Source organism: Psychrobacter sp. T6-4 (assembly GCF_052258425.1).
Taxonomy (GTDB): Bacteria; Pseudomonadota; Gammaproteobacteria; order Pseudomonadales; family Moraxellaceae; genus Psychrobacter.
The window spans coordinates 1-57671 of record NZ_JBQQEZ010000013.1 but is presented as its reverse complement, the minus strand read 5'-3'; the positions used below and the strand labels follow the sequence as shown (position 1 = coordinate 57671).

General features: G+C 45.2%; 44 protein-coding genes and 1 tRNA gene (1 of these 45 running past the window's edge). 13 read left to right on the top strand and 32 right to left on the bottom strand.

Annotated elements, in window-relative coordinates; translation table 11 throughout:
- From ACTXGE_RS10105 to ACTXGE_RS10090, 4 genes are all read left to right on the top strand, one after another.
- Positions 1 to 382 carry the end of an esterase/lipase family protein gene (locus ACTXGE_RS10105; protein WP_443541470.1) on the top strand. The gene continues 2108 nt to the left of window position 1, outside the view, so only the last 382 of its 2490 coding nucleotides appear in the window; its start codon lies beyond the left edge, outside the window; it ends in the stop codon at positions 380 to 382.
- A gap of 503 nt (positions 383 to 885) precedes the next feature.
- Positions 886 to 2394, top strand: a complete 1509-nt coding sequence (locus tag ACTXGE_RS10100; RefSeq protein WP_443541469.1) for a cytochrome ubiquinol oxidase subunit I — start codon at positions 886 to 888, stop codon at positions 2392 to 2394.
- A complete protein-coding gene (gene cydB / locus ACTXGE_RS10095; RefSeq protein ID WP_317199707.1) occupies positions 2394 to 3410 on the top strand; it encodes a cytochrome d ubiquinol oxidase subunit II in 1017 nt (338 codons plus the stop codon). Before ACTXGE_RS10100 ends, cydB begins: the two co-directional genes overlap by 1 nt.
- A gap of 64 nt (positions 3411 to 3474) precedes the next feature.
- Positions 3475 to 3591, top strand: coding sequence for a DUF2474 domain-containing protein (locus ACTXGE_RS10090; RefSeq protein ID WP_317199706.1), 117 nt, complete (start codon positions 3475 to 3477; stop codon positions 3589 to 3591).
- Positions 3592 to 3689: 98 nt separating this feature from the next.
- On the opposite strand, the gene ACTXGE_RS10085 is transcribed toward ACTXGE_RS10090, so the two are convergent.
- The 3 genes from ACTXGE_RS10085 to ACTXGE_RS10075 all read right to left on the bottom strand — a co-directional run bounded on the left by ACTXGE_RS10085 (position 3690) and on the right by ACTXGE_RS10075 (position 6574).
- Entirely contained in the window at positions 3690 to 4439 is a 750-nt protein-coding gene (locus ACTXGE_RS10085) for an MBL fold metallo-hydrolase (protein ID WP_435950670.1), read from the bottom strand.
- Positions 4440 to 4717: 278 nt separating this feature from the next.
- Positions 4718 to 5446, bottom strand: a complete 729-nt coding sequence (gene murU, locus ACTXGE_RS10080; protein WP_443541468.1) for an N-acetylmuramate alpha-1-phosphate uridylyltransferase MurU — start codon at positions 5444 to 5446, stop codon at positions 4718 to 4720.
- A 36-nt stretch (positions 5447 to 5482) separates the two neighbouring features.
- Entirely contained in the window at positions 5483 to 6574 is a 1092-nt protein-coding gene (locus ACTXGE_RS10075; protein WP_443541467.1) for an aminoglycoside phosphotransferase family protein, read from the bottom strand.
- Between the two features lie 335 nt (positions 6575 to 6909).
- On the opposite strand from ACTXGE_RS10075, the gene ACTXGE_RS10070 reads away from it, so the two are divergent.
- Positions 6910 to 9867 (top strand): LPS-assembly protein LptD, encoded by a 2958-nt coding sequence (locus tag ACTXGE_RS10070; protein ID WP_443541466.1) that lies wholly within the window; start codon positions 6910 to 6912, stop codon positions 9865 to 9867.
- A 125-nt stretch (positions 9868 to 9992) separates the two neighbouring features.
- Positions 9993 to 11417 (top strand): peptidylprolyl isomerase, encoded by a 1425-nt coding sequence (locus ACTXGE_RS10065; RefSeq protein ID WP_443541465.1) that lies wholly within the window; start codon positions 9993 to 9995, stop codon positions 11415 to 11417.
- 355 nt (positions 11418 to 11772) lie between these two features.
- Here the strand turns inward: ACTXGE_RS10065 and ACTXGE_RS10060 are convergent, their stop codons facing one another.
- Positions 11773 to 12912 (bottom strand): endonuclease/exonuclease/phosphatase family protein, encoded by a 1140-nt coding sequence (locus ACTXGE_RS10060; RefSeq protein ID WP_443541464.1) that lies wholly within the window; start codon positions 12910 to 12912, stop codon positions 11773 to 11775.
- A 350-nt stretch (positions 12913 to 13262) separates the two neighbouring features.
- Between ACTXGE_RS10060 and asd the strand changes: the two genes are divergently transcribed.
- Positions 13263 to 14399 (top strand): aspartate-semialdehyde dehydrogenase, encoded by a 1137-nt coding sequence (gene asd, locus ACTXGE_RS10055; RefSeq protein ID WP_443541463.1) that lies wholly within the window; start codon positions 13263 to 13265, stop codon positions 14397 to 14399.
- 69 nt (positions 14400 to 14468) lie between these two features.
- On the opposite strand, the gene ACTXGE_RS10050 is transcribed toward asd, so the two are convergent.
- The gene (locus ACTXGE_RS10050) at positions 14469 to 15113 is read right to left on the bottom strand and encodes an SOUL family heme-binding protein (RefSeq protein ID WP_443541462.1); all 645 of its coding nucleotides are present in this window, start codon (positions 15111 to 15113) and stop codon (positions 14469 to 14471) included.
- Positions 15114 to 15390: 277 nt separating this feature from the next.
- On the opposite strand from ACTXGE_RS10050, the gene tgt reads away from it, so the two are divergent.
- The gene (tgt, locus tag ACTXGE_RS10045; RefSeq protein WP_317199698.1) at positions 15391 to 16542 is read left to right on the top strand and encodes a tRNA guanosine(34) transglycosylase Tgt; all 1152 of its coding nucleotides are present in this window, start codon (positions 15391 to 15393) and stop codon (positions 16540 to 16542) included.
- Between the two features lie 144 nt (positions 16543 to 16686).
- Here the strand turns inward: tgt and ACTXGE_RS10040 are convergent, their stop codons facing one another.
- The 13 genes from ACTXGE_RS10040 to rimO form a co-directional block, all read right to left on the bottom strand.
- A complete protein-coding gene (locus ACTXGE_RS10040; RefSeq protein ID WP_317199697.1) occupies positions 16687 to 16821 on the bottom strand; it encodes a methionine/alanine import family NSS transporter small subunit in 135 nt (44 codons plus the stop codon).
- Positions 16822 to 16851: 30 nt separating this feature from the next.
- Positions 16852 to 18372 (bottom strand): sodium-dependent transporter, encoded by a 1521-nt coding sequence (locus tag ACTXGE_RS10035; RefSeq protein ID WP_443541461.1) that lies wholly within the window; start codon positions 18370 to 18372, stop codon positions 16852 to 16854.
- Between the two features lie 231 nt (positions 18373 to 18603).
- Positions 18604 to 19383, bottom strand: coding sequence for an acyl-ACP--UDP-N-acetylglucosamine O-acyltransferase (gene lpxA / locus ACTXGE_RS10030; RefSeq protein WP_443541460.1), 780 nt, complete (start codon positions 19381 to 19383; stop codon positions 18604 to 18606).
- 82 nt (positions 19384 to 19465) lie between these two features.
- Entirely contained in the window at positions 19466 to 19984 is a 519-nt protein-coding gene (gene fabZ / locus ACTXGE_RS10025) for a 3-hydroxyacyl-ACP dehydratase FabZ (protein ID WP_435950651.1), read from the bottom strand.
- 53 nt (positions 19985 to 20037) lie between these two features.
- Positions 20038 to 21054, bottom strand: coding sequence for a UDP-3-O-(3-hydroxymyristoyl)glucosamine N-acyltransferase (gene lpxD, locus ACTXGE_RS10020; RefSeq protein WP_443541459.1), 1017 nt, complete (start codon positions 21052 to 21054; stop codon positions 20038 to 20040).
- A 214-nt stretch (positions 21055 to 21268) separates the two neighbouring features.
- Complete coding sequence (gene bamA, locus ACTXGE_RS10015; protein WP_435950648.1) at positions 21269 to 23704, bottom strand: outer membrane protein assembly factor BamA; 2436 nt, start codon at positions 23702 to 23704, stop codon at positions 21269 to 21271.
- Positions 23705 to 23968: 264 nt separating this feature from the next.
- Entirely contained in the window at positions 23969 to 25336 is a 1368-nt protein-coding gene (rseP, locus tag ACTXGE_RS10010; RefSeq protein WP_443541458.1) for an RIP metalloprotease RseP, read from the bottom strand.
- Positions 25337 to 25348: 12 nt separating this feature from the next.
- Entirely contained in the window at positions 25349 to 26560 is a 1212-nt protein-coding gene (gene ispC / locus ACTXGE_RS10005; protein WP_443541457.1) for a 1-deoxy-D-xylulose-5-phosphate reductoisomerase, read from the bottom strand.
- Between the two features lie 151 nt (positions 26561 to 26711).
- The gene (locus ACTXGE_RS10000; protein WP_443541456.1) at positions 26712 to 27521 is read right to left on the bottom strand and encodes a phosphatidate cytidylyltransferase; all 810 of its coding nucleotides are present in this window, start codon (positions 27519 to 27521) and stop codon (positions 26712 to 26714) included.
- 140 nt (positions 27522 to 27661) lie between these two features.
- Positions 27662 to 28408, bottom strand: coding sequence for a polyprenyl diphosphate synthase (gene uppS / locus ACTXGE_RS09995; protein ID WP_443541495.1), 747 nt, complete (start codon positions 28406 to 28408; stop codon positions 27662 to 27664).
- A gap of 282 nt (positions 28409 to 28690) precedes the next feature.
- Positions 28691 to 29245 carry a ribosome recycling factor gene (gene frr, locus ACTXGE_RS09990; protein WP_317199688.1) on the bottom strand — a complete coding sequence of 185 codons (555 nt, stop codon included), beginning with the start codon at positions 29243 to 29245 and terminating at the stop codon, positions 28691 to 28693.
- 68 nt (positions 29246 to 29313) lie between these two features.
- The gene (gene pyrH, locus ACTXGE_RS09985; RefSeq protein WP_435950637.1) at positions 29314 to 30039 is read right to left on the bottom strand and encodes a UMP kinase; all 726 of its coding nucleotides are present in this window, start codon (positions 30037 to 30039) and stop codon (positions 29314 to 29316) included.
- Between the two features lie 269 nt (positions 30040 to 30308).
- On the bottom strand, positions 30309 to 31847 hold the full coding sequence (gene rimO / locus ACTXGE_RS09980) for a 30S ribosomal protein S12 methylthiotransferase RimO (protein ID WP_443541455.1): 1539 nt from the start codon (positions 31845 to 31847) through the stop codon (positions 30309 to 30311).
- A gap of 179 nt (positions 31848 to 32026) precedes the next feature.
- On the opposite strand from rimO, the gene ACTXGE_RS09975 reads away from it, so the two are divergent.
- From ACTXGE_RS09975 to ACTXGE_RS09965, 3 genes are all read left to right on the top strand, one after another.
- On the top strand, positions 32027 to 33301 hold the full coding sequence (locus tag ACTXGE_RS09975; RefSeq protein ID WP_443541454.1) for a two-component system sensor histidine kinase NtrB: 1275 nt from the start codon (positions 32027 to 32029) through the stop codon (positions 33299 to 33301).
- Positions 33302 to 33335: 34 nt separating this feature from the next.
- The gene (locus tag ACTXGE_RS09970; RefSeq protein ID WP_443541453.1) at positions 33336 to 35006 is read left to right on the top strand and encodes a sigma 54-interacting transcriptional regulator; all 1671 of its coding nucleotides are present in this window, start codon (positions 33336 to 33338) and stop codon (positions 35004 to 35006) included.
- 213 nt (positions 35007 to 35219) lie between these two features.
- A tRNA-Leu gene (locus ACTXGE_RS09965) sits at positions 35220 to 35304 on the top strand.
- Positions 35305 to 35367: 63 nt separating this feature from the next.
- On the opposite strand, the gene ACTXGE_RS09960 is transcribed toward ACTXGE_RS09965, so the two are convergent.
- The gene (locus ACTXGE_RS09960; protein ID WP_443541452.1) at positions 35368 to 36330 is read right to left on the bottom strand and encodes a serine/threonine protein kinase; all 963 of its coding nucleotides are present in this window, start codon (positions 36328 to 36330) and stop codon (positions 35368 to 35370) included.
- A gap of 74 nt (positions 36331 to 36404) precedes the next feature.
- Here ACTXGE_RS09960 and ACTXGE_RS09955 point away from each other — a divergent pair, with 74 nt between their 5' ends.
- Positions 36405 to 37331, top strand: a complete 927-nt coding sequence (locus ACTXGE_RS09955) for an ATP-binding protein (RefSeq protein ID WP_443541451.1) — start codon at positions 36405 to 36407, stop codon at positions 37329 to 37331.
- A gap of 9 nt (positions 37332 to 37340) precedes the next feature.
- On the opposite strand, the gene ACTXGE_RS09950 is transcribed toward ACTXGE_RS09955, so the two are convergent.
- The 6 genes from ACTXGE_RS09950 to ACTXGE_RS09925 all read right to left on the bottom strand — a co-directional run bounded on the left by ACTXGE_RS09950 (position 37341) and on the right by ACTXGE_RS09925 (position 45923).
- Entirely contained in the window at positions 37341 to 38489 is a 1149-nt protein-coding gene (locus ACTXGE_RS09950; protein WP_443541450.1) for an MBL fold metallo-hydrolase, read from the bottom strand.
- Positions 38490 to 38535: 46 nt separating this feature from the next.
- Entirely contained in the window at positions 38536 to 38760 is a 225-nt protein-coding gene (locus ACTXGE_RS09945; RefSeq protein WP_317199981.1) for a hypothetical protein, read from the bottom strand.
- Positions 38761 to 38872: 112 nt separating this feature from the next.
- Positions 38873 to 39541, bottom strand: a complete 669-nt coding sequence (locus ACTXGE_RS09940; protein ID WP_317199980.1) for a glutathione S-transferase — start codon at positions 39539 to 39541, stop codon at positions 38873 to 38875.
- A gap of 246 nt (positions 39542 to 39787) precedes the next feature.
- Positions 39788 to 40852 carry an EamA family transporter RarD gene (rarD, locus tag ACTXGE_RS09935; RefSeq protein WP_443541449.1) on the bottom strand — a complete coding sequence of 355 codons (1065 nt, stop codon included), beginning with the start codon at positions 40850 to 40852 and terminating at the stop codon, positions 39788 to 39790.
- Positions 40853 to 40993: 141 nt separating this feature from the next.
- Entirely contained in the window at positions 40994 to 43780 is a 2787-nt protein-coding gene (gene gyrA, locus ACTXGE_RS09930) for a DNA gyrase subunit A (RefSeq protein WP_443541448.1), read from the bottom strand.
- A gap of 421 nt (positions 43781 to 44201) precedes the next feature.
- A complete protein-coding gene (locus ACTXGE_RS09925) occupies positions 44202 to 45923 on the bottom strand; it encodes an alpha/beta hydrolase family protein (RefSeq protein ID WP_443541447.1) in 1722 nt (573 codons plus the stop codon).
- A gap of 263 nt (positions 45924 to 46186) precedes the next feature.
- Between ACTXGE_RS09925 and ACTXGE_RS09920 the strand changes: the two genes are divergently transcribed.
- A complete protein-coding gene (locus tag ACTXGE_RS09920; protein WP_443541446.1) occupies positions 46187 to 47095 on the top strand; it encodes a methyltransferase domain-containing protein in 909 nt (302 codons plus the stop codon).
- Positions 47096 to 47124: 29 nt separating this feature from the next.
- Here the strand turns inward: ACTXGE_RS09920 and ACTXGE_RS09915 are convergent, their stop codons facing one another.
- From ACTXGE_RS09915 to ACTXGE_RS09885, 7 genes are all read right to left on the bottom strand, one after another.
- A complete protein-coding gene (locus ACTXGE_RS09915; RefSeq protein ID WP_443541445.1) occupies positions 47125 to 48312 on the bottom strand; it encodes an ABC transporter ATP-binding protein in 1188 nt (395 codons plus the stop codon).
- Positions 48313 to 48376: 64 nt separating this feature from the next.
- On the bottom strand, positions 48377 to 49999 hold the full coding sequence (locus ACTXGE_RS09910; protein WP_443541494.1) for an ABC transporter permease: 1623 nt from the start codon (positions 49997 to 49999) through the stop codon (positions 48377 to 48379).
- Between the two features lie 133 nt (positions 50000 to 50132).
- Positions 50133 to 51248 carry a Fe(3+) ABC transporter substrate-binding protein gene (locus ACTXGE_RS09905; RefSeq protein ID WP_317199974.1) on the bottom strand — a complete coding sequence of 372 codons (1116 nt, stop codon included), beginning with the start codon at positions 51246 to 51248 and terminating at the stop codon, positions 50133 to 50135.
- Positions 51249 to 51476: 228 nt separating this feature from the next.
- Entirely contained in the window at positions 51477 to 52214 is a 738-nt protein-coding gene (locus ACTXGE_RS09900; protein WP_443541444.1) for a 16S rRNA (uracil(1498)-N(3))-methyltransferase, read from the bottom strand.
- An 87-nt stretch (positions 52215 to 52301) separates the two neighbouring features.
- A complete protein-coding gene (locus ACTXGE_RS09895) occupies positions 52302 to 53876 on the bottom strand; it encodes a 3-deoxy-D-manno-octulosonic acid transferase (protein WP_443541443.1) in 1575 nt (524 codons plus the stop codon).
- 102 nt (positions 53877 to 53978) lie between these two features.
- The gene (locus ACTXGE_RS09890) at positions 53979 to 55532 is read right to left on the bottom strand and encodes a tetratricopeptide repeat protein (protein WP_443541442.1); all 1554 of its coding nucleotides are present in this window, start codon (positions 55530 to 55532) and stop codon (positions 53979 to 53981) included.
- Positions 55533 to 55604: 72 nt separating this feature from the next.
- Positions 55605 to 57242 carry a cardiolipin synthase gene (locus ACTXGE_RS09885; RefSeq protein WP_443541441.1) on the bottom strand — a complete coding sequence of 546 codons (1638 nt, stop codon included), beginning with the start codon at positions 57240 to 57242 and terminating at the stop codon, positions 55605 to 55607.
- Positions 57243 to 57671: the final 429 nt, after the last annotated feature.

The window sequence follows — 57671 nt, the reverse complement described above, 5'->3', positions numbered from 1 at the left end:
TGATCGCGTCACTTACCATTCCATTATAGCCAGCAATGACTCCGACATTACTCAAGGGCTTGCACAAGCGCAGCCCGATGGCGTCAAAATCGATCTATCACAGCCGCAACCTAAAGAGACAGTAACAGGTGAAGATGACGTTGTTGATAACGATGTCAATGATGCAGTAGAGTCTCTACCACTTGTTGCTGCGGTCCGTGTTGATGGCGATATTAGTCAAGCATTAACCAAAACCTTATCAGATGGCATTGTGCCTTATACCAGTGCGCATCTAGAGGGAGCTGCCTCTGAGACGATTATCAATGGTGGACATAGTATTCAGACCAGTCCGCAAACTATCTTGACCCTGCGCCGAATCCTGCATACTCAACTCGAGCAATAAGCTTAGGCGATTAAAAAAGTATTGCGTTTAAGTATATTTTAATATACGTTACTATAATATATATTAAATAATATTAAAAGTTATAAGAGGGTTATCGGCGTATAACATGAGTCACTATAGCTTCAAATAATAGAAGTTTATACATTCAAAAAGGCATTTTAGGCTTATTTATGTGTGATTTTTTCAATACCTATTGTAGGTTATAAGTGACTGATAGGTGTATAACCTTCAGCTTGCAGCAACTAGGGTACAAGCGCATAATAAGTGAATACAAACTTTTAATATAACTTTGATTAACAATAACTTATTAATTTATAAGGATATAAATTATTAATTTAAGTTAAGCCGTTATGGTCACCTCATTAGTCCATCCGTTTAGCTTATTCATACTCACAGCCAAATCTTAGCTATTGACCGTACTACTTGTATTTAAGCTGCGGTTAGTAACTTGGGCGTATCACGGAAGCTTGCGCTATTTTGCTCACGAATAAAGGTAAGCGCTTATGTTCGCTGCATTTATGATCGACCAAATGGACGCGCTCATGCTAGCGCGTATTCAGTTCGCTTTTGTCATCTCCTTTCATATCGTTTTTCCCGCGTTCTCTATCGGTCTTGCCAGTTGGCTGACCGTATTAGAATTTCGCTGGCTCAAAACGGGTGATCCTATTTACGCTGAAGTCTATAAACACTGGGTCAAGATATTCGCCGTGGTCTTCGGTCTTGGCGTGGTATCAGGCGTGGTAATGTCTTATCAGTTCGGTACCAACTGGGCGGTATTCTCAGACAAGGCTGGTAACGTACTAGGGCCTTTGCTTGCCTATGAGGTTCTGACCGCGTTTTTCTTAGAAGCCTCCTTCTTAGGGATTATGCTGTTTGGTTGGGGACGCGTCAGCAAGCGCATGCACTTTGCCTCGACGGCAATTGTCGCCATCGGTACGCTTATCTCAGGGTTTTGGATTTTGGCGGCTAATAGTTTTATGCAGACGCCGCAGGGCTTTATGATGGGCGCTGATGGCCTTCTCTATCCTACCAATTGGCTTGAGATTATCTTTAACCCCTCATTCCCCTATCGTTATGCACATATGATGACGGCAGCATTTTTGACCACTGCTTTTGTCATCGGCGGTATCGGTGCTTATTATCTACAGTCCAAAAAACACAAAGAGCATCGCAAGCATGGCCGCGTAATGTTAGGTATGGCGATGATTATGGCTATCTTTGTAGCGCCCGCTCAAGTGTTCATAGGCGATATGCATGGTTTGAATACTTTAGAGCATCAGCCTGCCAAAGTAGCTGCGATGGAAGGACTGTGGGAGGATGAGCGCGGCGCACCTCTAGTGCTATTTGCCATTCCTGATCAAGAAGCACAAAAAAACCATTTTGAAGTCAAAATACCTTATCTCTCAGGTCTTATTTTGACGCATTCGTTAGACGGTGAAGTCAAAGGTCTTAAGAACTGGGCACCAGAGGATCAACCCTTTGTTCCTATTGTATTTTGGTCGTTCCGAATTATGGTCGGTATCGGTACTTTGATGGTGCTAGTTGGTCTATTTAGTCTCTATAAGTACTTTAAAAAACAGCAGTTTGATCTTGATAGTAAATGGTTCCATAGGGCTTGGATGTTTATGACGCCAATGGGCTTTATAGCACTGCTCGCGGGTTGGTTCGTCACCGAAACAGGACGTCAGCCGTGGACCGTATATGGCGTTATTCGTACTAGCGAGAGCATGTCACCGCTGGCAGCCCAGCAAGTGGCGACGACTTTGATTGGCTTTATCGTACTCTATATCTTTGTCTTTGGCGCAGGTAGCTTTTATATTATCCGCCTGATTACTCAAGGGCCTAAGCCGTACGAGGATCCTTCTGAGGATACCTACTATGATCATTCTGTGACCGAGGCTCAAGGCCGCGCTTTGAGCGGTGATGATGCACCGCAAGAGAACACTAAAGATAAGGATGCTGAGAACTTAGACAGTCCTGCTGACGATGTCGATGATGGAGGATTACGCTAATGTTTAACTTCGGTGATGTATTAGACTTACCCCTTATCTGGGGCGGACTTATCGCGCTATCGGTCTTTATTTATGTGCTGCTCGACGGCTTTGATTTAGGCTGCGGTATTTTGTTTCCCTTTGCAGGCTCAGACAAGAACCGTAGCCGGATGATGAACTCTATTGCGCCCTTTTGGGATGGTAATGAGACTTGGCTAGTGCTTGGTGGCGGCGGTTTGTTTGCCGCTTTCCCTGTTGCGTACGGTATTATTATGACGGGTCTTTATTTACCAGTGACCTTTATGCTTTTTGGACTCATTATGCGCGGCGTGGCCTTTGAGTTTCGCTTTAAAGCCAATACCCGTCGCCATATTTGGGATACGTTTTTCTTTGTAGGCTCAGTGATCGCTACCTTCTCGCAGGGCATTATGCTTGGCGCCTTAGTACAAGGGTTAGAGGCTAGCAACCGCTTATACACTGGCGGTCCGTTTGATTGGCTCACGCCCTTCTCCATCGTTTGCGGCTTTGCCATGATTATCGGTTATGCGCTGCTTGGGTCCACTTGGCTCATCATAAAGACCGAACATACCCTACAAGTCTGGGCGCGCAAAGTCTCAGGCTGGATGCTCTTAGCGCTTGTGGTCGCGATGATAGTCGTCACCGCCTTTATGTTCTTCTCTGATATCGACGCGCTTGAGGGTTGGTTTGGCTTCCCAGGTCTGTTATATCTTGCTCCTATGCCGATTATCGTATTGGCTTTGTTCTTTTTGATGCGTAAAGACTTAAAAACAGAACGTGAATATCGCCCCTTTTTATTGACGGTAGCGCTGTTTTTGATGGGTTATATTGGTGTCTGTTTTGCCATATTCCCCTATATAGTGCCTTATCAGATGACCATTTATGAAGCGGCAGCCGCCGACACCTCATTATCATTTATGCTCATAGGCGCGGTCATCATGCTGCCAATTATCTTGAGCTACACCGCATTTGCGTACTATACGTTTAAAGGCAAATCTGACCACAATCCTATGTACTGATGTTTATGCTACAGACAACGCGTGCAGCTGAGAGTATAGGGTAGTTATAAAAGAGGACGCTATTATGAAAAAACTAAGTAAAAAACAAAGCCAATGGGCCTGGTTTGTGGGCTTATATTTGGCAGGGTTTTTGGTCATCTTTACTATTGCGCAGCTGATTAAGCTGGCAATGGGAGTTTAAAATCTACTAGTGAAAAAAAACGTAGTCTTGATTATCAAGGCTGCGTTTTTTTTGCGTTTACCTGCTGCGTGACGATTGCTTGTTAGTCTTAGAATAAGCTAGCCCTGCGGACTTTGGGTCATTTGGCGACAATATCCTGCCAAGTTCTCAGGCAAATCCTCTGGACAGACGCCGCACTGCTGATTGCCAGGTACCGCATGATCGATAAATTTAGGATACGGCAGGTTTAGATTATTCATAATGACTCTGAACTCTTCGATCGTCGTATCACCACCAAGCCTTGGATTACGCTTTTTTTCTTGCGCAATTGAAGATACAAACCTCTCTTGGTAATCATGAGCAGGATAAACGAGTGTCTCATCAGGTAAAGAAAACAGTTTGTCTCTCACAGAGTGATATAGGGCGTCTGAATCCCCATTTTGAAAATCAGTGCGGCCGCAGCCTTCGATAAGCAGGGCATCTCCTGTAAATACGCGTCCATCATACAGATAAGCAAAATGTCCAGCGGTGTGCCCTGGCGTATGCAAAGGATGCAAAGTGATACCGTCAAGCTCAAAGGGAATGCCGTCCTCCAAGCCAATATCTGCGCACGCCAGTCGATCATAAGCAGGCGCTGCAATCTGACTACCCACCTCACGCTTCATCTCCAACGCTGCTGTAATATGATCAGCATGGATATGCGTATCAATGGTATAAGCTAGACTCAAGCCAAGTTTGTGCAGCTCAGCGAGGTCGCGATCCATCGTCGCAATGACAGGATCAATCAACACTGCTTGCCCGGTACTCGTGTCCCCTATCAAATAGGTATAAGTACTAGAGAGGGGTTCATACAGTTGTTTAAATATCATAGTCACTCCTTTTTGATGTCTAGCTTTTGATAATGCTAACCTTTGCCTAGCTGTGATTTGTACAAGGACAACGCCTCTATATTAAATAATTATATATTACATTATAGTATATAGTATTATCAAAATCTGTGTCTTGCGACAAATTTAATAATGCACGAGCGTTCTACGCCACAACGAATCTACTAAACTCTAAATCATAACCCTTAACAAAAAGGCTGCACTATCATAATAGCGCAGCCCTTTATCGTCATTAGTCGTCGTCGTTCAATGTACTATACTTAAGAGTCAGATCTATCCTTTATAGTATCATTTTTAAGAAACTCATTGATTTGCGTTAAACGCTCAGGGGTGCCGACATCTATCCAATTGTCTTTGATAACCTCTGCTGTGACCTGAAACTTTAGCATGGCCTGCCTAAGTAGTGGCGCAAGTGCGGCAGGTTGCCCTGGCACTAGGCCATCAACCACTCTTGGCGACATGACACTGATTCCAGCAAAGGTGTATTTGTCCGCGTCCCCTATCGGTTGCTCGCTCGCCAGACCATTATTAATAGCAAAATCACCGCCATTATTGTGCTCAGGATTATCTATGAGTATCAAATGCGCTTTTTGGTCACTGCCAAGCTCATAGTCTTTTAACTGACCAAAATCATAAGTCGTCCATACATCGGAGTTGACTAAAATAAAGGGCGCGTCTTTGAGCTTACCCGCTTGCAATGCTTGAAAAATACCGCCCGCGGTCTCTAATGGCTCCTCCTCTTCGATTGACCAATGCAATGTCACATCAAACTGCGAGCCATCGCCCAAAGTGTCCATTAACTTATCTGCAAGCCACGAGGTATTGATTGTAATGTCAGTAATACCAGCCGCTTGCAGCGCTTTGATGTGCCAGACAATCAAAGGCTGTCCGCCGACTTCAACGAGTGGTTTTGGTGTCTCAAGCGTAAGCGGCCGCAGACGTGTACCTTTACCTGCTGCCAAAATCATGGCTTGCGTTATTGCAGACATATCTGCTCCCTGATGTTTTGAATTTGTATGGTAAATCTAAATATACTGCTGAGAAAAACTGCTTTGATAAGCGGGTAATACGGTCTCTATCATCCATGTGCTAAATGAAAGTATGACTTGCTTAATAGCATTATCGCCATGAGTGCCCAACCATTCAAGCTCAAAGAGCAAATCGCGCATGACTTTGGGGATATCCGCCAGATAACGATCTTTACCGTCGCGCTGGGAGAGACGAATAAAGATACCGAGCACCTTTAGATGACGCTGCACGCCCATAACATTTACATCGCGCTCAAACTGCTCAACACTAGCGGCTACTGACAAACCTGCTTGCTGCTGCAGCTGCCAAAAGTCATGAATCCAGCTAGAGATTTGCGTCTCAGCCCAGTCGACATAAGCGTCACGTACCAGTGACACCAAATCATAACTATAAGCACCAATGACTGCATCTTGAAAATCAATAACGCCAAGGCCTGCTTTATCGAGCATCACATCTGACTGGTCTTGCATCAGATTACGACTGTGATAATCACGGTGCACAATCACTTGTGGCTGCATGAGTATCGCCTCAATTAGCGCTGTTTTGACATTATGCCAAAGCGTCGCATCAAGTTGCACATCGATATAAGGGATAAACCACTCACTAAACAAATCCATCTCTCGATCCAGCATTGCCGCGTCGTAATCTGGCAATTTGTACTCATGCTTTGCAGTATCAACGGGGATTTTTTGTAAATCGATAAGCGATTGCATTGCTGACTGGTAATACAGGTTTACTTGCTCAGGCGTAGCACCCACTAATAGATGCGCAAACTCTACCGCACCGAAGTCTTGCAGCACCAAAAACCCCTTGTCAAGGTCTTGTGCAATCAAGGTTGGAACATTGACAGCAGGCGCCATAAGCTTAGCAACGGTGATAAATTGCTGCATAGCATCTTGCTCATCGGCCGAATCCATGACAATATATCGCGCGGTGATCGTATCATTCTGCAGTAGCTGTATGCGGTGATAACGACGTGCGCTGGCATCGCCTGGCAAACTATCTAAGCTATAAGGCTGATTGTCAAAAGTATGCTGTAGCCAGGTTTTAAGTTGCTGCTGGCGTGCATTATTGGCGCTGTCTGTCATGGTAGGCTCTTTTTTTAAAAGGGATATCATTAAGCTAATTAATAAGTCAAATACTTGCTAAAATAGGTGGTCATTGATAGGTATTATCAAGCGTTTTAATGCTCTTATCTAGATAATGAGCGCTAAATTGCGCTAAACAGTGTAGCTGATTTGGTTTTTTTTGACCATATCAAAGCACTTTTATAACCGATAAAACGGTCTTGCCCTGCAACATTATAATAGGCTACTTCTAAACTTTATATAGCACAGTCTGCAAAGTATGGTTATCATGATAGGCTTATTAGCATCTCGATATTCATATTTATTCGATAGGCTCGACAATCATAGGTGTGCCCTTGTTATATTCTCCGCTCTACCAAAGCATTCGTCTGATTTTATTTGGCGCCTTAGGGTTATCGAGTTTGGTTGCTACCGCGGCTGAACCAGATTCAATAGCAAACAAAGATAACGCAAGTATTGAACGTCCTAGCATTAGCAGCCGTGGGTCTGATAGCAGTGATGCAATGATTGTTGTCGATGGCGATTTTGCTGACAATACTATATATAGCAATGACGACAGCGTGCTCACTGATCTATCTCAAGACAACGATGGCATTGATAATGTTAAAATTACTCAAATAAATGACAATGTCAGCCAAGCACAGAGGACATCTACCCCTGTTGCAAGCCCCTCTCAAAGTCTTGCAAAACCCAAACCAGATAATACGCCGATTGATGTGAGCGATGAGACCATTCAAGACAGCTTGCAGCGCTTGGCGGAGTTTTATGAGCTGACGCCTGATAATAATGATAAAACGTCTATAAACTCGTCGTCTACCAGTATGGATCTAGATCCTAATACTTTAGCTGTAAACCAACAAGAGAGTAGCGAGCAAAGCGCGCGCCGACCATTGCGGCAATTAGGCACTGATCTAAAGCTGTTACCCAGCGCTATAGATAGTAGTCAGCGCTGTGAGGGGCAATGGGTCTATCCTACAAGCAATCCTAATTCTCAGCGAGTAAATAATACAGATATCAGTCAAGACCCAGACGTCGCAGATCAGACGCTCTACGCTGAGTCCGATTACGGCTATTATGATAATGTCGATTATGCCGAGCTGTCGGGCAATGTCATTATCGATCAAGGTGCGCAGCATATAGAAGCGGACAAAATCGTCTTGGATCTAACCAATAATGTGGCTGGCGCTCAAGGCAATGTGCTATTCACTGATCAGGCGACTCCTAATACGCAAACACCCAATACCCGCCTGCCAAATACTAGAAGATCTCTGACTGACGAGGCGACTAGCGGCGGACTTATTGGCGTAGCAGATAGCTTAGCCTATAATACTAACAACTCTCAAGCGACTGCTTACGGCGTTGCTTTCGCCAGCGTACCACTACAAGCACATGGTTATGCCAAGCAGTTAAACCGTCCCAATGATACCCAGTACGAGCTTGATCAAGTGATGTTTACCACTTGCCCGCCAACTGATCGCAAATGGCAATTAGAGGCGACTAGTATTGATTTGGATACAGATACAGGTCGCGGCGAAGCTTATAATACGACCTTTAGGGTCGCTGACATTCCCGTATTCTACTTACCTTATTTTAACTTCCCTATCGATAGCAGGCGCAGTAGCGGGTTTTTGTTGCCAAGTGCTAGTATTGGTAGCGAAAGCGGTCTTGAGATTGATGTGCCTTATTATCTCAACCTATCTCCCAATTACGACGCGACGATTAACACCCACCTTTATACCAATCGTAATCCTATGCTCTCTGGCGAATTTCGCTATTTGACCGCAGACTATGGCGAGGGGATTTTTAACGGCTCATACTTGCCAAATGACAAAGAGTTCAATGGTGAGGATCGTAGCAGCTTTTTTTATGATCATTACTGGTCCTCTACGAGCATTCCGCGCCTAAATGGTGACGCTACTTATAGTTATGTGTCAGATGAAGAGTATCTCGATGATTTTGATACTTTAGGGCTATCGGATAATACCTTGAACTTACCGCGCCGCGCCCGCTTAAATTACTACAATGACTATGTTAATGGCGAAGTTAAAGTTGAGACCTTTCAGACTTTAGATGCGTTCAATAGTAATGGTGAACCGTTACAGGACAAAGACAAGCCCTATTCGCGCCTGCCACAGTTATCGCTCAATTACAGGCTGCCTTGGGCTGAGAATTTTGACATCACTGGGGTTCACGATTCTGCTTACTTCAAAAAATCTATCGATGATGGCTCTGAAAATGAAAAAAGTGGCGTGCGCCTTTATAACAAACTTAGCGCCGCTTATCCTATGCAAAAACCTTGGGGTTATATCAAGCCCAAACTTAGCTTGCAGCATCTATATACCTCATATGATGAGGACAGCCTAGATGACAACGATCTGACTGATGAAGAAGGCCGTCAGTCGGTATTTGTGCCGCAGGCAAGTATCGATGCTGGGTTAAATTTTTATCAAGCCGGCTCTCCCTTTGGCGCATTTGATGACACGATGGGCGGCTATCAGCTCTTAAGTCCTAGACTTAAATACACCTATTCTCCTTTTGAAGCTCAGAACGACATTCCTAACTTTAATACTCGTATCGCCTCTATCAACTATGAGCAGCTGTTTTCAGATAGCTGGTTTTTGGGACAAGATCGCTTGCAAGATTTGCATGCCATTACCCCAGGCGTCAATTATCGTTACATCGATGCAACGGGTGTGACACGTTTTGATGGTAGCATTGCAGAGCAGTTTTATATCGATGATGGCCGCGTTACTTTAGATAATGAGACGTCCCTTTTTAACGCCTCATCATCAGGACTGGTCTGGAATACCAGCGCTCAGCCTTACAATAATGTTTGGGTCGATGTGAGCGGCGCACTAACTAGCGACTATGATCTTAATTACTTTACCACTGAGCTACGTTTTCAGCCCTCAAACAATAGCTTGTTCAATATCGGCTACGTAAAGCGCCAACGTGATGATAATACCGATCAGCTGCCCCTATCGGCATTCACAGCATCAGCTATCTTTCCTGTGAGCGATAACTGGCGCGTGCTTGCACAAGGACAATACGACTATCGCCGTGATAAAGTTCTCGATTCTTTAATCGGTATCGATTATGAGGACTGCTGTTTTGGTTTTGCGGTTTATGGTCGTCGTTATTATAATGACTTAAACATTACCGACAAACCTACGCAAGCGGTGATGGCTGAGGTTAGACTCAATGGCTTAGGCAGCAGTAGCGGACGCCTGACTCGCCTGCTCTCTGAAAAGGTATTGGGTTTTGAGCCAGTAGAAAATGCTTGGAAGGATTAATATATATTTATAGCCTGTTTATATATGCAGCACTGATCTGATGCAACAGACTACACTTATCGCCATATCTGCACTTTTAGTGTTAAGTCAGACTATTTAACTCGATGACATTGATGAGGAACATCATGAGATTTTTTTGTTTAACGAAGACCAATCGCGCTGTACTCTTATCTTTGGGCATGAGTTTAGGCATAAGTGCACAAGCGGCCATATCTGAAACGACTGCAATGCCAGCGACATCTACTCAAGCAAGTGTTCAAACTAGTAGCGCTCAAACTAGTAGCGCTCAAACTAATAGCGCTCGCTTGTCTACTACAGGTAGCTCAGACGGTATCATCGCTTTAGTCAATGACAATGTTATCCTAAAAAGCGATCTCATTGATGCCATTAACCAAACTCAAGCGCGCGCTAGAGCAGCGGGAACGCCGATAGCGAACTCGCCTCAACTCCAATCTGAAGTACTAAACGCGCTTATTTTGCGTGAGCTACAACTATCACTAGTCAATCGCGTTGGTATCAAACCCGATGACGCGGCTATCAATCAGCGTTTGGCTCAAATTGCGCAAGCAGAAGGGGTTACCAGCATTGCAGCATTGCAGCAGCGCTTAGACGCCAGTCAAGCAGGTAGTTATGCAGCCCTTCGAGCCCAGCTAATAGAAGACGCCGCTATTCAAGCGCTGCAAACGCGTCAAGTCAATAACCGCGTACGTATCAGTGAGCAAGACATCGATGCTTTTTTGGCATCACCTGAAGCCAAGCGCTTAAACCAAAGTGAGTACCAGACTATTCACGTGCGTATCCCATATATTGATGATTACAGCAGGTTGTCACAAGCGCAGCGCGACGAAGCGCTAAAAGTAGCACAGGCGCTGCGCACGCGCCTGCTAGTACCAAATGCAGATATCGATACTGCCATTGACGAGGTACAAGGCGATTACCCTATCCCTCTACAAGGCGGTGATATGGGCTTTCACAAAGCGGCATCCTTGCCTACTGAACTATCTAGTGAGATCACAAAGCTTGAAGTTGGCGCAGTGAGCGATCCATTAGTGACCCCTGAAGGTATCGACATCATCAAGCTTGCTAGCAAAAAATCGGGTGATAAGGTGATGGTACCACAGTGGCGTACCAGCCATATCCTAGTCAAAGTTGATGAGCTCCAAACTGACGCTTTAGCAGAACAAAAGATTAATGATTTGTATGAGCAGCTGCGTGCTGGTGCCGATTTTTCTGCTTTAGCTTCTACCTACTCAGATGATCCAGGTTCAGCGGGGCGTGGCGGCGATCTTGACTGGGTGAGTGAATCAGACACTGTCGGCCCGTTTGAGGCGGCAATGAAGAATACAGAAGTTGGTGACTACTCGCTACCCTTTAAAACTCAGTTTGGTTGGCATATCCTAAAAGTAGAGGATACGCGTAACTATGATGCTAGTGATGAATATCGCCGTAGTATGGCGCGGCAAACTCTGTATCAGCGTTTATCTCCGCAAGCGCGCGAGGACTGGTTACAAGAGCTGCGTGCAAGCTCTTATATTCAAGTCATAGAATAATCTAGACCTTTTTAACTTAAAAAAAGCACATCTCTTTAAATAGAGGTGTGCTTTTTAGTGCGTAGATATTTTATGAAGCGTATTAAATAGCGCACAAAGAAAAGCCCCAAACCTAGGGCAATTGGGTTTGGGGCCTCAATACTTCATATTGTTATTATAATACTTCCTTGATGACCCATCCTAAGTCATAAATAATAACGTATAAGACAGTGGGCTGACCTGCTCATAAGCTAGTATCTCAACACTGCATCCATGCTTATCCTTGTGTTGATAGGGCTATTTTAGGCAACTTTGTGCGGCGCGCCTAGCTGCTAAAAGCCCTATTTTATGTAAGCATAAGCGTACGTCATCTACATTATGACGGATTGAGAGGCAGCGCTAATTTCGACTCTTTTTCATGCGCTTCTGACATCTCTTTACCTTCTTTTTTGCCTTCCTCTATTTTGTTATCTGCCTCCTCGATATCATCAGCGTCTTTTGTTGGCGCATTTTGCTCTTGCTTGGACGCTTCTTCAGGCTCGTACTGGAGTGTAGTAAGCACTGGAAAATGATCAGAGCCCACCGATGGCATGCGCTGAATATCAACAACAGTAAAGCAAGCACTGTGAAAGATATGATCAAGCGCCCAACGCAAGAACGGATAATCGGCATGGAAGGTGTTGATAAAGTGTCGACCGATACGCGGATCAAGCAAGCCTGAGATACGCTGAAAGCGCCGCGTCGTTTTTGACCAAGCGACATCGTTCAAGTCCCCTGCTAGTATTGCCGTTTGGTCGTTTTCTTTGATATGTTTGCCGACCATTAATAATTCAGCGTCACGAGTCGTTGATTTGTCCGCCTCAGTTGGACTTGGCGGCATAGGGTGCAAGCAGTAAAGCCAAATTACACGTCCGCCTTGCAAGCGTAGCTGCGTATGAATCGAGGGGATATCATCGACCATCAAGTACTTAACCTCAGGGTCTATCAGCTCAAGTTTTGAGTACAGATGCATGCCATATAGATTATCCAAAGGTATTTTGACAGTATAAGGATAGTCGTCCTCGACGACGCTGAGTGCCTGCTCCCATTTCTTGTCAGACTCAAGCGTGATTAGAATATCAGGCTGCTTATCTTTAACCAAATTGACTAGTTTATACGTGTCATCATTAGGCGTAAGTACATTGGATACCATAATCTTGACTTGGTGCGACTCGGGTTTATCTTTAGCCTTTTGTACTTCTTTTTTCCATATTTTGGTATAAGGCAGCACCATTCTTAGCTGAAACCCAAGCGTGCCTGTGAGCGCAATAAATAACAACCATTGGCCCAGTTGCCACTGCTGCCAAAACACTAGCATCCCAATCCAAGCAGCTATCCCTAAGAACAGAATCTGGATACGGGGAAAATCAACTGCACGTACCCACCAATGATCAAGCGGCAGCCAGCCCCAAGCGGTGACAAAAGCGATGAATCCTGCCAAAACTTGCACGCCGTAATATAAAATGGAGGAATCCATAGAATCAAATAGTCCATATTGTGATAAGAGAGCGCTCTAACATCATACAAGCGATGTCATTTATTAGAGCATACTTTATCATCTAACAGCGCCCTCGCCTACCTTTTAGCCTAGTGTGTCATCAAAACGACACATAAGGACTAAGAGCTAACGATAATCGTACATCGCTCCACTCAATACTATTATCCTTTATAAAATCCATGGTTGTTGAATACTTAGATTGATGCAAATACTGCTCAGTAAGCATAAAATGAGTCGAATAGTATAAAATACCTTGATTTTTGTTAGTAATGACGGCATTGTTATCGGTTGGCATGATGATAAATAATCGTAAAATAGGAAGGCGGTTCATGAGCAATTTGACAGTAGGTTTGGTAGGCTGGCGCGGTATGGTAGGGTCAGTTCTAATAGAACGTATGAGAGCGGAAAATGACTTTGAGGGTATAACACCCGTGTTCTTCTCAACCAGCAATGCAGGCGGCAATGCGCCAAACTTTGAGGGTATCGAGACCGGTCAACTAAAAGATGCTCATGATATTGCAGCGCTCGCTGACTGCGATGTTATTATTACCTGTCAAGGCGGCGACTATACGCAAAAGGTACATCAGCCGCTACGTGATAGTGGCTGGGATGGATACTGGATTGATGCTGCCAGCACGCTACGCATGAAAGATGACAGTATTATTATCTTAGACCCTGTCAATCGCAATGTCATCGATGATGCATTAGCTAATGGCACCAAAGACTTTATCGGTGGTAATTGTACCGTCTCTTTAATGCTGATGGCTATCGGCGAGCTGTTCAATAGAGGCTGGGTTGAGTGGGTCAGCGCTATGACTTATCAAGCGGCAAGCGGCTCTGGCGCTAACAACATGCGCGAGCTGATTAGCGGTATGGGCGTGTTGCACGATGCGGTTGAGGACGAGCTTGCCAATCCTGCCAGCGCGATCTTAGATATCGACAAGAAAATAGCGGACACTCAGCGTTCGACAGACTTTCCTCAGCAGTATTTTGGCGTACCACTCGCCGGTAGCTTGATTCCTTATATCGATGTACAAATGGATAATAAGCAGTCAAAAGAGGAATGGAAAGGCGGCGTTGAAACCAACAAGATCTTAGGTAATGACGCTGATAACACCATTGCTATCGACGGTATGTGCGTGCGTATCGGTGCCATGCGCTGTCATGCACAGGGCCTCACCATTAAGCTCAAAAAAGATATTCCATTAGAGGAAATCGAAGCGGCGCTCAAAAACAGTGACAATCAATGGCTTGATGTGGTCGAAGATGATAAAGAAGCTACCATCAACCGTTTAACGCCAGTCGCTGTTACTGGCACGTTGACAGTGGCACTAGGACGCTTGCGCAAGCTGAATATGGGTCCTGAGTATTTGGGTGCTTTTACGGTAGGTGACCAGTTATTATGGGGCGCAGCAGAACCTCTACGCCGTATGCTGGGTATCATTCGTGAACAAAAAAACCCATAAACTTATTTAGTACCCGTAAAAAAGACAGCTTCGGCTGTCTTTTTTTGATTTTGTACTCATCTAAAATTCTTACTCATAACGAATCATAATCTCATTACGGCGCATAAACGGCAGTGTCCATGGCGGGTTATAACGTGCCATCTCAGGTTGAGATGTCAGGGTCAAATTCTGATTTTGCATCCAAGTATTGAGCTCTTCAGTTTTGCGCGCGACCTTTGTCTCGCCCGTCAGTCCTGAAAACTTAATAACGCCATAAGTTTGCGCTGGAACTTCAATAATACTCACCGCTGAGTTATTGGGCTTGGGCAATGTCTGCATCGTATATTGACTGGGCATCACAAAACGTACCCGCCATTTGCCGTCTGTTTGCTGATTTTCTTGCATAGTGACAGGTGCGGTCATCGCGATTTTCTGTGACGCGCCGGCTTGCGGTGATTGCATTTTTACAGGCGCGGTCATGCTGATTTTACTACTCTCGCCACTTGGCGCGGTATTATTACCAAATATATAATCGGCTAAGACTTTAAAGCCTTTGTTACCCGCGTCCTTTTGATCGCCTGTTACCCACGTTTGCGCGACCAGTTGCGGCGCATAACGGCGTAGCTCAAAGTCATCGTCTTGTGATAGTACAGTATAGTCGGGCTCTTCAACGGCCATAGCGGCTCCTGATAAAAATAGTAAACTGCCAAGCGATACATATATAGCGGCTTTCATGCTCAATCCCCAATAACAATCATTTTTTAAGTGCTCAATCATCTTTAAGTACTGTCGTTACCATCATTACGCTAAAAATTGTCAGCGGTATGCTAATGACTGTACAAGCTGGCGGAGCCTCTGTCTGTTATTTTAAGTAGGACTAAACTTGCAGACTAGAAGGTACCGTTTGTATTTTTTGGTTTATACCCAATCTCATACAAACATCCAAGCCCCTAGAAATACTCAGTAATGATATAATTAGCGTCATTTTTATCGACTGGGTAGTGATCCTTCTATGCAATTTGTATTACATAAAACCGCAAGCGGACAGACGCGTGCGCGCCGCGCAACTGTGCATCTTAATCATGGTGACGTACAGACGCCCGCCTTTATGCCTGTAGGGACTTATGGCACCGTCAAAGGTATGCTACCGCGCGACATCGAAGCGATTGGCGCAGATATCGTCCTTGGCAATACCTTTCATCTGTGGCTACGCCCAGGCACTGATATCATCGACAAATTCGGTGGTTTGCATAAGTTTATGCATTGGGACAAGCCTATCTTAACCGATTCTGGCGGCTTTCAGGTCTTTAGCCTTGGCGCGATGCGCAAAATCACTGAAGAAGGTGTCAACTTTAAGTCGCCTATTGATGGCGCTAAAGTGTTTTTGTCTCCTGAAAAATCCATGCAGATTCAGTACAGCCTCAACTCAGATATTGTTATGCAGTTCGACGAGTGTACGCCCTATCCGGCTACTCACGCAGAAGCCAAAGAGTCCTTGGAGCTGTCATTGCGCTGGGGCAAGCGCTGCCTTGATGAGCATCAAAACCTTGGGAGCACCAATGCTCTATTTGGTATTATTCAAGGCAGTATGTACCCAGATTTGCGCCAGCAATCGCTCGATGGCCTGCTTGAGATTGGTTTTGACGGATACGCTATCGGTGGTCTGTCTGTCGGTGAGCCAAAAGATGAGATGATGGATGTTTTAGATTACATTCCAGATGCTATGCCCGCAGACAAACCGCGCTACCTGATGGGTGTCGGTAAGCCTGAGGATATCGTTGAAGCAGTGCGCCGCGGCGTCGATATGTTTGATTGCGTCATGCCTACTCGCAATGCACGAAACGGTCATTACTTTGTCACAGGCGATCCTCAAAACGTCGGCGTCGTGCGTATTCGAAACAGTCAGTACCGAGAGGATACAGGCCCACTCGATCCTGAGTGCGACTGCTATACTTGCCAAAACTTTAGCCGTGCTTATCTTTATCATTTGAATAAATGTAAAGAGATGCTGGGCGCGCAGTTGGCTACCATTCATAACTTGCGCTATTATCAGCGCTTGATGCAAGGTATCAGAGACGCTATCGAAGCCGATACTTTCGATGAGTTTGTCACTGAATTTTATAGCAAGCGCGGACAGAGCGTTCCTAAGCTTAATCTAAGATAATCAAAACAGCTCTTGTTGGTAATCAAAACAGCTCTTATTTTTGGTGCATACTGTTTATTTAAGATAACTGTTTATTTAAGATAGATGCAAAAACGCCAGTCAACTCTCATTGACTGGCGTTTTTATTAGATGGTTTTACTTAATTTAGTAAATATCATCATCAGGTAGCTGACTCATTGGAATGTCAGGATGATTTCTTAGATGCAAAATAGCGGCAATCAATCCGCCCCATATTAGTAGCATTGAGATAATCATAAAAATAATCGCTGAGGTACTCATAATATACTCCTATTGTATGTGATCTAGCCGTTATCTACGGGCATCATCTAACGCACGAGATTTATCATCTTCAGCGTCATGAATACCTTTCATACGAGTGAGTATGAACGCCCCTAAGCCAAAGAAGACCACCACGCCCCAACCAAACAGTAAGAGGATAGTAGTAGAGTAACCCTCATAAGGCTCTTGAATTAGGTTGATGAACTTTAGGCCTAAGGCTATGGTAAGTACTGTTGGCGTGATGACTGTCAACATAAATACCCAAGCGCCGCCAAGCTTGATGCTTGAAGTGCGGTTGATATGAGCCAGCAAACCTGGAATCTTGTTACGGTTAAACCAAGTCACCCAAACAATTGACATGAGGCCACCTGCCACAATACCGATGTTATTAGCAAAGTGATCGATCACGTCAACGAGTACTAATGAGCTACCAGTAGAGAACGCTGAGATTGAGATAACGGCGCAGACGCCAACGATCGCAGCGACGGCTTTTTTACGAGACCAGTCAAACTTATCTTGAAAGGCAGAGATCGGGACTTCTAAGATACTAATCAGTGAGCTGATACCCGCGACCACTAGTGAGCCAAAGAATAAGAAACCAACAAAATCACCGCTTGAACCCATAGATGACAGTATCTTTGGAAAGACAAAGAACGCCAGTCCAACGCCACCACTAGCGACTTCTGCGACATCTTGGCCTGATGACATCGCCATAAAACCAATCGCGGCAAAGATACCGATACCAGCGATAAGCTCAAACGAGGAGTTGGCAAAACCAACCACTAAGCCTGCGCCGGTTAAGTTGGTGTTCTTTTTAAGGTATGAGGCGTACGTGACCATAATACCAAAGCCGACTGATAAGGAGAAAAACACATGCCCATAAGCAGCAAGCCAAACGTTTGGATCTTGCATTTTGACCCAGTTAGGCTCAAAGAAGGCGTTAATACCAACGATTGCGCCTGGCAAAGTGATCGCCTTAACCACCATGATACCGAACAGTACAATAAGCAGCGGAATACAGATTTTGTTGGCAAGCTCAACACCCTTACGGATGCCGCCAAACATAATCAAGATAGCAACGGCCCATACGATGATAAGACCTGTGAACATCTGGGGTACAAATACTGAGGTAAGCTCCCCTGTATGCTGCACAAAGTCGCTGACAAAGAAGGTTGTGGTATCCTCGCCCCATTTTTGCCCAAACGAGAAGAACATATAACTCCCCGCCCAAACGATGACGGCGGCATAATAAATAGCAATTACGAACGACACTAGCGTCTGCCACCACCCAACAAATTGCGCCGAGGGCACCATTTTTTTGTAAGCACGGGGCGCGGCTGCGCGATATTTGTGACCAATGATATAGTCCAAAAACAGTAGAGGAATACCTGCGGTTAATAAGGCGATAAGATAAGGCACCATAAATGCCCCGCCGCCGTTATCATAGGCCACATAGGGAAACCGCCATATATTGCCCAGTCCCACTGCTGAACCGACAGCGGCTAGAATAAATCCAGTTCGGCTGGACCAACTTTCTCTTGGCTCTGCCATAAAGCACTCCTAAATTTGCTTGCAAGTCCCTTTGAGTTATTTCACTTGATAAAGGCTAGATACTTAAAGAGACGACAAGTCAGCTATTGGTTAAAATAAGTAACAGTACATGACTAGGAAGTTTCTGCTAATCATTACAAAAAGTCAAGAACTCATAAACACAAAAAAGCCATAACGCTAGGTCATGGCTATCAAAAACTACAAGGTGACAATTTTATAAAAAAATCTATTTTATCGTACTACGCCGCGTTGGCTGTGTTGCAAGGAATCTATAAGCAGTTGAATCTTTGGCTCTTGTGGCAGCAGGTCTTTATGCAATATCTCAAGCGCTTGTACGGTAGTCAGGCCCGACCTATAGATGACGCGGTAGGCTTGACGTAGTACATCTATGGTTTCTTTGGGCCAGTTTTTGCGGCGCATGCCCTCGATGTTTAGACCGTGAGCGCTTGCAGGATTGCCAGATACCATCGTAAAAGCAGCCACGTCTTTTAGGATTAAACTTGCGCCACCAACGAGGCTATAATCATCAACACGGCAAAACTGGTGGATACCTGAGTTGCCGCCAATGATAGTATGGTCACCAATAGTAACATGTCCTGCAATACCGACGTTGTTGGCAAATATATTATGGTCACCAATAATGCAGTCATGCGCCACATGAGTATTGACCATCAATAGATTGTGACTACCAATCTTGGTCAAACCCTTATCCTGTATCGTTCCTCGGTGTAAGCTGCAGGCTTCACGAATCGTATTATAATCACCAATCTCAAGCCAAGTGCGCTCGCCATCGTACTTTAAATCCTGACAATCCTCGCCGACACTCGCAAACTGATAGATCTGATTGTGCTGACCAATGCGCGTTAATTTGGATACGACAACATGACGATGCAGTGTGGTGTGCGCGCCGATACTCACCTCGTCCCCTATTATGCAATAAGGTCCTATGACAGCAGTGTCATCAATCGTAGCGGATGGTGAGATGATTGCTGTCTGGTGAATCTGACTCATATTGTAGGTCTCAATTGCTGAAAAGTATAAGATGATTAGTATAGCGCTGGTATTGTTAAGCATGCATTGCTCAGAGCGCGCATTACTTAGCAGGTTGCTCTTGACGAGCAATCATAATTTGCGCGCTGGCAGCCAGTTGGTTGTCTACGTGTACGGTACAATCAAATTTATAAATGCCGCTTTTTTGCATAGTCGTCTTTGAGCGGATGATGAGTTGATCACCAGGTATGACTCTACGTTTAAAGCGAACCTTGTCCACGCCTGCAAACAGATACAAATAACCATCCTCTGCGGTTAATCCGGCACTGATAAACCCAAGCACCCCTGATACTTGTGCCATCGCCTCTACCATTAGCACCCCTGGCATAATGGGCTCGCCTGGAAAGTGACCGTTAAAAAACTCTTCGTTAATCGTAACGTTCTTGATACCAGTAATAGACTCATCCGGTTTGCAAGCGGTGATCTTGTCTACTAGCATAAAAGGATAACGATGCGGCAGATAGTGCTTTAGGGTATGGTAGGTTAAGGGTAGAGTCAGTCCTTGCTCCGCCAGTTTACTGATGTCGTCATCGCTGAGTGTTTCAAAATCTGCTGTGCTCATAATATGCCTTCCTTGCTATAAGCGGTTATTTACGACTATTTGTTAGCGGATTATTAATCATAACCTAATTTGCGAAATCTTACCGCAGCTTTGCGCCATTTAGCAGTGGGCATCGCTGGAGTCCCAGATGAATATGCGCCTGCGACCTTTATCGACTTGGTCACCATAGACATGCCAGATAAGGTGACATCGTCTGTAATACTAATGTGACCTGTAATACCCACAGCGCCGCCTATGATACAGCGTTTACCGATAGTTGTGCTTCCCGCAATGCCTGTCTGCGACGCTATAGCGCTGCCATCACCTATGCGCACGTTATGCGCTATTTGCACCAGATTATCAATAATAACATGATTGCCAATCACCGTATCATCAATAGCGCCGCGATCTATGCAGGTATTACTACCGATACGGACATGGTTGCCGATAACAACGCGGCCCAATTGCGCGATGCGCTCCCAACCACTAGTACTAGGGTCTTTGCTTGGCGCAAAACCAAAGCCTTCAGCACCAATACTTGCCCCTGCATGCAAGCGCACATGATCACCAAGGATACAGTGGTGGCTCACGACTACCTGAGGGTTTAAAACACAATCTGTACCTATAACAGCATGAGCCTCAACGACAACATGAGCGTCCAAGCAGCTACGCGCGCCGATAGTAACCTGATCCCCTATAACACAAAAAGGGCCGATACTGACCGCGTCGCCGATAACTGCACTCTCAGCAATAATAGCAGATTTGTGAATATGACTGGTCGCTGAAGTAAAGGCAAACAGCTGACTGCTGCTAGCATAAGCCAGATACGGGTTATCAACAACCAAAGGGATAATACCTGCGGGCACCTGCTGCTGATACTCTTTAGTCACCAAGACGGCCCCTGCCTGACTCTGAGCCAGACTGGAGATATAATTTGGGTCTGCCAAAAAGCTCAATTGCTCGCAGTTTGCATCAAATAGGCTGCCGATACCAGTCAAGCTCGATTGCAATTGCTCGCAGCTAAGCTCAGATTTGTTTGATACTGGCTGACGCATCTGAATTTGGGTAATAAGTTGCTCAATCGTTGTCATAATTGATCGTAGTATTGTAGTTATGAATAAAAGAGTTGTGAGTATATCAGTCATCTATTCAAAGACTGACCTTAAACAAAAACACTTAACTTAAATCTCAAATAAGTAAAGACATAGTTAAGTAAACGATGACTATAGATAACCGCTTATCTATAGTCGTTATTTTGAAGTCATTACTTGGATAATTTTGAAATCTTTTCTTAACAGCTACTATCTAAAAGGTGCTACCGATCTGGAACTGAACTTTTTCGGTCTCATCACCTTCTTTATCATTAAAAGGCACCGCATAACTGATTGAAATAGGCCCAATAGGGGTATACCAAGTGACGCCAGCGCCTGCACTAAAGCGCAGGTCTTTATCTTGAGTTAATAGTTTGACTGGACTACCATCAGGGTTTACGGTCACGTTACCATTTGGATCGACGAAGTTTTTGTCTTCTCTATTGGTCGTATCAAAGACTTGACCACCCTCAGCGAACAACACTGGACGGACTTGATCGGCCCAGTCGCCTTTGAATGGTAGTGGTAATATAAGCTCACCGCCAAAGGTTGCTAAGGCATTACCCCCAACTTCCTCGTCTCTGAGGCTACGGATGTCCTGATCACTGATTGCATCAGCATAGCTTTGTGATCTAGGACCTAAAGTAGAGGATTCATAACCTCGAACTGAGCCATAACCGCCTGCATAAAAATTCTCATAAAAAGGTAAGTCATTACCATAGCCAAGCTTGGTATAACCGCGTGCTACCACGTCTTTATATAGTGGATAATAGACATTACCACGGTAGATGAGTTTTTGGTAATTGACATCACCAAGGCCAATAGTCGCATCAACAGTATGGCTCATACCCTTAGTCGGAAATACAGGGCGATCGAGCGTACTGTAATCCCAACCAAGGAGTAGATTGTAGGTCGTATAATCGTTTTTAAAACCCGTACGTCCTTCAAATTCCCCTGTAAAGTTCTCAAACGATCCGCCGTCGTCAATGATTTGATCGACGTTTGATACACCTAAACGGCGTCCACCGCGCACATCGGTGTTATCGATATTGATACCTGCGCTAACGCGTTTGGTTTCATCAACCGGATAGCTATAATTAAGAGTAGCGCCATAAGAGTCAGTGACGTAATTACTAACGTTACGATCATCGAACTTAGTTTCGCGGTAGTAGGCACTGATACCTTGTGATACGCCGTTTTCGGTAAAGTAAGGGTCAGTATACCCTAGACTATAAGCGTCGCGAGTCTCCGAGCGTGACAATGACGCTTTGACGCGATCCCCTGTACCCATAAAGTTGTTTTGGGTGAGATCCAACTGAAAGGTCACGCCGCCACTTTGTGAGTAACCTGCTGCAATCGTTGAGCTACCAGAGGGCTGCTCTTCTACTGTATAATTGATATCGATTTGATCAGGCTGGTTAGGGACGGGTCTGACATCAACATTGACGGTCTTAAAAAAACCTGTACGCAATAATCGCGTACGGGATAATTGAATGTTTTGGTTAGAAGCCAGTGCTCCTTCTAACTGACGCATCTCGCGGCGCAGTACTTGGTCTTGGGTCTTTAAGTTACCACTAAAATTGATACGACGAACATAAATAGGACGCGCAGGATCAATGTAATAATCGACATCGACGACTTTAGTCTCATCATTAATACGCGGTACAGGGCGCACTTGCGCAAAATAGTAGCCTTCATTGCCGTAGCGATTTTTTAGTGCTGCGGTTGTCTCATCTAGGTTGGCTTGAGAGTACTGCTCATTGGGTGCAAAAGTAACCAGTTCTCGCAGCTCACTGCTCTCAAAAGTCGGCTTACCCAAAAAGTTGACTTCACCAAATTGATACTGATCGCCTTCCGTTAGGCTGATTTCGATAAACACACTCTTCTTGTCTTCGCTAATATTAAGAACCGCGTTGTCGACATTAAAGCGCACATAGCCGTCATTTTGGTACAGGGCTTTTAGGTTCTCTAAACTTGCCGCAAGTTTTTCTTTTGCATAGCGATCAGATTTAGAGAGCAGGCGCGTCCAAGAGGATTCTTTGACGGCAAAGACATCCTTTATATCTTCATCACTAAAGTGACTATTGCCAATGATATTGATATCAACAACTTTAGCAGGCTTGCCTTCGATAAAACGCACATCGAGCTTGACGCGGTTGCCATCGAGTAAGGTTTGATCGACTTCGATATTACTATTGTAATACCCTTGAGAGATATACTGCTGCTGTAGCTCGTTTGCGACCGCCTGTAGCGTTGACTGCTTGAGTACATCGCCAACTGATAGACCCGCACTCGCCAAACCTTCCTCTAAGCCTTCTTCGGGTATGAGCTTGTTACCCTCAAAGTTGACCTCAGCGATAATAGGACGCTCAATGACTTCAAAGCTTAGCTGACTGCCCTCGACGCGGCTTTGAATATTGGCAAAATTACCCGTAGCGTAGAGCGCTTTGATGCTAGCGGCAAGGCTACTATCGGTTACCGTATCGCCTACATCGATGGGCAATACAGGATAAAGACTGTCAGGAGTTAGGCGCTGTAAGCCTGTAAAACCAATATCGGTCACTACAAAGGTGGCTGCTTGTGCAGGCACACTCATCATCGCTACAACTAACGGCAACCCTGCCGCACTCATCAATAAAGGCGTACGCATAAACACTATCCGTCAATAAAAAACTTGCTTAAGTTAAGTTAAAAAATATACGTGGTCAAGTGCTATCACCTTTAATAAATGATAAACGACCATGAGCAGCTTAGGACACTTTATATAAAACGTATTACAAAATAAACTAAAAATTACGATTAGTACAGCAGTCAAGCTTGGATGCTGTCAGTAGCATACCCTTATAAATTAGGCTTTACCACCTTACATCCATTAGTCTATCGCGCTTGACTCTTTTAAGGGCGCTATTAAGCATTAAAATAGCCGGCTGATGTCATTACCAATCGCTAACACCATGAAACCTACCAGCAAGAGTAAACCGATATTTAACCCCGCTATTTGTATGCCTTCAGGTAGTGGCTTACCGCTGATAAGCTCTATAACATAATAGACAATATGACCGCCATCGAGCACTGGAATCGGAAGCAAATTGAGTACAGCAAGACTTAGGCTTATAAGCGCAGCGGTCGATAGCACCATCTCCCAACTGATATCAAAGCTTTGCTTGGCAACTTTAGCTATAGTGATCGGCCCTGATAAATTATCTAATCCAATCATTCCAGAGAGCATCTTGCCCATCGAGCTGACCGTCATCACCGCTAATTGCTCTGTTTTTTTGAACGATTGTACCAAAGCGGCGCCCGCGCCGTACTCAACCGTGGTCTTATAAGCATCTGGAATTACAATGTCAGTCTGTGCGACCATAGCACCTATCTGTCCATAGCGGTTACCCATAGTATCTTTTTTGGCCTGCGGCATAATCTGCAGAGTCATCGGTTTGCCATCGCGTAGTACCGTAAAATTAAGCAGCGTCTCAGGACTGTCTTTAATGATTCGAGTGGCACTAATCCAATCGCTTATAGCGATATCATTGATAGCAGTGATTTGGTCGCCAACTTGCATACCTTGCAAGCTTGCCGCGCCGTCAGCGGACAGCTCACCAATGATAGGAGCAATCGTCGGTTGCCAAGGCAACATACCAAAACTAGTCAAAGCGTCTTTGCCTTGGTCATCGCCTTGCATAAACTCGCTAACAGGTGCCTGATACGTTTGGGCGACTTGCTGGTCAGACTCCAAGGTTACGCTGACGCTTTGGGTCTCACCCATGAAATTGGCTAAGCGATAATTGATCGCCTCCCAAGTTTGCACCTCATGACCGTCAATCGCGACGATTTTGTCACCCGCTGGCATATTAGCCATTGCCGCTGGCGTGTCTGGTAATATTTGACCAATCTTGGTCGCTAATTGCTCAGATGGCGTCATAAACAGCACCCAAAACAGCGCAATCGCTATGATAAAGTTCATCAAGGGGCCTGCTGCGACAACCGCTATCTTTTTTAGCGGATGCTGGCGATTAAACGCTAAATGCAGCTCTTCCTTTGCAACTTCGCCCTCGCGCTCATCGAGCATTTTGACATAACCACCCAGAGGCAGCGCTGAGATACGATAATCGATACCGCTTTTTTTGCTCGTCCAGCCTGCAATCTTGGGACCAAAGCCAATAGAGTAAGTCAACACTTTGACGCCGCAAAGACGCGCCACAATATAATGACCCCACTCGTGCAAGGCAATGAGCGGACCTAATACAAAAATAGCCGCCAGTAGCGTCAATATAAATGTCATGATAAGTCTCGTTTAAATCTCGCTATATTGTTGGCTGATTAGACTTTGAGCATGGCGACGCGCTAGGGTGTCGATAGCTAAAATGTCGTCGATGTCAGCATCAGCTTCTAGCGCGGATACTGCGACTTGAGCTAATGTACGCTCATTAATATCGGCGATATCGGTTAGGCGAATGTGCCCGTCCAAAAATGCGTTAACGGCAATCTCATTAGCCGCGTTCAATACAATGGTCGCCTGCGTACCCGCTTGCATTGCCTGCCTAGCCAAACGCAAACAGGCAAATTTTTGCAAGTCAGGCTTGATAAATTCAAGCGCACTTAGAGCAAATAAATCTAAAGGCTGCGCGCCGCTATCGATACGCTTGGGGTAGCTGAGCGCGTGAGCAATAGGCGTCTTCATATCTGGACTACCAAGCTGTGCCAAAAAGCTGCCGTCACTATATTCTACCATTGAGTGAATGATACTTTGCGGATGCATGACGACATTTATTTTGTCCTCTGGCAAATCAAATAAATGACATGCTTCTATCAGCTCAAGTCCTTTGTTCATCATAGTCGCAGAATCTACCGATATCTTTTGACCCATCGACCAATTGGGATGTTTGACCGCTTGAGCGACGCTTGCTTGCTGCATCTGCTTAAAGGTTTGATCCAAAAAAGGTCCGCCTGATGCGGTCAGCCATAATTTGCGCACACCAAAGCTACTGTCATGGATTTGCTCAGGGTCTTGTTGAATACTCGCAGGTAAGCATTGAAATATCGCATTGTGCTCTGAGTCAATCGGGAGTAGCGTGGCCTTATGCGTTTTTACGGCGCGTATCAGCACTTGACCTGCCATGACCAAAGCTTCTTTATTCGCCAGCAAAATACGTTTGCCTGCGCGCGCGGCAGCTAAAGTAGATGGCAGACCTGCCGCACCAACGATAGCAGCCATAACCGTATCAGTTTGCGCGTCGGTTGCAATATCGATAAGCCCTGCTCTACCGCCTACGACATCAAGGTTTAAGCCTACCTCTCTTAGGCGCTGAGCGAAGCTGTCGACATCCGCGCTAGGGACACAGACGCGCATGGGTTTGAACTGCTGACATAGCGCAAATAGTTTGTCTAAGCGCTGATAGCCTGATAACGCATAGACAGTATAATCATCAGAATGATCTGCCAAGATAGCCAGCGTGCTATCACCGATTGAACCCGTTGCGCCTAATACAGCGATGCGTTGTGTCATGATGAGTATTGCCTATAGATGATGTCAAAGTAAGAAGTGTTTGGATATGGATAAGGTAGTTCGCAATTAGGGCATTTTTGATAAGCCATCACATACCTTAAACACGTATAGCTTTCTTATTTTAAAAAAAGTAAGCCATACCTGTTTGTATTTAAATCACCAAAAGGTTTGAGTATTGTAGCGCCCAAAAGCCAAGAGCAAAAATAGGCGTGGCTGATAGTAGCGAGTCGATACGATCAAGTATACCGCCGTGACCGGGCAAGATAGTGCCTGAATCTTTGACTTTAGCACGGCGTTTGAGCATAGATTCAAACAAATCACCGAGTACCGAGACCAGTATGGTAAGCGCAGATAAGGTAGCAAAAGCGATTAAGGGCAAGCCTGTCAATTGCAACTTAAAGACGCTGATAGCAAGCACCACTAAAAGACCCGTAACCAGTCCACCTGCAAGCCCTTCCATGCTCTTGTTTGGTGAGACGTTGGGCGCCATTTTGCGCTTGCCGATTTTGCGCCCAACAAAGTAAGCGCCGCTATCAGCGCACCATACTAGCAAGAACACATAAAGTAGCCACCACGGTGACAACTGCCACAAATAGAACATCGCGGTAATAGACGAGGTTAGGATAACCACGCCCATCAATGCCAGCTGCTTGCCATACCAATTGGTATGCGTTGGAAATTTGCGCACCCATGACAGCGCCATGATCCAGATGATTAAGGAGGCGACCCACCATCCGATCCAAGTGACTTTAAAGAACAAAGACACCAGCGTTATGATAAGTACCATAAAGACAAAAACCGCAGGTTGACGCCACTTAGGCATCAGTTTGGTCCACTCATGAGCTGAGATGGTCACGCCAATGGCGAGCAGAGGGAGAATCAAATAAGGCTCTTGACTGGCGAATAGCGCAATACCAACGATAATAACTAGAACAATTGCTGTTTTAATCCGTTGCCACATGGTCACCTAGCCTTATAAAGTCAAAAGAGGTCTAAAAATGACCACAGTATAACAGTAAATACAGCGTCTTAAATAAAACCCTTGCGGTATAGCGCGCAAAATGACGCGCCCCAAATAGCAGTTTTTTATAAATCTAGACTCTAAGACAAGTCTTGTACTTGAACTTGCTCACTGGTTTTGCCAAAGCGGCGTTGACGCTGCGCGAAATCAGTGAGCATTGCTTCAAGCTCATTTGGCGTAAAATCTGGCCACAAGGTCTGAGTAAAAAACAGCTCTGCGTACGCTGATTGCCAAAGCAAAAAGTTAGAGAGCCGGTACTCACCGCCTGTGCGAATCAGCATATCTACCGCTGGCGCGTCCGCTAATTGTACGTGCGCAGCTAAGCGCTCCTTATTGATATCCTCAATTTGCAACTGTCCTGCTAGCACTTGCTCGGCAAGCGTTTTTGCAGCATGTGCCACATCCCACTGCCCGCCGTAGCTGATGGCAATAACTAAGGTCATCGCTTCAAAATCAGCGGTTTTTTGTTCAGCGTCAGTCATCAAATTCTGTAACTCGCTACTGAGCGGACTGCGATCACCGATAAAGCGCAGACGAATACGATATTTTTGCATTCTTGGCATTTGCTCGTTGATAGTCAATGCCAACAAGCGCATCAACAGCGCTACTTCATTCGGCGGGCGCTGCCAATTTTCACTCGAAAAAGCAAAAACAGTTAACACGTCAATACCAGTGCTTACGCAGTACTCGACGATAGGATCTAGCGCATCTTTACCTGCGATATGGCCTTCACCTTTAGCAAGTTTATGATGATCGCCATAGCGGTTATTGCCATCCATAATGATAGCAATGTGCCGCGGCATGAGAGATTTATCGTTTTTGTTCAGTGTGGACATGAGGTCGTCTACTTGTTGTGATAGTGGGGTTATCATAACGTGCTCTATATCGTAGCAAAAGCCTTGCGCTAGTATTTCACAAACTTATCATAAATAGGATAACTCGTTAAAAAAGCTTACCGTAGCGTTTTTGAGCAATGTAGAGCGATAAGTTTAAAAATGGGCCTAATTTTCGATATTAGAGAGCAGATATAACTTAACCGATAGTGCTACATAACAAACAGCCCATAGCATCACACTATAGGCTGTATTTTACCAAGATTAAAAATGCGCTTACACTTCCATCAAGTCGCTTTCTTTTTTGCTTAAACGACTATCGATAGTGTCGATGTACTTATCCGTAATCTTTTGAATATCATCGTTAGCGCGGCGCTCATCGTCTTCTGAGATTTCTTTTTCTTTGGCCAATTCTTTGATGTCATTCATCATATCACGGCGAATATTGCGAATAGAGACGCGGCTGTTTTCGGCTTCACCGCGTGCAAGCTTTTGCATATCGCGGCGCGTCTCTTCAGTGAGTGCTGGCATCGGTACGCGGATCACATCAGCGGTCATAGGGTTTAGACCCAAATCTGCTTCGCGGATAGCCTTGTCCACGGCTTGTACCATAGTGCGATCAAAGGGCTGCACTAATAGCGTACGTGAGTCTTCGACGTTAACGCTAGCGACTTGATTTAAAGGCGTTGGTGCACCGTAGTAGCTCACCATAATCCCTGACAGCATCCCTGGGTGGGCGCGGCCGGTACGGACCTTACTAAAGGTGTTCTCAAGCGCCTCTAGCGTTTTTGCCATGCGCGCGTCGCCATCTTGTTTAATCTCTTTAATCATAATAGATCCTTATATCGATAATATTTGCTATGTTATAGCGCTATAGACTAATTGTGCATTATTTTTTATTAATGATAAACGCGCGTGCCTTCATTTTCGCCCATAACCACATTTAGAAGGGCATTGGGCTTGGTCATATCGAACACTTGCAAAGGTACGTTATGCTCACGGCACAGTGCAATTGCGGTTAAATCCATAACGCCAAGTTTTTGCTCGAGCACCTCATCAAAGGTTAGACCATCATATTTGACCGCATCGCTATGCAAGCTTGGGTCTTTGTCATAGACGCCGTCTACTTTAGTCGCCTTTAATATAAGACCCGCTTCAATCTCAATCCCGCGTAAACAAGCAGCAGTGTCCGTCGTAAAGAATGGATTGCCTGTACCAGCCACAAAAATACAAACCTCACCGTTTTTGAGATAGCGAATTGCATTACGGCTACTATAACTCTCAGTCACTTCACCAATAGGTAGCGCTGACATCAAGCGCGTCTTGATATTGCGGCGCTCAAGTGCGTCACGCATCGCAAGGCCGTTCATCACTGTTGCAAGCATTCCCATTTGATCGCCGGTCACACGTCCGACCAAGCCCTCTTTTTGTAACTGCGCGCCGCGATAGAGATTGCCACCACCGACGACGATACCGACCTGAACCCCAAGACCGCGCAGATGCGCAATAGATAAACTCATTTTATCTAGCACTGAGGTATCAATACCCATGTCTTTGCCGCCTGCTAACGCCTCGCCTGAGAGTTTGAGTAAAATACGCGAGAATTGAGGGTTCTTGTCAGACATAGGATTACCTTTTATGATTGGGTGATTTATAATTGGGTGATAACAAAATTTTGGATGTGCTCTCAACCTAAAGCGTCAGACGCATGCTCGGGTGGACGCTTAGGTCAAATTGCGCTAATTGTAGCAAAAACTGCTCGTCGTTGGGCAATTTTCACTGGCGTTAATGGTTAAATCTAAATGTGTTTATGACTTAGGCTAAATCACAATCTATCTGCCAATTTAACCTAGCTTTCACTTACCCTATTTTTTATTTTAATCTAGCTTTTAGTTTAACCTTGATAGCTGGCAAATAAATCATATTCGCTAGCGTCATCAATCGTGACCGTTAGGAGGTGGCCCACTTTTACAGTGGCATTAATATCATCGACGTAGACATGACCATCAATCTCTGGCGCATCGGCGTAGCTACGGCAAATAGCGATGCCTTCCTCAAAGTCTATCTCGTCAACGAGTACTTGCAGGGTTCTACCGACTTTTTCTTGCAGCTTTTGCGCTGAGATGTCTTGTTGTAGCGCCATCAAACGCTCATAGCGAGACTGCTTAACGTCCTCTGGTACATGATTGGGCAAGTCATTAGCAACCGCGCCCTCGACTTCTGAATAAGTGAAGGCGCCGACGCGATCAAGACGTGCGCAGGCCAGCCAATCGAGCAGACACTGAAAATCGGCTTCGGTCTCACCTGGGAAGCCAACGACGAACGTCGAGCGAATAACAATCTCAGGGCAAATCTCGCGCCATTTGTGGATACGTGCCAAGGTGTTTTCGCTATGCGCTGGGCGCTTCATGGCTTTTAAGATGCTATGACTGGCATGCTGGAACGGAATATCGAGATAAGGTAACAGCTTGCCCTCGCCCATGAGCTCAACCACTTTATCGACATGCGGATAAGGATAAACGTAATGCAAGCGTACCCAAATCCCTAAGTCATTCAATGCTTGACACATGTCATAAAACTTGGACTTAAGCGGCATGCCATTCCAAAAGCTGGTCTTATATTTGAGATCCAGACCATAAGCGGAGGTGTCTTGTGAGATAATAAGCAGCTCTTTGACGCCAGCATTTTTGAGTGCTAATGCTTCGTTCATGACGCTATCGATGGGACGCGAGACCAAATCACCACGCAGGCTTGGAATGATACAAAACGTGCAACGATGATTGCAGCCCTCAGATATTTTTAGATAAGCATAATGACTCGGGGTTAATTTAATACCCGCCTCATTAATCAGATCTATTTTTGGATCATAGTTGTCATCTACGCTGCGCGCGGGCTTAGGCACGTGTTGCCCAACTGCGGTGATGACTTCATCATAAGCATGAGCGCCTGTCACCGCGAGCACAGCAGGATGCATTTGACGAATTTTGTCCGCATCGCCGCCCAAGCAGCCGGTAACGATGACTTTACCGTTTTTGCTGATGGCCTCACCAATTGCATCGAGCGACTCTTGTACCGCTGACTCGATAAAGCCGCAGGTATTGACCACGACCAAATCAGCACCTGAATAGTCACTTGCCACTTGGTAGCCGTCGCGCGTAAGTTCTGTAATAATACGTTCGCTATCGACCAAGGCTTTTGGGCAGCCAAGCGAGACAAAACCGATCTTTGGCGCCGCATTCACAGGCATGCTCACGCTTGCTTCACCACTTTGCTCAATGCTCCGGTTCTGATTATGATTGGCCTTATGATGATAAGGCTGCGCCGGCTCCTCAGGGGTTTGTACTTGGGCAGGATTAAAGACGGTGGCAGTATCTTGCAGCGCTGATTGCGGTTTGCTATTTGTCGTCAATGATTCGGTTGAGATTTTGGACATGGCTGACCTTGCTTAAGATAAAATAACTGTGCGCATTGTACGTTTTTTTTAGTCAAATCACCAGTTTAAACGTCCAATTTGCCGCGCCAGTTTTAGCAGCAAGCTTTTGATTTATGGTTAAATATTCTATTTATGACTTCTTGTGTTGATTATAATGCTAAGTGAAATGCCAATTTTTTATGGATATCCCTTTTGTGACTATCACTGTGCCAGGCTCTAATGAGTTGCAAACCGCTTTTATCTCCCAGCACCTATTTACCGCCGTGCTATGGGTCGATGAGGCGCTTATTATTCAATGGCTAAATCCGCAAACCGAGCAATTACTCGCTATTAGCCGCGCGCGATTATTAGGTCACTCTATTCTAACCCTGCTAGCGCCAGATGAGGTGTCTAATCACTTTAAAGGCTCAGATGCAGCAAATAAACCTTGCTTACTAAAAGAGCGTTTTGCGCAAGCTCAACACTTTCAGCAGCCCTTTATCGATCACGATCATGTTATTAGATCGTCATTGAGTAATAGCGCGTTACTATCTATAGACTATAGCGTGACGCCAGTCATTTATCAGCAGCAGCCGTTTTTTATCATAGAGATGTGGGGCAAGAATCGTCAAAGCCGCATTACCGAAGATCAGCGCAAACAGCAGCAGTACGAGGTGGCACGGCAAATGCTCCGCTCGGTCGCTCATGAGGTCAAAAACCCATTGGCAGGTATTCGCGGCGCAGCGCAGTTGCTTGAGCGACAATTCAACAAGCTATATGATATAAGTGAAAATAATAGCTTGTCTAACTATTCTAATAACAATCTTGCTCCTTCTGAACCTGCTGCTCGTACAATTGCGCAAAAGCTTCGTAGTTATACTCATATCGTTATCTCAGAGACCGATCGTTTAACGGCTCTTATCTACCAATTACTGGGCTCCAATCAGTTGCCCAATTGGCAAGCTGTCAATATTCACGAACCGCTTGAGCATGTGCTGATGCTTGCGCTCAATCAATATCCTAATGTAACCATTGAGCGAGATTATGATTTGTCCTTGCCTGAGCTTATTGCCGATAAGGATCAGCTGATTCAAGTGGTTTTAAACCTGATTAATAATGCTTGCGAGTCGATGAGTGAAAAGATCTATGATACGTCTGTTCAATCAGCCACACTTCGTATTCAAACGCGAGTTGCCTTTCAGCATACCATCGGTCATCAGCAGCACAGACAAGTACTGCAAGTTGCTATTACAGATAATGGTTTGGGGATAGATCCTTTGCTTATCGAACAAATATTTTTCCCGATGGTGACTCACCGCGCAACTGGTACAGGTCTTGGACTCTCCATCGTACAAGATATCGTGCATCGCCATCATGGTATGATTGAGGTGACATCAGATCACAAGCAAGCGCACACATGCTTTACGCTGTATTTACCTTTTGAGCAACCGAGCGATACCGTCGGTACCTCGTAAAACATCACTTAAGATTGCCCTTTAGGCTTTTTATATGACTGAAAATAACTTTCATAAATCATCCGCAACGCTATGGCTAATCGATGACGATGCGGCCTTGCGTCTCATTCTCGCCGATACCTTTACCGATGCCAATCTCAATGTCGTCAGCTTCACGCAAGCAAAAGCGGCCTGGACACGGCTTAATGATATATTAAAGGAGCGTGAACCCACATCCGAGCTGCCCGATGTGATCTTGACCGATATTCGCATGCCGATGATGGACGGCTTATCCTTTAGCGATTGGGTACGCCAGCATTTCCCTGATCTGCCCATCGTCATTATGACCGCGCACTCAGACATCACCTCAGCGATTAACAGCTACCAAGCAGGCGCGTTTGAGTATCTGCCTAAGCCGTTTGATTTAGACGATGCGGTCGCAACCATTTATAAAGCTATCGATTATCAGCCAACAGACAATGCCAGTCCTCAAAACTGCACTGAAGATAATAAAACCACTACGATAGAAAATAAAACAAGTAAAAAAGATAAGCCAGTCGAGGTAAAACCTACTTGGCCACTCAAAAAACAGGGGCAAGATAACACCGCTCAAAGAACTAACAAACCCCACCTCAATCCTAATCCCAATCCCAATCCCAGCGGCATTATTGGTCAATCGCTCGCGATGCAGACTGTCTTTCGTGCTATCGGACGTTTGGCACACTCCCCTATTACCGTCCTTATTACAGGGGAGTCAGGGACTGGCAAAGAGCTGGTGGCAGGCGCACTACATCAACACTCACCGCGCGCGCAGCAGCCTTTTATCGCCTTAAATATGGCAGCCATTCCTCATGATTTGATTGAATCTGAGTTATTCGGACACGAAAAAGGCGCGTTCACAGGAGCCACCACGCGTAGGCAAGGACGCTTTGAGCAAGCGGATGGCGGCACGCTATTTTTAGATGAGATTGGCGATATGCCGTTTAGTACTCAGACAAGGCTGCTACGAGTCTTGGCAAATGGCGAATTCTATCGGGTTGGTGGTCAACAGCCAGTCAAAGTTGATGTACGCATCATCGCCGCTACCCATCAAAACCTTGAGCACTTAGTTGAGCAAGGCAAGTTCCGTGAGGATCTATTTTATCGGCTCAATGTGATTCGTATGCCGCTGCCACCGCTACGTGCGCGTATCGATGACATTCCAGCATTAGCGGAGTATTTTATGCGGCGCGCCGCTGAGCAAATGGGCACAGAGCCCAAGCAGTTACACACAGATGCCATGCGCATGATGCAAGGGTTTGAGTGGCGCGGAAATGTTCGTCAGTTAGAGAATGTCTGTCTATGGCTGACCGTCATGACCACAGGCGATACCGTTATGAGCGAGGACTTACCGCCTGAATTACTTGCTCAAGTCTCTACCAATACCGCCATACCAAATGATGCGCAAAGAGATTTGACTCAAAACAGTCAACCGCTATCGATAGCCGCACAATCTGATTCCGGTTATAGCGAACGCTGGCAACAAGTCTTGTCCGAATGGGCGCAGCAAGCCTTGCAATCAGGCGCTACCGATATACTGCAAACAGCAACGCCTGAATTTGAGCGTATCCTTCTGAGGGCAGCACTCAGGCATACCGGCGGCAAAAAAATAGCAGCGGCCAACCTGCTTGGCTGGGGACGCAATACTTTGACGCGCAAATTACAACAGCTCGATATACCGCCCTAAGCGTATCGTCAAGGCACTTAAAATGATTTAATACCAGTTAAGCGCTATCAACACAAAATTAAATAAGGCTAAAAGTAAAAATAATTGTCAAAAGGGGTTGTCAAACGACTCAAACTCTATATAATAGCCAACCACTGAGACGCACTACCGAATCAGTTATTCGTCTTGAGCGCGTTTGAATCTAAACGTTTTTGATGATAGAGTAACCAAAATGGGGCTGTGGCGGAATTGGTAGACGCACCAGATTTAGGTTCTGGCGCCGCAAGGTGTGAGAGTTCGAGTCTCTCCAGCCCCACCATTTTTCGATAGTAACTCTTAGACCAAATACCAAAGCCTGCTTATTAGCAGGCTTTTTTGTGTTTTATAAATAACTCAAATCTTCCAAAACCTCCTCCATACTCAAATACCTCTTCTCTACCCGCTTCGCAAGTGCCTTAGCCAAAATCAATTGATAGCGACGATATTGAGAAGGTAATAGCGGAATAGACTGCTGACAATGCTGAATGGCCCAATCTCTTATCGGCTCATAACTTTGATTATCAATTTTATATGCTCGCTCGCCCATTAATATCTCATACAGCATAATACCAAAGGCATAAATATCACTTTGCACACTTGTATTTTGCCCTTGCCAGCATTCGGGTGCTAGATAAGCGGGCGTGCCTGAGCTAGTTTTTAAGTTGTTTTTCTTAGCACTTTCAACAGAGCTGGGATCAATCAGTTTTGCTAAAGCAAAATCAGTAAGTAATAAGGCAGGATTTTTCGTATTGATAAAGTGCTTGTTATTAATTAAAAAATTACTCGGTTTGATGTCGCCATGACTTAAGCCAGCGTTATGCAGATGAGCTATCAAGCGTGCCGCTTGCATTATGAGCTGATGCTTTTGCAGCTCAGTTAAAGGCTGGGTGAGATACTTCGCCAAACTTCCCTGCGCGTAATAGGGCATGACGAGTAAGGTTAGGGTTTGCTGCTTTTCTAATACTTTTAAATGTAGGATGTCAAAAGCCAATACTGATGGCGCAATAGCAATTAGATTCTTATGATTTTGCTCTAGAGCACGCAAGACTTTAGCTTCATCATGAAACTCAGATGAACAGTCATCCATACTGAGCTGCCATCTGATCATGACATCACCGAACTGCTCATGCTGAGCGCGAGTTATACCTTGATATATCTGTGTATTATCAGCCTGCTGACTGATCCGTTGATGAGCCATGTTTTGATAGCCAAGCTTGAAAAACTTGCGTGTGATCATAGGCAACAGCTGACTCGCCTGCACTTGCAAGGCTTGTTGTTCTAAAGACATCGCGGCGCTATCTTTCATGATAAAATAAAGCCCTTGTATTTAACGAACAAAACAAACCCCTATTCTAACTACTCTTAATGATAAGAAACACTATGTCTCAGTACGCTCTACCTAAGCCTGTATTAGACTTGCTTGCTCAGTACTTACAGCAGCAATTGCCGCCTACTATTGAGATTGATCCCGAGCAGCTCGCTTATCGCTGGGTCGGCGGCGCGCAAGGTCATCTAGAACCTTTAGCCGTCAACCTGTTTTTGAGTTTAGATGACTTGCATGGTATCGATACGCAAAAGGCAAAACTGGTACAGAACACGCGCCAGTTCTTAAAAGGCTATCCTGCCAATCACGTACTCATGACAGGAACACGCGGCGCAGGCAAATCATCACTGGTGCGAGCACTGCTACAAGCCTACCATAACGAAGGGTTGCGCATTATCGAGATTGCCCGTGACGATTTAAAGGTACTGGACAAAATTCGCGCGGCTATCAATGCGCTGCCAGCGGATTGCCACTGCCGCTATGTGGTCTACTGCGATGATTTGGCGTTTAACGGGCAAGATGAGAGCTATCGCACGCTCAAAAGTGTATTAGACGGCGCGCTGGACTCTGAGCAAGACAAGCTACTTGTCTATGCCACTAGTAATCGACGTCACCTACTGCCGCAGCTCATGAAAGATAATGTCAGTATTTATGACGGTCAGACCGATGAGGTCAACCCTTATGAGACCATAGATGAAACGGTATCGCTCTCGGATCGCTTTGGTCTGTGGCTGTCCTTTCATCCGATGGATCAGCGCACCTACTTACACATTGTTCAGCATTATTTAAACACTATGTCTTTTAGTGCTGTGTCTGATGACAGTAATGAAGATGCAAATGATGACACTCTACCAGAGTCTATCAAAGCTGAAGCGCTACGCTGGGCCGCGCAGCGCGGCGGTCGCTCTGGGCGAGTGGCCTATCAATTTAGTCGCTACTGGATAGGACAGGTGCAATTGGCAATGGATGATGATAAACCTTAATATCAAAGTCTACGAATTTAGCTTATCAAGACCAGAATCTAAAGTAGAACCCAAAGCAGTCACTTGTCTATCAGCCCCTTCAACTAAATACTGGGCAAAGTCGGCAGCTAGCCATAGATTGCCCTGATAGGTGCTTTGAGCATCAGTGCGGATATGACCCATATTTGGCGTGCGACTGTCAGGATTATCAAAGCTCTGAAAACGCGCACTAAAATGCGTCAAAATTAGATTGGGCACACCCCTATCTTGCGCAAACTGTCCGATGAGTGCCGCGCTACTATGCATAGGATCAAACTCAAGATTTTTTGCCTGAATCTTGGCAAGCACTTGCGTAGTATAAGTGGCTTCGTGTACGAGCAGGTCTGTATCCTGTAGCGCGGTTTGTAAGCACGTAGGCGTGTCGTTATCTCCTGCGACGACGATACGAGTGCGTTTTTCCTCGGTGTTAACATAATCGGCTGAATATAGCCGCTTACCCTCTTTGGTATAGACGTCTTCGCCCTGTTGCAACTGTCCCCATATCTTACTAGCGGGCACCCCATCAGCGATTAACTTATCAGTGTTGAGCGTACGTCGACTTATCTTTTGCGTCATACCAAATGCGTGCGAGGGTACGCGGTGTGACAAGAGCGTAATATCAATATCGATATGATGCTGATCGGTTAGCTTGAGACGAATTTTATTGTCTTGGCTATCTTTAGCTTGTGATAACACCTCTTCTATCGCTATAAAATTAATAGTATAAGGCAAGTACAGATCAGTCGTTACTTTGACAGCCTCAATCAGCTGAGCGATGGCTTGCGGCGCGATAATCGTTAGTGGCTCAGAGCGTCCCGACATTGCGCTGCTAGCAAGCAAACCTGGCAGACCGTAGCAGTGATCGCCATGGACATGAGTGATGCAGATAGCGGCGAGCTGATGGACTGATAATGTAGTACGCAATAATTGCTGCTGAGTGCCCTCGCCGCAGTCTATGAGTAGCCACGGACGTGACTTTTTAGACGGTTGTGATGCAGATGCTTTTGAATGCGACGCTTTTGAATGCGACGCTTTTGAGTGAGATAAATAGGGATTAAGACATTCAACCGCCAGCGCTGTGACATTGCGATCTTTGGTAGGCACGCCTGCTGAGGTCCCCAAAAAGGTTAATTTAAGCATAAGCTACAGCTCTTATTTATATCTGTCAAAACGTATGCTTGTGAGACTAAGGCAATTGGCATGATAGCGTTCTCTCGCCTTCAATAATTTGACCGCCGCTGCCATAACACTCATTAACCATGTTGGACTCGTACGATTTCCAGCCGCCATAAAAACTGGCTACACATAGCAGCGCAACCAGTAGCTTTTGTCCCCAAGCTTTCATTGACACAGGCTGCTGAACAATGTCTTCTTCATTGAATGGGTTTTTTAAATTTTTTGGGTCTGCCATCATAATACCTTTATATTTACATCCAAAACAAAAGGGTGCGTTATCAATATTTTAATCGATAACGCACCCTTTGTCTTACTTTAAGTCCTGTTAAAAATTTTCAAACGATATACTAGAACTTTAGACGACCGCCTTTTTCTTCAGCGCGCTTAAAGGCATCACGCTCTTCACAGCGGTTAAGCCAGTTAAGCAGATTAGCATACTTTCTTTTATCCAGTCCTTTACCCGCATTAGCACCCAGTACAGCCAGATGCATCTGGATGTCAGCGGCGCTAAATTCGCTACCAGCGAAGTAACGATTGTCCTCTAAATGCTGCTCCATCATCGTCAGCATCTTATCCAAGCTGCTGCTAATCATGCTTTTTTCAACTTGATCACGAATCTTTTTACTAACAGGTTTGATCAGCATAGGTGACTGCTCGACGACTTTGGTAAATACCAAGCGCATAACTAGTGGCGGCATGACCGACGCTTCGGCAAAGTGCAACCAAAACGTATAGTTCTCCCACGCCGTCTCTTGATCATCAGTGGGTTTGAACTTATGCTCAGGATCATAGTGCTTGAGTAGATACTCGATGATAAATCCTGATTCTATCAGCGCTCGTCCATCAACTTCTAGTATCGGAGCATGACCGATAGGATGAATCTGCTTGAGACTATCAGGTGCGCGATAAGCCTTGTTACGTACATAACAGGTGAGCTTATAGTCAGCGCCCAACTCCTCTAATAGCCACAAAATGCGATGCGAGCGTGAGTTCTCTAAATGATGAAGATGTAACATAGGTAATCCTAATGTGATAATAGATATTTTATAAATTTTAGTTATTGTAAAGCTTATGCTTGATTGTCTTGTTATCTTTGATTACTAATAACAGCATAATTGTAAAACCATCGACGTCTGATCAAGTGCTCGTTAAATGCACCTAATCATAGCGTATTTTTTGCGTTTTGACACTTTATTGTATGACTAGTATAGAGGTAAAGGTTTTTGATCACCATTTATCTCTTTTAATATAGACCGTCGTTTTTAGCTTATGTTTTCTATTTTCTGCGATAGCTTTTCGATATTTTGTTGATACTTTTGGATTTTACGGAATCGATGTGCCGCTAGAGCGCCTTCAATACGGCGACTTTTCAGGCGGCGACGCGGCGGGAAGCTGTTCACCTGTGGCTCGTTGTAACCGTATAGATTATCCTCTGTGCGGCGCGTGATATAGCCCTTGGCACTATCGATAATCATCACTAGCAGCGCCAAACTAATCATCGCGTACATAAATAGTGAGCCACCCTCATCCAGACTTTGGTTGAGTACCGTTACGGACAATACAAACAGGAGCATAGGCTCAACATAGCTCAAAGCGCCAAACAACGAGATGGGCAGTTTGCTACTAGCGACCATGGTCAGCGACATCGCAAAAGCACTAAAGGCCCCTAACAGCGGCAACAAGTACCAAAACTTACTCGCTTGCATCGCCATACTAAAGCCGCCACTACTATAAAGCATGATTAAAACAAAGGGCGTCAGTAAGGTTAAATCAGACAACAAACCTGTGATAGGCGGTACAGCAAGTTTGCGACGCATCAAAAAATATGGCGGATAACCCAAACAGACAAACAAAGTTGCCCAAGATACCGTACCATACTGAAAAATATCGTAGCCAATACCGATAGCCGCAAGCAATGCCGCCACCCACTGCAGCGCACTCATATACTCACGATACAAAAACCGCCCAACAATAATCATCGCAAGCGGCAGTAAAAAATAGCCCAAGGTCACATCGAGACCCAGGCCATTGACTGGTCCCCACATAAACAACCAAATCTGCCCGCCAAGAATAGGCGTTGGTAAAATAAATAGCAACCAATCTATTGGCGTCTTTATGGTCTTTAGATAATCAACCACATGCTGCCACTGCCGAGTAAAGCTCACTAACAATATCAGGCTAAGCAGCATCATTAGCACCCGCCAAGACGCCACCTGCGTCCCTGATAAAGGCTGCATAAACAGCCCAAACAAAAACATCAAGGAGAATAAGAAGCTCGCTGATACAGAAGCGACTGTGCCTTGAAACGTTTGATTGGTCGTGAGCATAACGGTAGCCTCATAGGTTAGATAGATTGAAGATACTAGCGTGATAAAAACAGTTAGCAAAAACTAAAAACCCCCGACGATAACGTCAGAGGCTTTTTTTAAAAAAGGTTAAAAGTAAGAGTATGTTAGTCGCTTAGCGGATCAGTCCTCATCGGCGTCGCCTTCATTGTCTAAAGTAATATCGCCTAAAGCACCATCATCTTTTAGCTGATAGTCATTTGCAATATCGATAGAGTCATTGATCTCATCATGAGCGCTACTATCTGTCTGTGCGTCTATATCGATCTGCTCTTGGGCGTCAACATCAAAGGTGCCGTCCTCACGCATAGCATCGACGAGTGCATTATCACTCTCATCATGCTCAACACGGGCCATAGCCACGAGTTTCTCATCTTTTGACAGACGAATCAAAGTAACGCCTTGCGTATTACGGCCTGAGCTTGCGACATGCTCGACAGGGGTACGAACTAGCGTACCCTTATCTGAAATGAGAATAATGTCATCTTCAGGCTCCACCTTAGTCGCGCGAACCAAAGCACCATTACGCGCACTGGTTTTGATAGCGATAACGCCGCCACCGCCGCGGTTTTGGGTATTGAACTCATCGATAAAGGTACGCTTGCCAAAGCCGTTTTCACAGGCAATCAAGATTTCGCGGACATCATCTTCGATGACGACTAGGGATTTGATCACTTCATCGTCGCTCAGACGCATGCCGCGCACGCCTTTTGCAGTACGGCCCATAGAACGCGCATCATTTTCATCAAAACGAATAGCCTTACCACTTGAGGCAAACAGCATAACCTCTTGACTACCACTAGTAATGCGAGCGCTAACGAGCTTGTCATCATCCTCTAAACCAACAGCGATTAGGCCATTAGAGCGAATACTAGCAAACTGCTCTAGCTCAACGCGTTTCACTGTACCGTTAGCGGTTGCAAAGAACACAAAGTGACCGGTAACATCAGCGGTATTTTGCGGTATTGGCAGTATCGTCGTGACGGTCTCATCACCCGTCAAGCCAATGAGATTGACTAATGGACGACCGCGCGCGCCGCGACTAGCAATAGGTACTTCAAAGCCGCGTAGACTAAAGACACGTCCGGTATCGGTGAAGCAAAGCACCGTCGCATGCGTTGAGGTCACCACCAAATGATCGATGACATCGTCTTCTTTCATCGCCGTCGCTGACTTGCCTTTTCCGCCACGTTTTTGAGCGACATAATCATCGATTGGCTGCGTTTTAGCGTAGCCTGTACGTGATACCGTCATGACAACCGTTTGCTCAGGGATTAGATCTTCACGGTTAAAGTCGGTACGCGAGTCAATAATGTCAGTACGACGCTCATCACCGAAGTTGTCCCGAATCTCAATCATCTCATTAGCGATAATGGTCATCAGCTTATCAAAATCACCAAGGATAGCTTCTAAATTGGCGATTTCGCGCAGTAGATCTTGATACTCTTCAGTTAATTTGTCCTGCTCAAGACCTGTTAAGCGATGCAATTGCATATCCAAAATTGCATTGACCTGCTCAAGTGATAAGCGATAACTTTGCTCGCCTTGTACTGAGCCATCAATTAGACCAAAAGGTGCTTTGGGATCTTCGCCTTCAATATACTCTGGTCGTACTGACTGACTACCTGCGGCGGCGAGCATAGCAACGACGCTACCTGAGCCCCAAGTATTACCTAGCAAGCTCTCACGCGCCTCACCACGATTGGCTGAGGCTTTAATCGTCGCGATAATATCATCAATATTGGCAAGTGCAACCGTTAGGCCCTCAAGCAAATGACCACGAACGCGCGCTTTATTTAGCTCATAAATAGTACGGCGCGTCACCACTTCTTGACGATGACGCACAAAGGCGGCAATCAGTTGACGCAAGGTCAACAGCTTAGGCTGACCATTATCGAGTGCTACCATATTGATACTAAAGCTCGATTCAAGCGGCGTTTGCAAGAATAAGTTATTGACGATAACCTCAGCGGTCTCGCCACGGCGCAGATCGATAGCGATGCGCATACCGTCTTTGTCCGACTCATCACGAATCTCTGTGATACCTTCGATCTTTTTGTCACGAACCAGCTCTGCGATACGCTCAATCAGCTTGGCTTTATTGGTTTGATAAGGCACTTCTGTAAATACGATACGCTCGCGATCACGGTTGACGCCTGTATCACTCATCGGCTCGATGATATAACGACCACGCACATGCAAGCGGCCTTTACCCGTACGATACGCATCTAGGATACCTGCGCGGCCATAGATGATACCGCCTGTCGGAAAGTCAGGACCTGAGATATGCGTCATCAGCTCTTCCGCTGATATTTGCGGATTATTGGCATAAGCGAGGCAGGCATTAATGACTTCGGTCAAATTGTGCGGAGCCATATTGGTCGCCATACCGACCGCAATACCAGTTGCACCGTTGACGAGCAAGTTTGGAATACGCGCCGGCAACACGCTTGGCATACGCTCAGAGCCGTCGTAGTTGTCTTCCCAATCGACAGTGTCTTTATCCAAGTCAGCGAGCATCTGATGAGTCAGCTTGGTCATGCGTACTTCGGTATAACGCATGGCGGCTGGTGGATCATCATCGATCGAGCCAAAGTTACCTTGACCATCAACCATGGGATAACGCAAGCTAAAGTTCTGCGCCATACGCACGATAGCATCATAAACGGCGCTATCACCATGCGGGTGATATTTACCGATAACATCACCGACCACACGTGCCGACTTCTTATAAGCTTTGTTATAGTCATTTGATAGCACATGCATCGCATACATGACGCGGCGATGCACAGGCTTGAACCCATCACGCACATCAGGCAGCGCGCGCGAGACGATCACGCTCATCGCATAATCCAGATAGGATTGCTTTAACTCGTCTACGATGGCAATAGGACTGATCGAGTCGCTCATATATACTCCTTTACTCGCATTTCGTTCTACCGTTTATGCCTTAGTCGAAATGGCTAACTGTCATACGTAAATTAGACGCAAAAACGCGTCATTATTAGTAAAACTGACCATAAAAAGGAATTATAAATAATGTAAAACAGTAGGAAAATGGCGATAGTTTTAAGGTTTAAATAAAGAAGCTATTTTAGCATAAATTTAGGCGCTTAGGGGTATCTGAGTGTCATTAAAATCAAGCAAAAGCGCTAAATATTGACTTATATTTTGATGCGTTTTAGACTCCAAAATTATGCTAGCTTAATCTCACTTTTTATCGCAAGTTTTAGTCCGTATTTAACGGACTCATTTGACACTAAAATAAAAAAAACTGCATCCGATTGGATACAGTTTTTCGTTTGCTTAATATTTATGAGTTTATCGAAGATTAGCTCATTCTAAGCGGCGTTTGAATCACTCTATCATTGTCTTCTTGGTTAGCCGTTTGATTAAAGTTTTGCTCAAAGAACTCGCGCGTCGCTTGAGTACAGGCAGTGCTTGCAAGTGCACCGTGATAGTTTGCCAGTGTCGCCTGGCCTGCAGCTTGCGCTAATAGTATAGGATCAGTTACCCCTGCTGCTCTAGCATTTGCTATAGCCCGATTCTGCACAGCGGTCAAACTTGCGGCAAATCTACTTTGAATATTATCAATAGTATCGGTACTCATCCAAGCATTACTCATAGCACTACCGATTGAAGTGACCGTATTTTGGTCGCGATCATCATCATTGGTCGCATCTACATCCAGAACGGTAATGTTTAAATTAGCAGAGGGCGCAGCGCTTGCTTGTTGCAATATAGCAGACATAGACCCTGTATTTAAATCATAAAATACTGTTGGATCCTGATTGCCCCCACACAGTAATGTTGGCATCTTTGGAATATATCCACGCAAATCATTATCTTTTAACGCTTTACGAAGGTTGTTTTGTGGGTTCGCTGCTGGTAAGGCACCTGTCATTGCGATCAAACTATCAGGATTGGCTAATGCATCAGTAACAAAGGCCGCTCTAAAGTCAGTTTTGATAAGATAGTTGGTATCACTAAATCCTATCGATGCAAAAGGTAGTGGGCTTCTTGGTAGCGCATCAAGTACAGTATTGCCGGTAGGCTTTGCTTCAAATAGCGCAAACTCAGGTAATTTACCAGCATCCACTAACTCATCAAAGGTAAGCAAACTTGGCAACTTAGTATTGGCATATTGGCTGCTAAATATATCTGTAGTATTACGATAAATATCTTTGTATTTTTTCTCTAAACCTGTTGCCAATAATGGCGCAAAGCGCGTAGCGCCGATGTTTACGTTGCCAGAAAAGATAGCATCACCAAACGCTGCTAATGCGTAAGGGCCAGATAATGGTGCGATAGCGGTGACTGTTTCGCCATCTTGCTCTAACGCTCTAGCTGTGGCCATAGCTACGTGACCACCTTGTGAGTACCCACTGATAAACAGCTTACCAGAATCCTCAATACCAGTGTAATTTGCATTATTATTGTCCTGTTCATCATCAATGATATCGCGTGCACTCTCTAATGCATCGATCATATCAGTAGACTGCTGCTCAGCGACCAAATACGGATGATAATCGAGATCTGACTCATCATAACCGGCGTAGTTAGGTGCGACAACGATATACCCTTGAGCAGCAAAGTTTGCCGCGATTAGAGTTGCTTCACCCACCGCTGGGTTTTGTGGATTACCGACTTGAGCAAAATCGTAGTCTTTATCCGTTGTGGTACCATGAGCATAGAGTAAGATAGGACGATCACCTTGACAGTCCGCATTATCACCACTAGGCAACATCAAGGCTGCGGTTGCAGTGGTATCTTCGCCAGCAGCGCCTTCAGTTTTATAAGTGACTTTTTCTATTTTGATGTCACATTTAGCATTAGGTATTGACGGATCATTTGCACTAAATGCGCCATCTATTGTTGCCCGATTAAATTCACTAATAGACTCAACACTAATGTCTGAATTATCGGTTATTCTTTCATTAAAGTCGTTATCATCCCCGCAGCCTACTAGCAGTAAACTACTGGCAACAGCGACCGATAAGATACAACGAGTCATAGTAGGTGTATTAACAGAGGTGGATTTGGGTATAATCATAGGTGCTGTCCTTAGCATGAGTTGGGCAGATAATTGCCTAAAATCCTTGGCAGTAAAAGTGCATCAGCCTATCATTCGATAACGAGCAATTAAAAGCTTAATTATCTATAACTTAGTCAATAGGCGTCATTATTTATACCGTAAAAAAACTTCAAAAGCTACTGGTATAATATCCTTGCCGTTCACTTTTATTTTACTAAATCTTGTAGCGCGAGAAATAGAAGCCACTTCTTGATAGAACAACAAATAAAGACCCAACTATTATGCACAATAAAAGCCAGACGCATCAATATAGCACGAGCCAAACGATAAATTCAGTAGAGCAAGAATCACAAGACAAGCGAGCAGATCGCAGTTTTGATGATATCGCTGATCATTTTGCAAAGAAAGTCTATGGCGGTCTAAAAGGCGATATTAGATTGGCAGTGTTGCGACGCGATATCTTTGAATATGTCAAAAATATGAGCGAGGAGCTTGGGCGACCCTTACGTGTTTTGGATGTAGGCGCAGGACTCGCGCAAATAGCGATCCAGCTGGCAGCTTTGGGTCATACTGTCGTCATCAACGATATCTCTGCCAATATGCTAAATAAGGCCAAAGACAGCATCACCTGTCAGGACACTTTAGATAATATAACGTGGCACGCTTGTCCTTATCAGCAGCTGGAGGACAAACTCGCTGCTGACAAGATAATAGGTGATGAGAATAATGACGCGGATAAATTTGATTTCATTCTGTGTCATGCGCTGCTTGAATGGCTAGCGGATCCTCGCGAGATTATGGATTTTTTTGATCGTCAGCTGACAAGTAATGGCGCGCTATCTTTATGCTTTTATAATCCCGCCAGTTTCGTTTATCGCAACCTGATAATGGGTAATTTTAATTTGTTAGATAGCTTACTAGAGGATGACGGCTACAAAGCGGACAACAAAAAAAGCCTGACGCCCAATCATCCCGTTGCCAAGGTAGAGGTGGAATCGTGGCTACAACAGCATGACTATCAAATAGTGTTAGAGAGTGGCTTGCGCGTGTTTCATGATTATGCTCCGCTCAAACGCGGCGGGCATAATAACCCTGAAGATGTGATACGAATGGAGCTACGCTACTCAAATCAAGAGCCCTATAAGCGTATGGGGCGTTACTTGCATATCTTGGCGCGTCGCTATTATTGACAGTTTATTATTAAAGTCAAAGCGCTGAGTTAACTATTTACTCGGTCATATTCTGACCACGTCGTGGCATTGATCTCTTTTTCATCAAATACCACGACATGCTCAAGTATCGGCAAAATACCGATGTGCGAGCCAATCTCGTGATTGTGATGACTGGGTACTAAAGACAAAATCGTCTGACCGTCATCGAGTTGCAAGCGGTAGAGATAGTTGGCACCGCGAAACACCCGCCCTACAACGAGTGCGGTCTGTGTACTCTCGTCATCATGAATGATATCGTCAGGTCGCACCAGTACTTTGATGGGCGTACCGTTAGGATAGTCATACTCACAATATGTTGATTGTCCCGTCTCATCATAGACCTCCATGCGCCGATAAATATCACCAAGCGCCGTCTCGACGTGCCCTTCTTTAATGATGCCATCTATCATCGCCCCTTCTCCAACGAACTCTGCGACAAAAGGACTGATTGGCTCATGATAAAGCTCGCTTGGCGTTGCCCACTGGACAAGCTTGCCGCGATGCATAACGCCAACTTTATCTGCGATGGCAAAGGCTTCATTTTGATCATGAGTGACTAGTATCGCAGTAGTATTGGTACGCTTTAAGATATCGCGCACACTCATCGCTAGCGACTCACGCAGCATAACATCTAGGTTTGAGAATGGCTCATCGAGCAGTAGCAGTTTAGGTTTAGGCGCCAAAGCCCGCGCTAGTGCTACGCGTTGCTGCTGACCACCAGAGAGCTCATTGGGACGTTTATCTGCATGTTCGCTCAGCTCAACGAGTTTGAGCATCTCATTTACTCGCGCGCGTCTATCGGCAGATGACCACTTATTGAGACCAAAAGCGATGTTTTTGGCGACGCTCAAGTGTCCAAACAGCGCATAGTCCTGAAACACCATACCCATACCGCGTTTGGCGGGTGCGACTGCGAAGGAAGTGCGAGCGGTTTTTTTAGTCAAACGCTTACCGTTTAGGCTGATAATGCCCTCACGAGTCGGCTCTAAACCTGCGATTGCCCGTAGTGCGGTAGTCTTGCCGCAGCCACTATAACCCAAAAAACAGCCTATCTCGCCTTGTTGCAACTCAAGTGACAAGGATTTGACGACCACAAAATCATCATAGCCTACGACCAAGTCTTGCACTTGCAAATATGCCTCGCCATTAGCTGTGCTATTAGTATGCGGTTGGTCGTAACTTGAGTCGGTAGGCATAGATGGCACCAGTCGCTATTAATAAATAAGAGTAATTAGTAAATATTTATATTGAAGCTAAATACTAGCCTTGTTTTTCGCTTTGTCTTAGCAGTATCCAAACGGGAATAAGACCTACGAGCACTATGAGTAAACTAGGTAGCGCTGCTCGCGCCCACATGCCTTCACTGGTCATTTCAAACACGCGCACCGCTAGGGTATCCCAGCCTTGCCGGCGTGTCATAAGCGTGATCGGCATCTCTTTCATCACTTCAACGAAACCCATAAGCAGCGCAGTAAGCACGCCAGGACTGAGCACTGGTAGTACTACACGTTGCCAGCGCTGTAATGGACTGTCGCTAAGTAGTTTAGCGGCCGCTTCTTGATTGATAGTCAAGCGCTGAAGTTGTCGATCTATAGGCTGAAAACTAACGGTCAAAAACCGCGTTGATAGCGCTAGCAGCATGACAATCACGCTACCTGAGAGAAACTGTTTTGAGGTAATGCCAAAGGCAATGAGTTGATTATCAAGCCATGCAATAGGAATAAATACCCCAACCGCCAGCACCGTACCTGGGACGACGTAGCCTAGGTTAGCTAACGTGGTCAAAAGCTTGGTGGTTTTGTCTGGATACTGACGTTTTATCCAAGCGATAATGATAGCAAAAAACGCGATGAGCAAGGTGGTCATACTAGCAATCATCAAGCTATTGGTCACAAAATCGATGTAACGCGCATCAAAATCTTCTTGATAATTCATCGCAGTCCAATAAATCAGCTGCAAAAACGGTATCAAAAACGCAACCAAAAAAACGGTCGTACAAAACAGCGTCATCGCCAGTTTGCTTGCGCTACTGCTGTCAAAACGTCGGTTGCTACCTTGCGTCACTACGTTGCTGCGCCGCGCTTGCCAATATTGCTCAAAGAGCACGACGATAAACACCACGCCTATTAATAACGCGGCAAGTTGGGCGGCGGTCGTTAAACTAAAAAATCCAAACCATGCTTTATAAATAGCAGTGGTAAAGGTATCGACATTGAATACCGATACCGCGCCAAAGTCCGCCAAGGTCTCCATACAAGCAAGTAGCAACCCACCAATGATCCACGGCAGCGCTTGCGGTAATGCTAATTTAAAGAACACCCGACTGCGGCTAAATCCTAGCATTTGCCCCGCTTCGATCGCACGGCGTCCTTGCGATAAAAACGCTTGACGCGCCAGCAGATAGACATAAGGATAAAAGGCCAACGACAGTATCAGTCCTGCGCCCCACACGTTGCGCACTGATGGTATAGCAGTCGTCAATCCAGCATCACGCAAAAAAGTCTGCAAGGGCCCGCTAAAGTCAACGATACCTACGGTGACGAACGCCAAGACATAAGCGGGTATCGCAAGCGGTAGCATGAGCGCCCACGTAAAAAAGCGCTGCCCTGGGAAGCGGTACATACTGGTAAACCAAGCCAATATCGTCCCGATGCTGCCAGAGAATACCGTGACCATAACCAGTAAGATAGCGGTATTTTTAAGCACTTGTGGCAATACGTAATCTGCCATGTGCGTCCAGATATCAGCGACCGGCTGTGTCCATGACAGTAGCACAATCAAAATCGGCACCAGCATAAACAATGAAATCAGCCCTAAGACTGATTTCGATAAAATGCGCTGCACAACCGTATAGTCACGGCTGCTGGCGCGCTTTTGGCGGATATCTAACTTATTAATAGTATTACCTTGCAAGACGTTTTCGGTATATTCCTCATCTATCTCTATTGTATATAAATAAAGCTAGATGAGAGTGCTTTTATTACCGATAATCCCTATTTGCTTTTATTTTTTACTGTTATTTATAGCCCGCTTTATCCATCATTTGGATAGCCCCAGTTTGTAGCTCACCAAATTTCTGTACATTGATATCGTCTTGTTTAAACGTGCCCCAAGATCTGAGCATATCCGACTCATCAACGCCTGCTTTGACAGGATATTCTTTATCAGCACTGGCATAGATACCCTGTGCTTCATCAGATGACAACCATTCCATCAGTTTCAGCGCGCCATCTGGATTGTCTGAGCCTGCGACCACGCCTGCGCCAGAGATATTCACATGAGTACCCGTTCCACCTTGATTGGCCCAGAATATATTAACAGGGAAATCAGGCTTTTCATCGAGCAGACGACCATAGTAGTAGCTGTTTGCGATACCGACTTCACACTGACCAGCAGCGATTGCCTCAAGCAAGCTGGTATCATCGCTAAAGACATCCGTTGCAAGGTTATCCACCCAGCCGCGGATGACCGCTTCAGTTTGCTCTTCACCTAAGTGCTCTATCATGCTGGCGACTAGGGACTGGTTATAAACCTTTTTAGAGGTGCGCAGACATAATTTACCTTTCCATTTTGGATCGGCCAGGTCAGCATAGGTAGACAACTCTTCGGCATCAATTTTGCTTGGATCGTAGAATATAGTACGCGCGCGTAATGATAAACCCGTCCACTGACCTTTTGGATCACGGTATTTGGCAGGAACGTTTGCAGTTAGCACCTCTGATGCGACAGGTTGCAAGAGACCTTGCTGTCCTGCCTGCCATAAGTTACCCGCATCGACAGTCAATAGCATATCGGCTGGCGTGTTGTCACCTTCAGCTTGCAGGCGCGCCATAAGCGGACCGTCTTTGTCAGTGACTAGCTCAACCTCGATACCTGTCTCTTGGGTATAGCGATCTAAAAGGGGTTTTATCAGCTGCTCGTTACGAGATGAGTAAACAGTTACCGTAGGCTCATTGCTGTTAGTCGCTACGGTTTCAGTAGCCTCAGTTTCAGTAGCTGGCGTCTCGCTATCAACACTCGTTTCAGGAGTAGAGGCATTATTACAACCCGCTAATCCTAACATTGCCCCAAATACAGCAACAGATAAAATTTTGGTCGAGGGCAAGCTGATGCTCGTAGCGCTAATTGACATGGTTATCTCCGCAGTAATGCTCGTCGTTATAGAGGCTTTTGATAGAAGCTGCTATCTATAGAATGCAATAAATAAATAAATAAAAAATCAGACCCAAAAGTCCGAAAACAACATACTAATCTAAATGAGATTAATTATCAATACATTTATTTAGCACAATCTGCTATCTATAGTTTACGTGTTTTACTGATATATAAGGTAGGCTTTTAACTGAGTTTACGGATAGTTTTAACTTAGTAACCACTGCCCCAAGATCACATTGACCGCCGCTTCAGTACGCAGTATCCGTGACCCCATGCTAACCGCTTGACAGCCTTGTTTGGCAAGCAGGTCAATCTCATAATCAATCCAACCGCCCTCGCTACCGATACAGACGACAGAAGGTAGTAGCTGTAAATTTGTCTCATTACACAGCGTTTGCATATATTGCGTCAATGACACCTCGCTATAAGGATGCGCGACGATAGCGCCTGTAGTGATTAAGTCTGCAAGTTTGTCCTCGACAAAAGGTTTAAAGCGTTTTTCTAGCGTGATACTAGGCGCGGTGGTGTCAACGCCTTGTTGTAAGCCCTCTAGTACAAACTCATCGAGACGATTAAGCATTGGACTTTGCCAATAGCTCTTTTGCGTACGATAGCTGTTAACCAATATGATGTCGCGAACGCCTAAGGCGGTCATATCCATTATTAAACGGCGCAGCACTTTTGGACGTGGCAAGGCTAAAACCACGCTAACATTGAGCTTAGGTGGCGGCTCAACGGTCAAGGTAACATCAAAAAGACTAATCTGAAGCGGCGTTATGTGTTCAATAATAGCGCTACCAATATTACCGCCAAGTTGCCCTATTTTTAGGCTATCCCCTACTTTTAGCCCAAGCACTTTGTCAATATGTTCAATCTGCTTAGCATCATCAATGACTGCAGTCGGCAAAGTGATATTGGCTGCGGGTAATAAAATACAGTTCATGTAAAATGCCGTTTTCAGTAAATTGATTTATAAGCTTTCAAGGATATAAGGCTTATAAGCATAAAGGCTTTTAAGGATAAAGATAATTTAAGCCTTTATCGCTGAATACTCTTCTATAACTTCTTCAATCATAGACAGTTGCCGCGTCAAGACAGACTGCTGCTCTAATGTCATTGTTTTGCCTGCTTTACCTGCCGTAAGTGCCAGTTCTGTCTCACTAAGCCATAGCTTTAGTTGCTCATAAATCAGCGTGTCGTCAGTCGTTTGATCATCCAAAGCCTCTCGATCCTGCTTATGGATAGCTTGATAATAAGGATTATAGGGTTGATACAGCGCGCCGGCGCTCGCCAATTTATCGACCACACTCTGACACGATTGTGTATAGCGCCCTATCAGTACTGGTGTCCCAACGCTAGCAGGCTCTACTGGATTGTGCCCACCGATATCGACCAAAGAGCCACCGACTAGTGCTACGTCAGCGAGCTTATACCAGTGCATGAGCTCGCCCATACTATCAGCCAAATATACTTGGGTCTGATCAGTTATTTGCTCATCAAGACTACGCCGTGCCATTGTCAGTCCTGACGCTTTAATAAGCGTTGCCACCTCATCAAAGCGCTCAGGATGCCTAGGGACGATGATAAGTAAAACCTTATGAAGCGCTGATTCTGCTAGCAATCGTGTATGCAACGTCAAAGCTGCTGCTTCCTCACCACTATGGGTACTCGCCGCTACCCAAATGGGACGCGCTAATGCGTCTCGTTCTGTGTTAGCAGCAGATGTAACGTTGGACTCTTTTTTTAAGGCCTTGTTTTTTGTCTTATCCTCAATCTCAACTGTCGCTTGAGGATTTTTTGCTGTGATCTGCGGGGTATTTATGACCCATTTGAGCGAGCCTGCCACCCGAATCTGCGCGCTTTGCGCACCTAACTGACGAAAGCGTTTGGCCGACTCATCATCTTGCGCGATGATCAGCGTCAAATTCTCCATCATGCTCGTGCTGACCGCTTCTATCTTTTGATAGCGCTTAAAAGAGGACGCAGACAGACGACCATTCACTAAGATGCTAGGTATTTTGTGCTCAGATAGTTTGCTCAATATATTAGCCCACAGCTCAGTTTCGACAAACAGTGCAGCAATAGGCTCTACATGCGCCAAAAACGTCTCGACCACCGCAGGCGTGTCTACGGGAACATAGCTGTGGCTCAGCCTGCCTGATGCGATATCATTAGCAAAACGGCTAGCACCGCGTGCAAATCCTGTCTGCGTGGTATTGGTCAGCCAGATCTGGTAGCCCTTTGCGAGTAAGGCATCGAGCAGTGGCGCGATGGTATTAGTCTCACCTAAAGATACGGCATGACACCAAATAACGGATTGAGGGTTAGTTATCATACGGCTGTTTTTAACAAGACTGGTTTGATCAGAACAATTTTGATCATTAGCTTGGGATACTGGAGGCGGCGGATAATGCTTGCCAAAACGCTGCGCTACTTCTTGCTGATAGTTGTCGTTCTTGTGCGAGCGTCGCCAGACTTGTATACGGTACAGAGGCTTTAATAAGCTAATAACCAATCGATAATAAAAAGGCGGCTGATGCGTGGCCTGCACGGTTGATAGTACTGGACTTACTGGGTCTGATGGCGACATATGAGAGGATGGCATAAAATAGCCCAGTTAAAGGTAGAATAAAGAAGAGTTTGACAAGCGCGCTTATTTTAATGCAATTTTATGACAAGTGGTAGCAACTCTTATGAGCGCTTTGTCTTAGACAAAAATAATTAATAATAGTGCGACAATGATGATAGCGCCGATTAGTACCTGATAACGCTTGATACTGTGTTGTTCTTGTTTTTGTGTGGTTATGAGCATTTGGGCTTGTTGCCACTGCGCAACCACACTTGCCGCTTCACTATGACCATTATCCGCCGCTTGCTCTAGCCAATACTTACCCTTGTCGACGTCCTGCGCAACCCCAACTCCTTGATAATACAGTTTGCTCAGTAGACGCTGAGCACGGCTGTCATCTTGGTTCGCCGCTTGCTCGATTAAACGCACTCCTGATGTCATGCCTGTCTCTTTATCTGTGGACACACCCTCACCGAGTAGCTCATACATAGCCAGTCGTAGCATCGCGGCACTATTGCCAGCATTGGCTGAAGAGTGCAAAACAGACACCGCTTTTTGGCGGGCTAATTGATGCGCCTTTGAGAACTGAACCTCGTGACGCGGTTTATTTTGCTTAGCAATATGCTGCTCAAATTGATCGAGTACCCGACGCGCGCGATTGTAATCGTCCGTACCTGCGGTCTGTATGACCTCAATCTCATCTAACTCTTTTAATAATTGAGTAAACCTCTCAGGGGTGACGATTACTTTGGGCTCTTGCAGTTTTTGTATGGTTGGTTCTAGATTTGTCTCAACAGGCGCTATATTAGGTTGAGAAGGTGTCGATTGCGATGGTAAGACGTTCTCTTTAGACAATTTGTTATTCAACGCCTGAGTATCAGTTGCAATTACAGATGATTTCTCTGGATGCTGGGAAGATAGATTCTGCGCATCTACTGGTTCTGATTCTAGTTCTGGGTTTTGATTAGCGCTTAAAGCATTGACGTTATTGATATCTGACTTGATACTTTTAACTGGCTTACTTTTAACTGGCTTACCACTAACTGACTCACTAGGTATTTGCGCATCTTTTGTGGAAGATTGAGTGCTAAGATTTTGATCAAGTGTATTTTTAGCTAAATACGTACTATCTAAATGTATATTGGGAGGCAAACGCATTTTAACCGCTTGATACAATCCGCTTGCGACTTGACCACCTTGTACCGCTATAAAGGGGCGATCGATATGACCGAACAATCGCAGTCCTATAGGCTCTAATGGAAAAAATAAATCATCACCGCTTTTATCATTTTGACGATACACAACTGCCATATGCTGATAAAAATCATCCGCTGTTAATACAAGATTAGGATAACGTTTTTGCAATTCAAATTGACCATACCAATGCGCGATGTGTTGCCACTTTGACGCCAGTACGCGCCCAGCATAGAATCCCAAAAATATCAGTAAGTTACGATAGGGCTCCTCTGATAATATCTTTTTCTCATTCCAACGATCCGCTTTGATCAGTTCGCGCCGTATTTGTGATAACAAAGTATCGATACGCTGCAAACTAGCTAAAGACTCATCTAAACTGCACTCTCTTAATAGGGCCTCATAAGCTAAGCCGCCTGCAATAGGACGCTTAGCTAAAAAGTCTTGCCAATATCCTATGGCAATATAATCTAAAGGCGTCAAAGGCGAGTCAGACATCTGGCAGGTACTTCCTTAAAAGTATTTATACATGAATAAAAAATAATCTACCTTAGCGTAAAATTCAACGCACTACAATAAAGGGCTAAACAGCCGCACAACATTATCAAATAGACGCGCGTAGCTTGAGCGCTGTTGCCACTCAGTCAATGACAACAAGCGACAATTTTGTAGATAAGTCGCTTGCGCATCTGCAATTTGTGCCACCATCTGCGGCGTATAAATCGCCAAGCTGACCTCCATATTTAAATAGAAACTGCGCATATCGATATTTACCGTACCAAATAGACAATAGTCATCATCGATAACGACTGTTTTGGCATGCAACAAGCCACCTTTGAACAGTGCAATATTGACGCCAGCCTCAAGTAGCTCTTGATAATAGGCTTGTGAAGCATGTTGCACCAAGAACGAATCCACTTTTTTAGGAATAATAAGGGTCACTTCTACCCCGCGTTTAGCAGCTGTCGCAAGCGCGCCTGATAATGCTTCGTCAGGAACAAAATACGGCGTCGTTATCTGAATACGCTTATTAGCGCGGTGAATGACAGTGACGAGCGTGTTGTAAATGACATGCGCAGTCACCTGCGGAGCAGAAGGTATTAGCTGCGCAATGACCTCGTCTACAACAGGCATTTGCGGGATGACAATAGACGTCGACCCTGTATCAGGCGGCTCTATAAGATCGAGATTTGCACCTAGGACTTTTATACGGCTATTAATATCATTGATAGTCGGCGACATGACGTATAACTTACGCGTGTAGTTATTTACCCGCTGATCGAGCACATCTAGATTGTAGTTGTTTTCAGCGCCGATATCTGTGACGACCACTTTTGCTATAGCGGTTGCAATGTTGACTGGCCGCTCGCTGACAATGCGCATCATCATATCGATCCACTGCCCGACTCCTTTGTCTTGCTTAAAAAATGCGGGATCAACTAGATTAAAACTACCTATATAGCCAATGTACTCATCAATGGCGACCATCTTGCGATGATTACGTAAATCAGAGCGTACAAATAAAGTTTTGAATAGCCCTACCGGTAGCGATTGATGAACAAATACACCCGCTTGCTCAAGCAGTTTGTGCTCGGTACTGTTAAAGAATCTAAAACTGCCGACGCTATCGGCTAATATATGGCACTCAACTCCGCGCTTAGCTGCTGAGACTAGCGCCTGTATAATATCTAATACTTGACCCTTGGGATAAATGATATAAAACTCTAGCAATATCGTACGCTGAGCGTTCTCAATATCGGTAATCAAACGCCCAAAAATGTGATGGGGTGTGGTGAGCAGTTGCATTTGGTGATGCGCAAACACACCAAATCCCGTCCAGCGTGTGCCAATTTGACTGACGCCGCGGTAGTGATCAGGCAACAGGTCTTGACCTTGATCAAAGATCAAACGCTCACGCTTAGCCATGTCATTCATCAGCCCGCGTGCCTGCTCCAAACGCTGACGATAGCGACGCCCAATCATGGGCTCACCGAGCAAAACATAAGCAATAAATCCAACTACAGGCAAAGTATACAGCACAGCGATCCACGCAATCGACACGCCAATATTGCGCTGTACCGATACAATGCGCAAAGTCATCACTATCATAAGGATAACGTGTAGTAATAGCCCAAATCCTGCAAAATCACCCCAAGACCAAGTGGCAAAATGCTGCTCTACATCCCAAGCGTCTATACTTACCTCCATTGATCAAATGAGAGCCTGCATTAATACATAACCGCAGCTACTCAAAACATTCAGCCTGCGACATTATAGTCGTATTTGCGTGCATCATAAAAGGACTACTCCTTGTGTCCTTTTTATATCTATAACAAACATTTTATAAATTGCGCAAAATAATATTTGACAGGCTTTGTTAAGTCTATATAATACACACCCACAGCAAGGGGCTTTGATAGTCTTTATGTTGTGGGAAGTTTTTCAAAGGGTGACAACTTTGGATGGTAAGACTTTCGGAAATTCTACAACCTAGTATAGGTATAGGATTTCTAGAAAATTCCCTTTAAGGAATTTTCTCTTGCGAAGTTAAAAAAGCAGCGCTTTTTTTATACGCTTCTCAGGGTGATTAGCTCAGTTGGTAGAGCGTCTGCCTTACACGCAGAATGTCGGCGGTTC

Excerpts from the sequence above, each read along its gene's own strand:
- tgt (WP_317199698.1), top strand. The coding sequence starts at position 15,391 with ATGCAATTTGTATTACATAAAACCGCAAGCGGACAGACGCGTGCGCGC.
- ACTXGE_RS09890 (WP_443541442.1), bottom strand. The coding sequence starts at position 55,532 with ATGTCTGACTCGCCTTTGACGCCTTTAGATTATATTGCCATAGGATAT.
- lpxD (WP_443541459.1), bottom strand. The coding sequence starts at position 21,054 with ATGACAACGATTGAGCAACTTATTACCCAAATTCAGATGCGTCAGCCA.
- ACTXGE_RS09960 (WP_443541452.1), bottom strand. The coding sequence starts at position 36,330 with ATGAAAGATAGCGCCGCGATGTCTTTAGAACAACAAGCCTTGCAAGTG.
- ACTXGE_RS09920 (WP_443541446.1), top strand. The coding sequence starts at position 46,187 with ATGCACAATAAAAGCCAGACGCATCAATATAGCACGAGCCAAACGATA.
- ACTXGE_RS09950 (WP_443541450.1), bottom strand. The coding sequence starts at position 38,489 with ATGCTTAAATTAACCTTTTTGGGGACCTCAGCAGGCGTGCCTACCAAA.
- ACTXGE_RS09905 (WP_317199974.1), bottom strand. The coding sequence starts at position 51,248 with ATGTCAATTAGCGCTACGAGCATCAGCTTGCCCTCGACCAAAATTTTA.
- ACTXGE_RS10085 (WP_435950670.1), bottom strand. The coding sequence starts at position 4,439 with ATGATATTTAAACAACTGTATGAACCCCTCTCTAGTACTTATACCTAT.
- ACTXGE_RS10090 (WP_317199706.1), top strand. The coding sequence starts at position 3,475 with ATGAAAAAACTAAGTAAAAAACAAAGCCAATGGGCCTGGTTTGTGGGC.
- ACTXGE_RS10100 (WP_443541469.1), top strand. The coding sequence starts at position 886 with ATGTTCGCTGCATTTATGATCGACCAAATGGACGCGCTCATGCTAGCG.
- ACTXGE_RS10035 (WP_443541461.1), bottom strand. The coding sequence starts at position 18,372 with ATGGCAGAGCCAAGAGAAAGTTGGTCCAGCCGAACTGGATTTATTCTA.
- ACTXGE_RS10060 (WP_443541464.1), bottom strand. The coding sequence starts at position 12,912 with ATGGATTCCTCCATTTTATATTACGGCGTGCAAGTTTTGGCAGGATTC.
- frr (WP_317199688.1), bottom strand. The coding sequence starts at position 29,245 with ATGATTAAAGAGATTAAACAAGATGGCGACGCGCGCATGGCAAAAACG.
- rimO (WP_443541455.1), bottom strand. The coding sequence starts at position 31,847 with ATGTCCAAAATCTCAACCGAATCATTGACGACAAATAGCAAACCGCAA.
- cydB (WP_317199707.1), top strand. The coding sequence starts at position 2,394 with ATGTTTAACTTCGGTGATGTATTAGACTTACCCCTTATCTGGGGCGGA.
- ACTXGE_RS09955 (WP_443541451.1), top strand. The coding sequence starts at position 36,405 with ATGTCTCAGTACGCTCTACCTAAGCCTGTATTAGACTTGCTTGCTCAG.
- gyrA (WP_443541448.1), bottom strand. The coding sequence starts at position 43,780 with ATGAGCGACTCGATCAGTCCTATTGCCATCGTAGACGAGTTAAAGCAA.
- ACTXGE_RS10065 (WP_443541465.1), top strand. The coding sequence starts at position 9,993 with ATGAGATTTTTTTGTTTAACGAAGACCAATCGCGCTGTACTCTTATCT.
- ispC (WP_443541457.1), bottom strand. The coding sequence starts at position 26,560 with ATGACACAACGCATCGCTGTATTAGGCGCAACGGGTTCAATCGGTGAT.
- ACTXGE_RS09975 (WP_443541454.1), top strand. The coding sequence starts at position 32,027 with ATGGATATCCCTTTTGTGACTATCACTGTGCCAGGCTCTAATGAGTTG.
- ACTXGE_RS10040 (WP_317199697.1), bottom strand. The coding sequence starts at position 16,821 with ATGAGTACCTCAGCGATTATTTTTATGATTATCTCAATGCTACTAATA.
- ACTXGE_RS09915 (WP_443541445.1), bottom strand. The coding sequence starts at position 48,312 with ATGCCTACCGACTCAAGTTACGACCAACCGCATACTAATAGCACAGCT.
- ACTXGE_RS10075 (WP_443541467.1), bottom strand. The coding sequence starts at position 6,574 with ATGACAGACAGCGCCAATAATGCACGCCAGCAGCAACTTAAAACCTGG.
- pyrH (WP_435950637.1), bottom strand. The coding sequence starts at position 30,039 with ATGTCTGACAAGAACCCTCAATTCTCGCGTATTTTACTCAAACTCTCA.
- lpxA (WP_443541460.1), bottom strand. The coding sequence starts at position 19,383 with ATGAGTCAGATTCACCAGACAGCAATCATCTCACCATCCGCTACGATT.
- bamA (WP_435950648.1), bottom strand. The coding sequence starts at position 23,704 with ATGCGTACGCCTTTATTGATGAGTGCGGCAGGGTTGCCGTTAGTTGTA.
- asd (WP_443541463.1), top strand. The coding sequence starts at position 13,263 with ATGAGCAATTTGACAGTAGGTTTGGTAGGCTGGCGCGGTATGGTAGGG.
- ACTXGE_RS09970 (WP_443541453.1), top strand. The coding sequence starts at position 33,336 with ATGACTGAAAATAACTTTCATAAATCATCCGCAACGCTATGGCTAATC.
- ACTXGE_RS09885 (WP_443541441.1), bottom strand. The coding sequence starts at position 57,242 with ATGGAGGTAAGTATAGACGCTTGGGATGTAGAGCAGCATTTTGCCACT.
- ACTXGE_RS09945 (WP_317199981.1), bottom strand. The coding sequence starts at position 38,760 with ATGGCAGACCCAAAAAATTTAAAAAACCCATTCAATGAAGAAGACATT.
- ACTXGE_RS09895 (WP_443541443.1), bottom strand. The coding sequence starts at position 53,876 with ATGCCATCCTCTCATATGTCGCCATCAGACCCAGTAAGTCCAGTACTA.
- rarD (WP_443541449.1), bottom strand. The coding sequence starts at position 40,852 with ATGCTCACGACCAATCAAACGTTTCAAGGCACAGTCGCTTCTGTATCA.
- ACTXGE_RS09900 (WP_443541444.1), bottom strand. The coding sequence starts at position 52,214 with ATGAACTGTATTTTATTACCCGCAGCCAATATCACTTTGCCGACTGCA.
- ACTXGE_RS09925 (WP_443541447.1), bottom strand. The coding sequence starts at position 45,923 with ATGATTATACCCAAATCCACCTCTGTTAATACACCTACTATGACTCGT.
- murU (WP_443541468.1), bottom strand. The coding sequence starts at position 5,446 with ATGTCTGCAATAACGCAAGCCATGATTTTGGCAGCAGGTAAAGGTACA.
- ACTXGE_RS09940 (WP_317199980.1), bottom strand. The coding sequence starts at position 39,541 with ATGTTACATCTTCATCATTTAGAGAACTCACGCTCGCATCGCATTTTG.
- fabZ (WP_435950651.1), bottom strand. The coding sequence starts at position 19,984 with ATGAGCACAGCAGATTTTGAAACACTCAGCGATGACGACATCAGTAAA.
- rseP (WP_443541458.1), bottom strand. The coding sequence starts at position 25,336 with ATGACATTTATATTGACGCTACTGGCGGCTATTTTTGTATTAGGTCCG.
- ACTXGE_RS10000 (WP_443541456.1), bottom strand. The coding sequence starts at position 27,521 with ATGTGGCAACGGATTAAAACAGCAATTGTTCTAGTTATTATCGTTGGT.
- ACTXGE_RS10050 (WP_443541462.1), bottom strand. The coding sequence starts at position 15,113 with ATGAAAGCCGCTATATATGTATCGCTTGGCAGTTTACTATTTTTATCA.